This window comes from Bacillus sp. RC51, assembly GCF_044908115.1.
GTDB classification, from domain to species: domain Bacteria; phylum Bacillota; class Bacilli; order Bacillales; family Bacillaceae_G; genus Bacillus_A; species Bacillus_A mycoides.
This window is the reverse complement of record NZ_JBIYCW010000001.1, coordinates 634,384-692,054: the sequence shown is the minus strand read 5'-3', so window position 1 is coordinate 692,054 and position 57,671 is coordinate 634,384. Positions and strand designations below refer to the sequence as shown.

At 35.0% G+C, this 57,671-nt stretch carries 57 protein-coding genes, 5 pseudogenes and 2 other annotated features (2 of these 64 only partly in view); of the genes and pseudogenes, 22 read left to right on the top strand and 40 right to left on the bottom strand.

Annotated features, from left to right (window positions below):
• Positions 1 to 273: the 3' portion of a hypothetical protein gene (locus ABH959_RS03575; RefSeq protein ID WP_113937762.1), read on the top strand. It extends 207 nt beyond the left edge of the window; 273 of the gene's 480 nt are visible here — the last part of the coding sequence; its start codon lies off the left edge, out of view; it ends in the stop codon at positions 271 to 273.
• A gap of 105 nt (positions 274 to 378) precedes the next feature.
• On the opposite strand, the gene ABH959_RS03570 is transcribed toward ABH959_RS03575, so the two are convergent.
• Positions 379 to 1,890, bottom strand: coding sequence for a M36 family metallopeptidase (locus ABH959_RS03570; RefSeq protein ID WP_113937761.1), 1,512 nt, complete (start codon positions 1,888 to 1,890; stop codon positions 379 to 381).
• A gap of 328 nt (positions 1,891 to 2,218) precedes the next feature.
• Between ABH959_RS03570 and ABH959_RS03565 the strand changes: the two genes are divergently transcribed.
• Both ABH959_RS03565 and ABH959_RS03560 read left to right on the top strand, forming a co-directional pair.
• Positions 2,219 to 2,803 (top strand): TetR/AcrR family transcriptional regulator, encoded by a 585-nt coding sequence (locus ABH959_RS03565; RefSeq protein WP_002136053.1) that lies wholly within the window; start codon positions 2,219 to 2,221, stop codon positions 2,801 to 2,803.
• A gap of 1 nt (position 2,804) precedes the next feature.
• A complete protein-coding gene (locus tag ABH959_RS03560) occupies positions 2,805 to 3,890 on the top strand; it encodes a DUF418 domain-containing protein (protein ID WP_404492289.1) in 1,086 nt (361 codons plus the stop codon).
• Positions 3,891 to 3,942: 52 nt separating this feature from the next.
• Here the strand turns inward: ABH959_RS03560 and ileS are convergent, their stop codons facing one another.
• From ileS to ABH959_RS03480, 16 genes are all read right to left on the bottom strand, one after another.
• The gene (gene ileS / locus ABH959_RS03555) at positions 3,943 to 7,044 is read right to left on the bottom strand and encodes an isoleucine--tRNA ligase (RefSeq protein ID WP_404492288.1); all 3,102 of its coding nucleotides are present in this window, start codon (positions 7,042 to 7,044) and stop codon (positions 3,943 to 3,945) included.
• A 54-nt stretch (positions 7,045 to 7,098) separates the two neighbouring features.
• Positions 7,099 to 7,337, bottom strand: a binding site (T-box leader).
• Between the two features lie 98 nt (positions 7,338 to 7,435).
• Positions 7,436 to 11,638, bottom strand: coding sequence for a C39 family peptidase (locus tag ABH959_RS03550; RefSeq protein WP_404492287.1), 4,203 nt, complete (start codon positions 11,636 to 11,638; stop codon positions 7,436 to 7,438).
• A gap of 369 nt (positions 11,639 to 12,007) precedes the next feature.
• Positions 12,008 to 12,802 (bottom strand): endonuclease/exonuclease/phosphatase family protein, encoded by a 795-nt coding sequence (locus ABH959_RS03545; RefSeq protein ID WP_113937757.1) that lies wholly within the window; start codon positions 12,800 to 12,802, stop codon positions 12,008 to 12,010.
• A complete protein-coding gene (locus ABH959_RS03540; protein WP_404492329.1) occupies positions 12,796 to 13,680 on the bottom strand; it encodes a methyltransferase domain-containing protein in 885 nt (294 codons plus the stop codon). The genes ABH959_RS03545 and ABH959_RS03540 overlap by 7 nt, the downstream gene beginning before the upstream one ends.
• Before the next feature lie 115 nt (positions 13,681 to 13,795).
• Positions 13,796 to 14,008, bottom strand: a complete 213-nt coding sequence (locus ABH959_RS03535; RefSeq protein WP_033709025.1) for a hypothetical protein — start codon at positions 14,006 to 14,008, stop codon at positions 13,796 to 13,798.
• Between the two features lie 17 nt (positions 14,009 to 14,025).
• A complete protein-coding gene (locus tag ABH959_RS03530) occupies positions 14,026 to 14,367 on the bottom strand; it encodes a DUF2085 domain-containing protein (RefSeq protein ID WP_002141578.1) in 342 nt (113 codons plus the stop codon).
• 245 nt (positions 14,368 to 14,612) lie between these two features.
• Positions 14,613 to 16,301, bottom strand: coding sequence for an arginine--tRNA ligase (argS, locus tag ABH959_RS03525; RefSeq protein ID WP_404492286.1), 1,689 nt, complete (start codon positions 16,299 to 16,301; stop codon positions 14,613 to 14,615).
• Between the two features lie 45 nt (positions 16,302 to 16,346).
• Positions 16,347 to 16,561, bottom strand: a binding site (T-box leader).
• A gap of 36 nt (positions 16,562 to 16,597) precedes the next feature.
• Positions 16,598 to 17,374, bottom strand: a complete 777-nt coding sequence (locus ABH959_RS03520; protein WP_404492285.1) for a class I SAM-dependent methyltransferase — start codon at positions 17,372 to 17,374, stop codon at positions 16,598 to 16,600.
• Between the two features lie 49 nt (positions 17,375 to 17,423).
• On the bottom strand, positions 17,424 to 17,858 hold the full coding sequence (locus tag ABH959_RS03515; RefSeq protein WP_002012568.1) for a BrxA/BrxB family bacilliredoxin: 435 nt from the start codon (positions 17,856 to 17,858) through the stop codon (positions 17,424 to 17,426).
• Positions 17,859 to 17,940: 82 nt separating this feature from the next.
• On the bottom strand, positions 17,941 to 18,324 hold the full coding sequence (locus tag ABH959_RS03510) for a thiol-disulfide oxidoreductase DCC family protein (RefSeq protein ID WP_002085930.1): 384 nt from the start codon (positions 18,322 to 18,324) through the stop codon (positions 17,941 to 17,943).
• Positions 18,325 to 18,327: 3 nt separating this feature from the next.
• Complete coding sequence (locus ABH959_RS03505; RefSeq protein ID WP_404492284.1) at positions 18,328 to 19,455, bottom strand: conserved virulence factor C family protein; 1,128 nt, start codon at positions 19,453 to 19,455, stop codon at positions 18,328 to 18,330.
• 155 nt (positions 19,456 to 19,610) lie between these two features.
• Complete coding sequence (locus ABH959_RS03500; protein WP_002012564.1) at positions 19,611 to 19,949, bottom strand: single-stranded DNA-binding protein; 339 nt, start codon at positions 19,947 to 19,949, stop codon at positions 19,611 to 19,613.
• Positions 19,950 to 20,110: 161 nt separating this feature from the next.
• A complete protein-coding gene (locus tag ABH959_RS03495; RefSeq protein WP_061688393.1) occupies positions 20,111 to 20,365 on the bottom strand; it encodes a DUF4318 domain-containing protein in 255 nt (84 codons plus the stop codon).
• 95 nt (positions 20,366 to 20,460) lie between these two features.
• Positions 20,461 to 21,192, bottom strand: coding sequence for a Bax inhibitor-1/YccA family protein (locus ABH959_RS03490; protein WP_002085937.1), 732 nt, complete (start codon positions 21,190 to 21,192; stop codon positions 20,461 to 20,463).
• Positions 21,193 to 21,267: 75 nt separating this feature from the next.
• Positions 21,268 to 23,163 (bottom strand): ABC-F family ATP-binding cassette domain-containing protein, encoded by a 1,896-nt coding sequence (locus tag ABH959_RS03485; RefSeq protein WP_002127139.1) that lies wholly within the window; start codon positions 23,161 to 23,163, stop codon positions 21,268 to 21,270.
• The gene (locus ABH959_RS03480; protein WP_404492283.1) at positions 23,160 to 23,807 is read right to left on the bottom strand and encodes an HD domain-containing protein; all 648 of its coding nucleotides are present in this window, start codon (positions 23,805 to 23,807) and stop codon (positions 23,160 to 23,162) included. The genes ABH959_RS03485 and ABH959_RS03480 overlap by 4 nt, the downstream gene beginning before the upstream one ends.
• A 109-nt stretch (positions 23,808 to 23,916) precedes the next feature.
• Between ABH959_RS03480 and ABH959_RS03475 the strand changes: the two genes are divergently transcribed.
• Positions 23,917 to 24,594, top strand: a complete 678-nt coding sequence (locus ABH959_RS03475; RefSeq protein ID WP_002065129.1) for a hypothetical protein — start codon at positions 23,917 to 23,919, stop codon at positions 24,592 to 24,594.
• Positions 24,595 to 24,826: 232 nt separating this feature from the next.
• Here ABH959_RS03475 and ABH959_RS03470 read toward each other — a convergent pair whose 3' ends face one another.
• Positions 24,827 to 25,102: a stage V sporulation protein S gene (locus ABH959_RS03470; RefSeq protein WP_002035358.1), complete on the bottom strand. Its 276-nt coding sequence runs from the start codon at positions 25,100 to 25,102 to the stop codon at positions 24,827 to 24,829.
• A 179-nt stretch (positions 25,103 to 25,281) separates the two neighbouring features.
• Positions 25,282 to 25,443: a hypothetical protein gene (locus tag ABH959_RS03465; protein WP_181777943.1), complete on the bottom strand. Its 162-nt coding sequence runs from the start codon at positions 25,441 to 25,443 to the stop codon at positions 25,282 to 25,284.
• Between the two features lie 189 nt (positions 25,444 to 25,632).
• On the opposite strand from ABH959_RS03465, the gene ABH959_RS03460 reads away from it, so the two are divergent.
• Positions 25,633 to 26,217, top strand: a complete 585-nt coding sequence (locus ABH959_RS03460; RefSeq protein WP_113937751.1) for a preprotein translocase — start codon at positions 25,633 to 25,635, stop codon at positions 26,215 to 26,217.
• Positions 26,218 to 26,412: 195 nt separating this feature from the next.
• Here the strand turns inward: ABH959_RS03460 and ABH959_RS03455 are convergent, their stop codons facing one another.
• The 3 genes from ABH959_RS03455 to exsG all read right to left on the bottom strand — a co-directional run bounded on the left by ABH959_RS03455 (position 26,413) and on the right by exsG (position 28,887).
• Positions 26,413 to 28,023 (bottom strand): lipase family alpha/beta hydrolase, encoded by a 1,611-nt coding sequence (locus ABH959_RS03455; RefSeq protein WP_404492282.1) that lies wholly within the window; start codon positions 28,021 to 28,023, stop codon positions 26,413 to 26,415.
• A gap of 262 nt (positions 28,024 to 28,285) precedes the next feature.
• Entirely contained in the window at positions 28,286 to 28,495 is a 210-nt protein-coding gene (locus ABH959_RS03450) for a hypothetical protein (protein WP_002085943.1), read from the bottom strand.
• Between the two features lie 239 nt (positions 28,496 to 28,734).
• Entirely contained in the window at positions 28,735 to 28,887 is a 153-nt protein-coding gene (gene exsG / locus ABH959_RS03445) for an exosporium protein ExsG (protein ID WP_000395676.1), read from the bottom strand.
• 207 nt (positions 28,888 to 29,094) lie between these two features.
• On the opposite strand from exsG, the gene ABH959_RS03440 reads away from it, so the two are divergent.
• The 7 genes and pseudogenes from ABH959_RS03440 (at position 29,095) to ABH959_RS03410 (ending at position 36,670) form a co-directional block, all read left to right on the top strand.
• Positions 29,095 to 30,042 carry an excalibur calcium-binding domain-containing protein gene (locus ABH959_RS03440; RefSeq protein WP_404492281.1) on the top strand — a complete coding sequence of 316 codons (948 nt, stop codon included), beginning with the start codon at positions 29,095 to 29,097 and terminating at the stop codon, positions 30,040 to 30,042.
• 195 nt (positions 30,043 to 30,237) lie between these two features.
• Positions 30,238 to 30,327 (top strand): annotated as a pseudogene (locus ABH959_RS03435) (iron-sulfur cluster repair di-iron protein); the annotation flags it as partial.
• A 251-nt stretch (positions 30,328 to 30,578) separates the two neighbouring features.
• Positions 30,579 to 31,691, top strand: a complete 1,113-nt coding sequence (locus ABH959_RS03430; RefSeq protein ID WP_404492280.1) for an RNA-guided endonuclease TnpB family protein — start codon at positions 30,579 to 30,581, stop codon at positions 31,689 to 31,691.
• 137 nt (positions 31,692 to 31,828) lie between these two features.
• Positions 31,829 to 31,978, top strand: a pseudogene (locus tag ABH959_RS03425) (DUF542 domain-containing protein); the annotation flags it as partial.
• 290 nt (positions 31,979 to 32,268) lie between these two features.
• Positions 32,269 to 33,231 (top strand): AAA family ATPase, encoded by a 963-nt coding sequence (locus tag ABH959_RS03420; protein ID WP_113938586.1) that lies wholly within the window; start codon positions 32,269 to 32,271, stop codon positions 33,229 to 33,231.
• Positions 33,231 to 34,445: a DUF58 domain-containing protein gene (locus ABH959_RS03415; RefSeq protein ID WP_113938599.1), complete on the top strand. Its 1,215-nt coding sequence runs from the start codon at positions 33,231 to 33,233 to the stop codon at positions 34,443 to 34,445. The genes ABH959_RS03420 and ABH959_RS03415 overlap by 1 nt, the downstream gene beginning before the upstream one ends.
• Positions 34,442 to 36,670 (top strand): transglutaminase TgpA family protein, encoded by a 2,229-nt coding sequence (locus ABH959_RS03410; protein WP_404492279.1) that lies wholly within the window; start codon positions 34,442 to 34,444, stop codon positions 36,668 to 36,670. Before ABH959_RS03415 ends, ABH959_RS03410 begins: the two co-directional genes overlap by 4 nt.
• Before the next feature lie 93 nt (positions 36,671 to 36,763).
• Here the strand turns inward: ABH959_RS03410 and bsaA are convergent, their stop codons facing one another.
• Complete coding sequence (bsaA, locus tag ABH959_RS03405) at positions 36,764 to 37,246, bottom strand: glutathione peroxidase (RefSeq protein ID WP_002065095.1); 483 nt, start codon at positions 37,244 to 37,246, stop codon at positions 36,764 to 36,766.
• 225 nt (positions 37,247 to 37,471) lie between these two features.
• On the opposite strand from bsaA, the gene ABH959_RS03400 reads away from it, so the two are divergent.
• From ABH959_RS03400 to ABH959_RS03380, 5 genes and pseudogenes are all read left to right on the top strand, one after another.
• Positions 37,472 to 37,681, top strand: a complete 210-nt coding sequence (locus ABH959_RS03400) for a DUF3925 family protein (RefSeq protein WP_060488575.1) — start codon at positions 37,472 to 37,474, stop codon at positions 37,679 to 37,681.
• Between the two features lie 87 nt (positions 37,682 to 37,768).
• Positions 37,769 to 38,749: an MBL fold metallo-hydrolase gene (locus ABH959_RS03395; RefSeq protein ID WP_113938560.1), complete on the top strand. Its 981-nt coding sequence runs from the start codon at positions 37,769 to 37,771 to the stop codon at positions 38,747 to 38,749.
• Positions 38,750 to 38,834: 85 nt separating this feature from the next.
• Positions 38,835 to 39,269 (top strand): hypothetical protein, encoded by a 435-nt coding sequence (locus ABH959_RS03390; RefSeq protein WP_113938559.1) that lies wholly within the window; start codon positions 38,835 to 38,837, stop codon positions 39,267 to 39,269.
• A gap of 110 nt (positions 39,270 to 39,379) precedes the next feature.
• A pseudogene (locus tag ABH959_RS03385) lies at positions 39,380 to 41,321 on the top strand (ABC1 kinase family protein).
• 141 nt (positions 41,322 to 41,462) lie between these two features.
• Positions 41,463 to 41,705: a hypothetical protein gene (locus ABH959_RS03380; protein WP_003188879.1), complete on the top strand. Its 243-nt coding sequence runs from the start codon at positions 41,463 to 41,465 to the stop codon at positions 41,703 to 41,705.
• 54 nt (positions 41,706 to 41,759) lie between these two features.
• Here ABH959_RS03380 and ABH959_RS03375 read toward each other — a convergent pair whose 3' ends face one another.
• Both ABH959_RS03375 and ABH959_RS03370 read right to left on the bottom strand, forming a co-directional pair.
• A complete protein-coding gene (locus tag ABH959_RS03375; RefSeq protein ID WP_404492278.1) occupies positions 41,760 to 42,440 on the bottom strand; it encodes a DUF3600 domain-containing protein in 681 nt (226 codons plus the stop codon).
• Positions 42,437 to 43,015 (bottom strand): sigma-70 family RNA polymerase sigma factor, encoded by a 579-nt coding sequence (locus ABH959_RS03370; RefSeq protein ID WP_404492277.1) that lies wholly within the window; start codon positions 43,013 to 43,015, stop codon positions 42,437 to 42,439. The genes ABH959_RS03375 and ABH959_RS03370 overlap by 4 nt, the downstream gene beginning before the upstream one ends.
• A 208-nt stretch (positions 43,016 to 43,223) precedes the next feature.
• On the opposite strand from ABH959_RS03370, the gene ABH959_RS03365 reads away from it, so the two are divergent.
• Positions 43,224 to 44,210, top strand: coding sequence for a quinone oxidoreductase family protein (locus ABH959_RS03365; protein ID WP_404492276.1), 987 nt, complete (start codon positions 43,224 to 43,226; stop codon positions 44,208 to 44,210).
• 29 nt (positions 44,211 to 44,239) lie between these two features.
• A complete protein-coding gene (locus tag ABH959_RS03360) occupies positions 44,240 to 44,878 on the top strand; it encodes a zinc dependent phospholipase C family protein (RefSeq protein ID WP_404455006.1) in 639 nt (212 codons plus the stop codon).
• 44 nt (positions 44,879 to 44,922) lie between these two features.
• Here the strand turns inward: ABH959_RS03360 and ABH959_RS03355 are convergent.
• From ABH959_RS03355 to ABH959_RS03335, 5 genes and pseudogenes are all read right to left on the bottom strand, one after another.
• Positions 44,923 to 45,003: pseudogene (locus ABH959_RS03355) on the bottom strand (VOC family protein); the annotation flags it as partial.
• Positions 45,004 to 45,017: 14 nt separating this feature from the next.
• Positions 45,018 to 46,187, bottom strand: a complete 1,170-nt coding sequence (locus ABH959_RS03350; RefSeq protein ID WP_002012513.1) for a DEAD/DEAH box helicase — start codon at positions 46,185 to 46,187, stop codon at positions 45,018 to 45,020.
• A gap of 19 nt (positions 46,188 to 46,206) precedes the next feature.
• Positions 46,207 to 46,734: a hypothetical protein gene (locus tag ABH959_RS03345; RefSeq protein ID WP_002065080.1), complete on the bottom strand. Its 528-nt coding sequence runs from the start codon at positions 46,732 to 46,734 to the stop codon at positions 46,207 to 46,209.
• A gap of 90 nt (positions 46,735 to 46,824) precedes the next feature.
• Positions 46,825 to 48,513 carry a formate--tetrahydrofolate ligase gene (locus ABH959_RS03340; protein ID WP_002031556.1) on the bottom strand — a complete coding sequence of 563 codons (1,689 nt, stop codon included), beginning with the start codon at positions 48,511 to 48,513 and terminating at the stop codon, positions 46,825 to 46,827.
• A 93-nt stretch (positions 48,514 to 48,606) separates the two neighbouring features.
• The gene (locus tag ABH959_RS03335) at positions 48,607 to 49,287 is read right to left on the bottom strand and encodes a class I SAM-dependent methyltransferase (RefSeq protein ID WP_113938552.1); all 681 of its coding nucleotides are present in this window, start codon (positions 49,285 to 49,287) and stop codon (positions 48,607 to 48,609) included.
• A gap of 359 nt (positions 49,288 to 49,646) precedes the next feature.
• Here ABH959_RS03335 and ABH959_RS03330 point away from each other — a divergent pair, with 359 nt between their 5' ends.
• Positions 49,647 to 49,985, top strand: coding sequence for a hypothetical protein (locus ABH959_RS03330; protein ID WP_001253195.1), 339 nt, complete (start codon positions 49,647 to 49,649; stop codon positions 49,983 to 49,985).
• A gap of 30 nt (positions 49,986 to 50,015) precedes the next feature.
• On the opposite strand, the gene ABH959_RS03325 is transcribed toward ABH959_RS03330, so the two are convergent.
• The 4 genes from ABH959_RS03325 to ytfJ all read right to left on the bottom strand — a co-directional run bounded on the left by ABH959_RS03325 (position 50,016) and on the right by ytfJ (position 52,032).
• On the bottom strand, positions 50,016 to 50,228 hold the full coding sequence (locus ABH959_RS03325; RefSeq protein WP_002012518.1) for a hypothetical protein: 213 nt from the start codon (positions 50,226 to 50,228) through the stop codon (positions 50,016 to 50,018).
• A 69-nt stretch (positions 50,229 to 50,297) separates the two neighbouring features.
• Positions 50,298 to 50,618, bottom strand: coding sequence for a hypothetical protein (locus ABH959_RS03320; protein ID WP_002165916.1), 321 nt, complete (start codon positions 50,616 to 50,618; stop codon positions 50,298 to 50,300).
• A gap of 51 nt (positions 50,619 to 50,669) precedes the next feature.
• The gene (locus tag ABH959_RS03315) at positions 50,670 to 51,446 is read right to left on the bottom strand and encodes a hypothetical protein (RefSeq protein ID WP_002085994.1); all 777 of its coding nucleotides are present in this window, start codon (positions 51,444 to 51,446) and stop codon (positions 50,670 to 50,672) included.
• 160 nt (positions 51,447 to 51,606) lie between these two features.
• The gene (ytfJ, locus tag ABH959_RS03310) at positions 51,607 to 52,032 is read right to left on the bottom strand and encodes a GerW family sporulation protein (protein WP_113938551.1); all 426 of its coding nucleotides are present in this window, start codon (positions 52,030 to 52,032) and stop codon (positions 51,607 to 51,609) included.
• Between the two features lie 131 nt (positions 52,033 to 52,163).
• Between ytfJ and ABH959_RS03305 the strand changes: the two are divergent.
• Positions 52,164 to 52,763, top strand: a pseudogene (locus ABH959_RS03305) (GNAT family N-acetyltransferase); the annotation flags it as partial.
• Here ABH959_RS03305 and ABH959_RS03300 read toward each other — a convergent pair.
• From ABH959_RS03300 to ABH959_RS03275, 6 genes are all read right to left on the bottom strand, one after another.
• The gene (locus ABH959_RS03300; RefSeq protein ID WP_404492275.1) at positions 52,691 to 53,062 is read right to left on the bottom strand and encodes a cupin; all 372 of its coding nucleotides are present in this window, start codon (positions 53,060 to 53,062) and stop codon (positions 52,691 to 52,693) included. The pseudogene ABH959_RS03305 and the gene ABH959_RS03300 overlap by 73 nt on opposite strands.
• A 12-nt stretch (positions 53,063 to 53,074) precedes the next feature.
• Positions 53,075 to 53,560 (bottom strand): GNAT family N-acetyltransferase, encoded by a 486-nt coding sequence (locus ABH959_RS03295; protein ID WP_113938547.1) that lies wholly within the window; start codon positions 53,558 to 53,560, stop codon positions 53,075 to 53,077.
• Positions 53,557 to 54,117 (bottom strand): 2'-5' RNA ligase family protein, encoded by a 561-nt coding sequence (locus ABH959_RS03290; protein WP_404492274.1) that lies wholly within the window; start codon positions 54,115 to 54,117, stop codon positions 53,557 to 53,559. Before ABH959_RS03290 ends, ABH959_RS03295 begins: the two co-directional genes overlap by 4 nt.
• 6 nt (positions 54,118 to 54,123) lie before the next feature.
• On the bottom strand, positions 54,124 to 54,690 hold the full coding sequence (locus ABH959_RS03285) for a GNAT family N-acetyltransferase (protein WP_113938545.1): 567 nt from the start codon (positions 54,688 to 54,690) through the stop codon (positions 54,124 to 54,126).
• Positions 54,691 to 54,921: 231 nt separating this feature from the next.
• On the bottom strand, positions 54,922 to 56,049 hold the full coding sequence (locus ABH959_RS03280) for a metallophosphoesterase (RefSeq protein WP_113938544.1): 1,128 nt from the start codon (positions 56,047 to 56,049) through the stop codon (positions 54,922 to 54,924).
• Between the two features lie 147 nt (positions 56,050 to 56,196).
• The gene (locus ABH959_RS03275; protein WP_113938543.1) at positions 56,197 to 56,619 is read right to left on the bottom strand and encodes a GNAT family N-acetyltransferase; all 423 of its coding nucleotides are present in this window, start codon (positions 56,617 to 56,619) and stop codon (positions 56,197 to 56,199) included.
• 131 nt (positions 56,620 to 56,750) lie between these two features.
• Here ABH959_RS03275 and pdxR point away from each other — a divergent pair, with 131 nt between their 5' ends.
• A protein-coding gene (gene pdxR / locus ABH959_RS03270; RefSeq protein ID WP_113938542.1) for a MocR-like pyridoxine biosynthesis transcription factor PdxR crosses the window boundary here: on the top strand, positions 56,751 to 57,671 show its 5' portion. Its footprint extends 477 nt past the window's final position; 921 of the gene's 1,398 nt are visible here — the first part of the coding sequence; the start codon lies at positions 56,751 to 56,753; its stop codon lies off the right edge, out of view.

Here is a 57,671-nt window from a genome sequence, read left to right as displayed (position 1 = left end):
GGAAAAAGTGAAGTGTATAATGTACAAGTTGAAGTTTTTCGGAATGAACCAAATACGAAAACAAAATATGAACTCTTTTCCCTAAAAGAAAGTCGTCTAGCGGGCGGAAAAACTGGATTTGAACACGCTAATTTTCCAGTTTCTACAAAATCGGATAAGGTTGACGTGATCATTACGTGGCAAGAACATCCTTTCCGCTCTATGAGAAACGGTCAAAAAGTTGAATCTAGAAAATTTAAAGAGCATTTTGTTTTTAAAGAAGCAGTAAAGTGAACTTATCGGTATATGTACATTATTACCGCTACCAATAAATTTTCTAGTACCAGTTCTTAAGCAAATTAAAAACGTCGTGGCTTATAAATGCCACGACGTTTTTAATTAATTCGTACTAATTCCTCTCGCTGCCCAAATACGATCGATTTCAGCAGCATGTTGCCCGCCGTATAAAAGAGCATCTGCTTGCTTAATCGCTTTCGCTCCATCACGGAATTTCGCATTTGGCGTTAATGACCAATGTGATTGTAAAATAATTTTTGTTGCTACATCACGTCCAAAAGATTGCGCCATTTCGTATTGACCTTGAGCCCAAATTTCCCCATCATTATGCACTTCATTCGTTATATCTTTCGGGTATACTTTATTCGTATCTAATCGGCGTAAGCACGTCGGATCTGAACTAGAATAAGCAGTCGCATCCCATTCTCCAATACATGCTTTCCCGTATCCTGTTGTCGATACTGCATCTTCATAAGTAGCACCTAAGAAGTCTCCAAATCCTTCTCCCATCGCTCCACCTTCTGGTGAACTTCCGAATCCTGGCACTTGATTATCTTGAATAGAATGACCATATTCATGCGCAATAATGCCAGCATCTTCTGCATCATCTACTCCACCAGTACCGAAAGTTAAAGCTTTCGTTGATGGAGAATAGAATGAATTATCGTCAGTTGTACCATTTACATTCACTTTAATCGAACGTTTATTAATATTTTGAAAACCTAATCCTTGAATGTAACGCTGTAATGTATCAATATGATAATATGACATAACATCTTCAAAACTATCATTTGCACGTGTATAGTTAAATTGTAAGTTTGTAGATTTCGTCTTCGCTTTTGAAGAAATCGTAACATACTCACCAATTAAAAATCCTGTACCATCTAAACCTTTTAACGTAACAGTTTTCAATTGATTCGTTAATGCTGTTGAATCTGCATCATTATTATCTTTTAACCCTGCTAAACTTCCACTAGATACGACAGGGTTAGGTAAAAATACTTTTCCTGTTCCTTCTGCTTTTCGGTTTATATCAACTTTTTTAATTAACTTTCCATTTTCCGCATCAATGAATGTTTCCCATGCACCGAATGGATTATTAGAATGGACTACCACTTTATATACAGGAATAGCGACTCCCTCTTCAACAATATATCCGAATTCTTTTTCTGTAGGAGCCCATAAGTTTTGCTCACTTTCTCCTCCAACATACGCCATCGATTTTTGTTCTGCATCTTTTTCACTAATTTTTTTCGTAACTTCCTTCACACCTGTAACAGGCTGATAATCTGAAATCGCAAGTAATCCTTTTCCCTCTCCGTTAAGAGTAACTGTAATTTGTTTTGAAAATACAGGCGCACCATTGACCACTTGTTGGAATCTAACATATGAAGCTACTGACGTTTCTGTTGTAGAAATATATTGCAAGTCTGAAAGGTCTGCCTTCAATCCATATTCCGTAGCATGTCCCTTTAAATATTCAATTGCTTTTTTCTGTGGTGAATAAGCTTCTAACTTTACTTGCTGTTGTTTTTCCAGTGCTGAAACAGTAGAAATTGTCCCCATTACTAATGGCACAGTCATTGCCATTGCCACCATTTTTTTGTTTAACATAGAACCACTCCCCCTAATAAATTGAAAACTTTACCCCATTCCTATAAGGCTATTCCTGTCCACAAGTAACGAAATAAAGTGAATCTACGAGTAATTCTATACAAACAATTCTATTACCTTTACATTTTGGGTAAGTGAAATTTTCTCAATATTTATGTGTGAAACGAGAAAAATACTGTAGAAATATATTTCTTTTGTAAATTTCTTTACCTTATGCTTTTTAAAGTAATGTGTAAAAAAATAAGTTATTTTTTACCTAACGATAGGTTGAAAATAATATTAATGAATGATACGATTTATGTAACCTTTCTTATTAGGAGGACTTATCATGAGCAAAAGTGAAGAAACACTCTCTTCCATAGTCGAAGCAAGTTATCGACTATTTGCCGGACACGGCATTGCCAAAACGACCTATACAATGATTGCTGAAGAAGTTGGTATTGCCAAGCCATCTATTTATTATTACTTTAAATCTAAAGATGCATTAATTGAAAGTATTTTTAATGAATTATGTGCAGCGATGCAGTTCTCCTCATTCTTTCATACAGAAGAATTTACGAAAGAGAATTTCATTGAGAAATGTGTTGAAATTGGCTTTAAAATGATAGACGAACAACAGAAAGATCCTTATTTTAATCGTGTATTACAAGAATATGTATTACTATCTTCAAGAAACGATATGTACAAAGATCGATTACTAACTGTACAAACAGAATATTTAAACGGATTTGAATCACTCCTAACAAAAGCAAATGAACTTCAACTCATTCAAAATAAAAATCTAGTTTCAAAAGCTCATATGTTAGCATTAGTTCTTGATAATATTGGGAATTTTATGATGTTACATTTAGATATGGATTATAAACAAATATGGATTGAAGCTGTAAATAGCATTTTTGAAAGCAGGGATTGAAGTGAATACAAAAAAGCGCATTATCGGCTTAGATTTTGCTAGAGCGTGGGCAATGTTTGGAATGTTAGTAGTTAATTTCATGGTGATAACAGGGGCGGAAGGAAATGGACCTCCTCTGTTAAAAATCTTTATGACACTTTTTGAAGGTAGAGCTTCTGCCTTGTTTGTTATACTTGCTGGGATTGGCATAACTTTAATGACTAAATCATCTGTTGCTAGCCAAGAGAAAATAAAAATCAATACCAGCCGAATATTGATTTGGAAACGATCACTATTCTTATTTATTTTAGGATTATTATTGTATGTAATGGAATGGACGGGTGATATTTTACACTACTACGGCGTTTACCTTTTCATCGCTGCATTACTAATTACTGTACGAAGAACTATACTAATATGGCTTTCTATCATTATTTTACTTACTGCACAATATCTCCAACTTACTTTCAACGCCTTCGAAGGATGGGGAGGCACAATCCCATTTATAAACTATATAGACTTTTGGACCTTAACAGGTTTTCTTCGCAACTTATTTTTTAATGGCTATCACCCTATTTTCCCATGGTTTTCTTTCTTCTTAATCGGTATGATAATTGGCAGGTTAGATCTTCATAATAGGAAAATTAGACATTGGTTGTTCTTACTGGGTTTAACAGTAACCGTAATTGTAGAGCTATTATCAAAAGGGTTAACACACCTTTGTATCCCATACATTGGTGAAGCAGCCTCTACATTTTTGTTTAACACAGGACCCATTTTACCCAATATATTATACGTCGCATCCGCTACAGGATCTGCTATTGCTATATTAATAATTTGCCTCTACATTGCTGAAAAATATGAAAATAATTGGTTTGTTACTTCCATTATACAAACAGGACAATTAACATTAACGCATTATGTAAGTCATGTATTTATCGGTATTGGCGCATTGATTGTATTAAATCGTATGGAACATCAAACACTACTTTTCGTTTTATTATTTGCTACTGCATTTTTCATTTTCAGTATTTTATTTAGCGTATTATGGCGAAGGAACTTTTCTAGAGGACCTATCGAATGGATTATGCGGAAAATAACTGATTAATTTATCTTCATACAAAAAAGGAAGTTGGAATGATTCCAACTTCCTTTTTTCTTTAATTAGCCGCGTTTAATTTAATTCGGATCTTTGTCTCACCTAAAGAAAGTTCATCGTCCTCATTCGTTAAGTGACCAAATGTAAATTGCTTGACGAGTAAGTTTTCTTCTAATAAATCTTTATGATTCGTTAACGTTTGCTGTAGTTCTTCTTCTGTATCAAGAATTACATCCACTCGTAAATTAACTGGTAAATTCAACTGCTTACGATATTCTTGAACTGCACGAATAAATTCACGTGCTACTCCTTCTTGTAACAATTCTCCCGTTACATTCGTATCTAACATTACCGTATATTGACCGTTAGTCGTATTTGAAAATCCTGATTTCGCAACTTTCTCTACTAATACATCTTCAGCTGTTACAACTACTTCTTCTCCTGGTGCTACTTCGTAAACTGCTCTTTCTGTAGATACAAAGTGTTGTACTTCTTCTTTTGATAATTGTTTTAACCAACCATTTACTGCATTCACACTTTTACCAAACTTCGGCCCAGCTGTTTTAAAATTCAGCTTTAATTGATAGGACGTGTATTTCGTTTCATCGAGTTCAACATGGAACGCTTTTACATTTAGCTCATCCATGATGATATCACGATAAGATTCCCAATCCATATCATTTTCATTATGCGCTAGTAATACAAGTTCTGCTAACGGCTGTTTTACTTTTAATGAATGTTGATTACGATTACTTCTTCCAAGTTCAACAACTTGTAAAACAGCATCCATTTCTGCTTCTAACTCAGGCTGGATAAGTGATTCGTTTACAACCGGATAATCTGCTAAATGAACGCTTCTTCCTTCTAAATTCAGATGAATATCCTCAGCTACAAACGGTGTAAATGGTGCAATTAATTTACTAATTGTCACAAGTACTTCATGAAGTGTCTCATACGCAGCTGCTTTTTCAGCATTCATACCAGACTCCCAGAAACGATTACGTGATCGTCTTACGTACCAGTTACTCACTTCATCTACAAGCGCCGTGATTTCACGAGCTGCATTCGTAAATTGATAATCATCAAGTGCTGTTCTCACTTTTTTCGTTGTGCTATGCAATCTTGATAATACCCATTCATCCAATTTCGTTCGCTTTACATCATAGGTTTCATTCGGATTATACTCATCTAAATTTGCATATAAAACGTAGAAGCTATATACGTTGACTAATGTATCTACAAATTTAGATTTTGCTTCCAGTACTGTTCTTTCAGAAAAACGCTTCGCATTCCACGGAGCACTGTCAACAAGTAGAGCCCATCTTAAAGCATCTGCACCAAACTGATTTACTAAATCAACTGGATCTAGTGCATTTCCTTTACTTTTAGACATTTTCTGTCCTTCCTCGTCTAGAACATGCCCTAGTGATAACACTCGTTTATAAGGTACTTTTCCTGTATATAGTGCTGATACTGCTAATAAACTATAAAACCATCCGCGTGTTTGATCAATGCCTTCTGCAATAACATCTGCTGGAAACTGTTCTTCAAATAACTCTTTATTTTCAAATGGATAATGATATTGTGCAAACGGCATGGAACCACTATCAAACCAAACATCGATTACTTCTGGTGTACGATTCATTGTACTTCCGCATTTTTCGCAGCAAACTTGCACTTCATCTACATACGGCTTATGCAATTCTAAATCTTCAGGTGTTTCTTTCGTACTATGCTTTCTTAATTCGGCAATGCTTTTCGGTGCGAATTGATGATCGCAGCTTTCACATTCCCATACGTTTAACGGTGTTCCCCAATATCTATTCCGGCTAATATTCCAGTCCACCATGTTTTCTAAAAACTTACCAAACCGTCCATGCTTCATATGGTCTGGATACCACTTAACAGAATCATTATTTCGTAAAAATATTTCTTTAATCTCAGTTGTTCGGATTAACCAGCTTTCTCCTGCATAATAAAGTAATGGTGAATCACAGCGCCAGCAATGCGGATAGCTATGTTCATATTTCTCTTTATGATATAGCAAACCTTCTTTAGCTAAATAACGAACGATATCAACGTCACATTCTTTTACAAACTTACCTTTAAGAAATGGTACTGCATCCGTATACTCACCTTTCTCATCTACAACATGTAAGAACGACAATCCTTCACTTTGAACGACTCTATAATCGTCCTCCCCATATGCTGGAGCGATATGAACGAGTCCTGTACCACTATCTGCAGTTACAAAATCTGCTGCAATTACGTGGTACCCATTTGTAACTTCCTTCATCGGAAACGGTGCTGTATAAGATGTGTTTACTAATTCTTCGCCTTTATGAACGGATAATACTTCATAGTTTTCTTTTAGTACTTCTTGTACACGCTCTTTCGCAACAATGTATACATACCCTTCTTGTTTCGCTTTAACGTATTCCATATTTGGATGTACAGCAAGTGCAACATTCGCTGGAAGTGTCCACGGCGTTGTCGTCCATCCAAGGAAATATTCATTTTCACTATTTTTCACTTTAAACTTAACTGTCGCGCTTAAATCTTTCACTGTTTTATATCCTTGTGCAACTTCATGTGAACTAAGAGATGTTTGACAGCTTGGGCAGTACGGCGAAACTCTATGCCCTTTATATAACAAGCCTTTTTCATGAATCGTCCCTAAAATATTCCATACACTTTCGATATATGGATTCTCTAGAGTAACATACGGATCATCCATATCTACCCAATATCCAATGCTCTCCGTAAATTCACGCCACTGCTTCTCATACGTGAATACACTCTCTTTACACTTTTGAATAAATGGCTCAATGCCGTACTCTTCAATCTCATGCTTACCTGAAATACCAAGTTGTTTTTCGACGCCTAATTCTACAGGTAATCCATGTGTATCCCAGCCAGCTTTTCTTAACACTTTATATCCAGCCATCGTTTTATATCTCGCTACTAAATCTTTAATTGCCCGACCAAGTGCATGGCCGACGTGTGGTAAGCCGTTCGCCGTTGGTGGTCCTTCATAAAACACAAACGATTGTGCGCCTTCTCTATTCTGAATTGATTGCTCAAAAATGCCCTGTTCGTTCCACTGCTTACGAATACGTGTTTCTCTCCCTACAGCCGACTCTTTTACATCTACTTTCTTCATCTACAATCACTCCTTTGAATGTTTTAAAAGCACACAAAAAACCCGCCCCTATGAAGTAGGGACGGGTTTACCCGCGTTACCACCCTAATTCTATTAGCTTTTCACTAATAGCACTTAGCAACGTACTAATATACGCGTTCTTTGTAACGGTAGACATCCGTCCGAGCTTACTTTATTCAGCCACGGCTCCTCGGAGATGATTTTCAAATAACGTCTGCACACCGGCTTTCAGCAATACACCGGCTCTCTGGAGAACAGCTCACTATTTTACTCTTTCTCGTCTTCAGATTTGTATACTTTATTAAAAGTTATTTTATGCCATTAAACAATTAATTGTCAACTAATTCGAAATATATTTTTATTTATACCCTTTTTCTCTATTCTTATACAATTACTTTTCAAATTCTCGCAATCCTGCTAAATCTTCATCTTCCTCTGCAAGTTCAGCGAAAAATCCTGTTTCATCTTCACGAAGCACAATTTCAAGTTCATCTCTTGCCTCTTCATTTCTGTTTAATAATGTTAAATAACAAGCATGATCGTATCTTGCTAGCAAGTCAGTAGCATCAATTGCTAATATTTCACTTGTTATTTTTTCTGCCTTTGTCGTTTGCCCAGCTCTATGATACGAAGATGCTAAAGCAAGAAGAATTGCTGTTTCATTTGGATGATGTACAGAAGCGTCTTCTAATAACTGAATCGAGTCCTCAATTCTCTCTTGACTTTGATATATTTCTGCTAAAGAAAGGAATCCTCTACTTACAAATGGTGTTTTCTCAATTAATTGCAAGTAAATTTTTTCGGCTTTTCTTTCTTCGCCTAGCTTACATAATACATTCGCTTGTAGAAGAAGTGTATCATAATCATCCGGTAGCTCGCGAACCATTTGTTTCGTTAATTCAAAAGCATCTCGTAACATATCTTCTTCTTCACACTCAATGAAAAGATTTACAAGTTGCTTCGCTACATCATAATCCCACTTATTTTCTAACGATGTTTGTAAAACCTCTATAGCTTCTTTATTCATCGCCGCATTCTCATAAAATATTGCGAAACGCTGCGCTGCCATACTATTTTTCGGATTTAAATTTAAGGAGATTTCAAATAAATCGATAATAACTGTAATCATTGAAATTTCCTTCGCACGATTTTTCATGCGATAAAATGCTCTTGTAAATATAGATTTTTTCGGTTGCTCATTTTGCTGTCTTTCTACTAATCTTTCGGCAACCGCAGTAGCTGCATACATAAACGCTGTACTTCTTTCTGCTTTTTTCACCTTTAACGTATGAAGTACGTCTCGTATTTGGGATAATTTTTTATGTTGCTCCATTGCTTTTACGTACACACCAAAAATACGTTCACTTTCCAAATCTTTATGCATTACTTTCAGCGCAACTTCGATTGCTTCTACACTCTGCTTTTTAACTAGCAATTTCGCATAATGATATAGTACTTCCACATGCGCTTCATCTATTTTCATTGCGCATTCGATATATTCTTTTTCTTTATTTACCTCATTCATCGCACCATATACATATGCAATTGCATCTAAACGCCATATTTCTGGTACCTCTTCTGCTAATTGTTCTAGTTCAACTAGCAATTCTTCATGAAGATTCAAATCTACTGAAAGCTGTGCCAAATATTCCATATTAATATGCAAAGGCTCTTCTTTCATTGCCTGGACCATATGACTTTGTTCTTTAGAACTATTTTCTTCTTTTTCATATATTTCTGCTAGTTGCACATGTACACCTGTGAAATTCTTATCCATTTCTAAACATGTTTCATACGCATGCTTCGCTTCTTGAAATTGCCCTAACGCCATGAATGTTTCACCGATTCGAAAATACGGCAATGAATCCTGTTTTTTCTTAAGTGCATCATTATACCGTTTTATCGCCTGATCATACTGTCCAATAGATTCATATAAAATACCAGCGTAACAACCGTATTCAATTACTTCCGTTTTCTCTTTTTCTAACGTTCTTAAAAACGCTATGCCTCGTTGCACAAAAGCTGTGTCTTTTATTCGATTTACATACTCATCCAACACGCTCGCTATATTAGCGTATACGCTTCGTATACCGTTCTCTAATTTAGAAAGTGCAAGTTTTAACTCTTTTTCATCCTCGCCTAATGCCATTTCAGCATCCCATAGCACCATACCAGCATTCATAAGGAAATCTTGATTGTCTTCAAATTGCTTATTAATACTGACAATATAGTTTTTTGCATCCTTATATTGTTCCTTTGCCATATAAACTTGAATTAAACCGAAATGAGAATATACATCTTCATTATTTTCTTCTAAAGAACGCTTATATATAGTTTCCGCTTCTTCAAGTTCATCATTTTGAAAATGAAAATCTCCTAAACGAACATATAAAGACGCCTGATCTTCACAATTTTGAATTCCTTGTAATAGAATTTCCTTCGTATTTTTCTCATCATCCAAATCCGATTCATAGATTTCCGAAAGCTTCGTATATAAATAGGCTGCTGTTTTATCTAATTGAATCGCCACTTTAAGTCCTTTTACCGCCAAATAGACTTTCCCTAAATACTGAGCACATCTTGCACGTTCATACCATATGTGCGCTTCATATTTATATTCTTTTAATAAATCATTAAAGAATCCATATGCTTCTTCATATCGTTCTAAATCTATTAAAATTAAACCGTGATTTACAAGTGTAAACCTTTCTGGACTACGTTCTATAGCTGTTAGAGAATACTCTAGCCCCTTTTCGGATTGATCCATATACATGTATGATAATGCTAAGAAACTCCACGCAACTGGTTGATCTGCATCCAATTGTAATGATGAACGAAAACTAGCAATCGATTCTGCATAATTATCTTGCTCAAAAGAGAAACGTCCATTTATAAAATGATACAACGCTTGATTGCTTTTCTTCTCCACACTTTGAAGCATCTGTCCTGCTTTTTCCATATCCTGCAGACGAATAAAACACTGTGCACTATGCAATTTCACAAAGTCAGAGCTCGGAAACTTTTTCATTAATTTTTCTATACAAAACTGAATAAAATCTTTATCTACTTCAGCATCTAAATGTTTAATCGTATATAACCAAGTGTTTGGATTTTCACTTGTTTCTTTTAAAAATAGTACTAACTTTTCAATCCCCTCTTTATCTTGCTCACCTAAATGATCTGTAAGAGAAAAGATTGTTTTATAATAAGTGTGTTCTTCCACATTTAAAAATGAAAGTTGTTCTATTCTATCTTTCGGTATAAACGTAATAGCTAAACAATCTGTATAACGATATTTTTCTTGCAACTTATCATATTCCACAAGAATCGGTTCCAAGAAATTCGGATCTTGAATATAAAAAGCTTGCAGTACATCGTCATAACCAGAAAGCACTTGTACATGGGAAGCGTGCTCAATATCTATACTTAATAAAACGGGAATACCTTGATTGAGTAATCTCTTATAATTTTCCTCATTCCCTTGAAAATAACGATATTCGTAACCTTGCTCTTCTATATATGTAACTGTATCTGAAAACTTAGAACCTGTTACATCAAAAATATGTTGTGCAATTTCATCTTGCGTACGTTTTTCTCCCCATACCCCTAACATCATTTCCAAACTTGTCGGAACGCAATAGTTATCCTTTTGTACAACCGGAACTATCGGTAAACGAACCTTTTTTCCATCAGGATTTTTTTCTATATGATGATATAGAGAATTTTTCAAACTCTTTTCACTTTTCAATAGCGCTTGCAAATCGTGAATATTATTCATTTTATAAAATGCTTCTGCACGTAAATGTATAAAATAAGTTGTATATGCATGATGCGGAAGCATATGATTAATTTTATCTATTACCGCTAACATTTCTTCATAGCGCTCTAAATCTAATAAATATTTTACTTTTTCAAAATAGAAATATGGTACTTGAGGGAACTTTGCAATCGCATCATTAATGAGTTGTAGTGCTCGCTGCTGTTCACCTTTATATGCATATAATTGCGCCAATAAGTACGTAGCTAACTCTTCACAATCTTTATGCTGCTGACCGTATAAAAGTTGTTCCTCTGCCTTCTCCCACTCACCAGTCTGTATATATAAGTAACCCCATTTATCAAAAACTGCACGTGTACTATACTTTTCCGCCTTTTGCATATAGGCATAGGCCTCTTCATTTCGCTTCATATCTAACAAACATCTAACTAACGTAAAATATGCTTTCGTTAAAACATCCGCATCAGTTTCTTCTTCATTTACCTCTTCCAAAGAATCTTTTAATAATTGTTCAGCATCAAGAATTTTACGTTCATCAATTAACTCATCACAATATAAAGAGAGCGTTCTCATATTTGGAAACTTTTTATACGTATAACGAATTAAAAAGGAGCTATATTGATGCATCAAACCTTCATCAGCAAGACGAATTAATGTATCAAACTCCTTGGGTGACGAGACGTTAGAAAGCCAATTCTTCACGTATGATAACTTATTCGTTTCTTTTATATGCGCAATTTCATTATTTATCTCATGTAATCCATCTACGAATCTCTTTTCTTTCAAACAAATCTCTAATTGCTTAAAATCTAGCATGCATTCACCTCAAATTATTATTTATACTGCCATTTGCAAGCAGTATTCTAACCTACTTGCTTAGATTTTACACATCATATAGTATGCATTCAACTAAAACCTCATATAATGAACGATATTATTTAATATTATTCAAGTTTATAACTAAATATCTTAAAAACGATACTTTTTCTCGTTATTTTGTTTAATTTGATGAAATAATATGTATTATTCAAAGATGAGTTTTATCTTCTTTTTTGAGGCTTCATTCAGTGGATGAAATTATATTAACGATTTCCTGAATATATCAATCGTAACTTACAATAGATCAACGATTTGATAAGATATATCGATTTACCGAAAAAAATGACAATCATCCTATCTTTTATTTCACTTATCAAATTTTAAATCCATAAAAACACCGTAATGATCACTTGGAAATACGTGTAATGAAGTTAATGCTAAATCTCCAAATACAGATACATTTTCTATATTTAGAGATTCAAACGAATCCTTCTCTTGTATCAAAATCCAATCATATCGTTCTTCTTGCTTTTCATCCCCTATTAAATTTGTATTCTTTCCATAATCTAAAGTTGGCTGAGCAAGAATGTTATCTTGATTTTCTTTAAGCTGAGCCACGTCTATCCATTGATTACTTATTAAGTATTGATGCACCCCTGAATGTGGTTCATCATTAAAATCACCACATAATAATTCGTAGCCACTAACTCTGTTTTTAATCCAATTATTCACCGTATCCAATTGCTCTTGTCTTACCTTACTAGATTTCCAATTTAAATGAACATTCGTTATCCCGATCTTATACTCTTTATATTTTAACATGATTCGAATGGCACAATAATTCGATTCCTCTATATCTGTTTCCCAAATAGCTTCTTCAGCTAAGATAGGAACTTTACTTAAAAAAGCTAGCCCTTCATCTGGAGAATCTGGATACTCTTTAAATACACAAACCGGATATCCAGTTTGATCTGCTATATACTGCGCAACATTTTTCTTGGGTCCATAAGTAACACAACTTCTAACTTCCTGTAGAGCAAGAATATGCGGGGAAATATTGCGAACCTCCTCACAAATGGCTTCTAATCTCTCAAACCAAAAACTCTCGTGATTCCATATATTGAAAGTAGCAATTCGAATTACATCACTACAATTTAACATTTTATTTCACCAAATGTAATTTTCATATTCGGAGCATATACTAAAAATGCATGTATATGAAACACTTCAAAAAATCGTAGTTCTGCTTCATATTGAGCAAGCGCTTCAGCAAATGTTAATCCCCGACTCATTAAACGTTCTATAAATTGCTGTTTATCACCCGGATTGCCTGCAATCCCCTCTTCTTTTAGAGAATTATATAATCCTTGCTTATCATTTTGATTTAAATTAGAGTCTAAAAAATTCACTTTATCACTTACTCTACATTCAATATTTTTAACACCTAATTCACTTAAATACATAGGTATTTTCATACCGATATTTCCATCTTTACCGTTTCTCTGTGTGTCCCTTTCAAATAATTTCTGCAAAATACCTATCTGGATAATTTCCGATTGATTCTCTCCATCTAATACGTATGAAGACATATTTGACATCCAATGTGGTTCAAAACAGATTATTTTACCACCTGGTTTAATTGAATGTATCATCTTCTCTAGCATCGTTTTTGGGGAACTCATATGTAATAAGAAAGCATGACTGACAGCTATATCATATTTATTTTCCAATTCAATTTCTGTAGCATCTCCTTCAATAAATTCTGACTCATGTGGAAGCGAATGAATCAACTCTCTCGCTTCAGCTATTAATGCTTCCCCGCTATCAATGCCTGTATACTTTGATCCCTTTGGAAGCAATGGCAACAAAACTAAGCCTAAATAACCATACCCACAACCGTAATCAACAATATGTACCGGTTCAGAAATCTTCCAAACTGTATTTACTAAAAAACTTAAATAATCGTCATTGTAATATAAATCTCTCGTATTTCTTAAATACGCTAGCTTATTATTCCAATCATACTCTTTCAGGTCCAGCACCTCCTTTTATATACAAAACTAAAGTTCTCCATTTAATAGTCACATTCCTACACTTCTAATAAAAAAAGCTAGTATACCTTAAATGATACACTAACTTTTCCACTCACATAATTTAACAATTACAATCAGTATAATCGGTACAAGCTAATGTACTGCAATCACAGTTTCTATGTTCGTCATTTCTTTTTAGGTGAAAATAGAGTAACACAATAAATATTGTACAAATAACAAAAGCAATTATTGCTTCTATATTTCTTTCATAAATGAGAAAACTAATCCCGCTTCCTCCTGAAATAAGAATTAAAACTAAGTAGATCCAAAACATGTAAAGTTCTCCTTCCGTTAATATATGCTTTTAGATGTTATCCATATAATGCTAGAGGCAATAAATAGCCCCATACCATTACCGCTTAATAAACCAGTCGTTACTCTTAGTAAATTTGTGCTGCTTCTCCATTTCCATTTTTGGGTGAATCCATCAATAAGTAACGGAATTTGAGCGGAAAATGATAGTATTATTGCAGGCAGAAACGAAGGTGTCATATAAAAATAAATTGGAAACATTAAAATACCGATAAACATGCCTGTACAACGCGCACATAAAGGTATGTATTTTTGTAGTTTAAGAAAACTTCTTTCCGGTAGTCTATGACAAGGAATATGTAAAATGAAAGCTCGAATCAATACGGACCATCCTCTCTACAAATATTTTAATTGATTTCGCAACATAATTATAGAGTTCTTACACTTCGCAGCGTATAACTCTTTATAGATAAGAGTTTATTTAAGAAAATACAAAAAGACAAGACAGGCCAACAATCGCCTGTTTTGTCTTTTTGTTACTCTATATTACGCTTTAATTTGATTTGTAGTTTATTAGTAAAGTAATGTGAATATTTCTCTCGGCGCATAAGCACAAAATTTTCATTTTACATCTCCTCAGGTGCCTCCACCCCAAGTAAACGTAATCCCTCTTTTAATACAACCGTCACAGCGTAAGCTAATGCGAGTCTACTCTCTTTCTCTTCGTTCTCTTCTAATATACGAACATTTCCATAATATTTATTGAACGCTTGTGCTACATCTAATACGTATTTTGAAATAATAGATGGCTCATTTTTGTTGAAGGCCGCCTCAATTACTTGCGGGAATTTATTAAGTAATTTTACGACACTCCAGCTATAATCATCTTTTAATGCAAACGTACAAGTTTCAAATTCTACACTTTCTTTTCTTAAAATTGAACAAGCACGCGCATGTGTGTACTGTACATATGGTCCTGTTTCCCCTTCAAATTTCAACATATTTTCTAATGAGAATTCGATATTATGCATACGCTCATTTTTTAAATCGTGGAAGATAACTGCTCCAACACCGACTTGTTTTGCCACTTCTTCTTTTTGTTTTAAATTCGGATTTTTCTCTTCAATATTTCGTTCCGCAAGCGCAACAGCTTCTTCTAACACTTCTTCTAATAAAATAATTCTGCCCTTACGTGTCGACATTTTCTTACCATCTTTTAATATGAACCCGAACGGTACATGTTCCATACCATCGACCCAGTCATAACCAAGCTTTTTTAATACAGTGAAAAATTGATTGAAATGTAAGCTTTGTTCTGGGCCTACAACATATAACGCTTTATCAAATTCGTATGTGTTTTGACGATACAATGCCGCTGTTAAATCACGTGTTGCGTAAATGGTAGCACCATCTGATTTTCTAATTAGGCAAGGCGGCATACCTTCTTTTTCTAAATTAACGACTAATGCGCCTTCTGATTCTTCAAGTAAATCGTGCTCTTCTAAAATCCCAATAAAGTCTTCCATTTTATCGTTATAGAAAGCTTCTCCTTGAAAGTTTGTAAATTCCACACCGAGAAGTTCATAAATACGAGAAAATTCTTTTAAAGATTCGTGACGGAACCAATTCCAAAGTTCGACTGCTTCTTCATTTCCTTCTTCTAGTTTTTTAAACCATGATCGTCCTTCTTTTTCTAGTTCTTTGTTCTCTTTTGCTTCTTCATGAAACTGAACATATAACTTAAATAACTCACGAATTGGATCCTCTTTAACAACTTCTTCATTTCCCCATTTTTTATATGCAGTAATTAATTTTCCAAACTGTGTGCCCCAATCGCCAATATAATTAATTCCTACAACTTCATACCCACATTTTCCGGCGATATGTTTCAGCGAATTACCAATCATTGTAGAACGTAAATGCCCCATTGAAAAAGGTTTCGCGATATTAGGAGAGGAATAATCGATAACTACCGTTTTTTCACATCCAAAGTGATTTTGACCGTACTCTTCTTTCTCCGCTAAAATTGTTTTTAATACTTCATCACTTACTGTTTCACGATTAAAAAATACATTTACATAAGGACCAACAGCCTCTACTTTCGTAAAGAACGGATCATTTAATTTCTCCGCCAATTCCTTCGCTATAATAGCTGGTGATTTTTTATATTGCTTCGCTAGTGAAAAGCATGGGAACGCTGCATCTCCGAATTCATCTTGTTTTGGTGTTTCGATTAAATCTAAAATTTGATTTTGCGTTAATTCATTCGTAAAAATATTCGATAAACTTTTCGCAAACTGCGTTTTATAATTCATACTATAACCTCCTTATTTTTTAAAACACAAAAAACTCGTCTCTAAAAAAGAGACGAGTTTTAACCCGTGGTACCACCCTTGTTGTTCATTTCGAACCACTTTCCCGTTTATAACGAGGACAGGGGGCCTCGGCTTACTCTACTATTCGTTCAAGAAGCGTCTCCGAAGTGCGCTTCATCTTTTTCTTCTGCACTAGGCTCACACCATCCCTAGCTCGCTTTCCTTCTGAAAAAGACTACTCTCTTCATCACAGACAGTATATTTAATTATTGCTTATTATACATCTTTTCAAACAATTAGCAAGGGTCAATTGCACCAAAGTGAAACTTAGCACTTTTTCTTTTGTATACGTGAAAATTATGTTTTTCAAATCTAGAACTACGAAAATGATCTTTCAGAACGACACGCTTTCTCGCCACACGCTTCGCTTCCGCAATTGTTTCGTCAGTAATATCATGATACAAAGCGAAGTGTTTTAATCCTTTTATTCCATCTGATTCTATGACCGTTTCTTCAAACATCGGATCAAGGTAAACGACATCATAACTATTATCTTCACATTGTGTTAAAAATGCGTAATGCTCCGTTTGCTTCACATCGATTCGTTGCATTGCTTCATCGATTTCAGAAACGGATGAAGACCATGTTTGCAAGCCTTTTCCCATGATGTAAGACATATATTCGTTTCCTTCAAGCCCAGTTACTTTTCCACTTTCACCAACAACATAACTAGCTACAATACTATCTGATGCCATACCGAGCGTACAATCTAATACTGTCATTCCGCTCTCTAATTTAGCAGCTTGTACAAACGGATCGTGCTCTCCGCGCATTAACCTTTTCACACGAAACATTGCTGAGTTTGGATGAAAGAAAAACGACTCTTCCGTACCTTTTGGATAAATGGCTAATCGATTTTTCCCTACGACAAGTACATCTTGTTCATACTGCTCATGCAGTTTATGTACTGGTATGTCATTACGTTTAACGAAAGAAAGATTTAATTCTGCTGCTACCTTGTTTGCATAATCTTTCATTTCTTTATTTGTTCTTCCTGCTGTTGTTACTATCATTTTTTCACCTCTATATAAAGAAAAGAGGGAGATTCACTCTCCCCCTACTTTAGCAATTCTTTTCGAAAGCTTGTTCTAAGTTTGTAATAATTTCGTCCATTGTTGCGCCTTCAATTTCATGACGGTGAATGAAGTGCACAACTTCTTTTCCTTTTAGTAATGCCATAGATGGTGAAGATGGAGGAATTTCTCCGAAGTATTCACGCATTTTCACAGTAGCATCTTTATCTTGACCTGCAAATACAGTTACAAGATGATCAGGTTGTTTTTCAGCACGTACAACCGCTTGACCTGCTGATGGGCGTGCTAAACCAGCTGCACAACCACAAACAGAGTTTACAACTACTAAAGTTGTACCTGATGCATTCTCCATAAATTCTGTTACAGCTTCTTCTGTAGTTAACTCTTCAAATCCAGAACGCACTAACTCTTGGCGCATTGGAATTACCATTTGACGCATGTATTCTTCATATGCATTTGACATCTTGTATCTCTCCTTCAACTTTCATTCCAAATTTATCATATCACGCTCTATTAATAGGTGCAAAAGAAAGATAACGATGATTTCATTTTTTTGTAGGGATTTCACAAACCCCTTCACGACAGTGTCCAACTGGGACAAGTTTTCTATTGTTGGCAATATAATCGTATACTTTACTTCCAAATCCAAGTACGATAGATAGTTTTATAAAAGGTACTGCAAACCAATAAGATGGAACGGCCTTTGCTAATACGTTAATGCTATGAATTCCGTCATACCACTTATTATTTTTTAAAATATACAATCTTTGTTCCATCTTACTTTGTAATTCTTGAGAAAGTTCATACTTCTCAACTACATCTTCATCTCGAAATGAAACAAATTTCATCTTACCCTTTTTATCTAATCTTTTCGTACGTTCTGCAACCGCCGTACACATTGGGCACCAACTATCATAGAAAACAATCATAAACTATTCCCCTTTACGAGACTCCGTCATTTGCTTCCATACTGATCCTTTTGCTTCTTCGCCGCCTTCAATACGTTCTAAAGCTAAACGTGCTTGCATCGCCACTTCAAACTCCGGATCATCTTCTGCTGCTTTTAGTGCCGGAATTGCACTTTCATCACCAAGTTCAAATAAGAACATTGCTGCACGCCAGCGTACTAATTTACTTGAATCTTTCAGAGATTTAATCATAACGAACATCGCTGCTGGATCACCTACGTCCGATAAGCAATCTCCTGCTGTACGACGAACACTTACTGAACGATCTAATAACGCTTTATATAATAACGGCAATACTCCATCACCTTTTACCATACCTAAATACGCTGTTGCTAAACGGCGGATAGATACTTTCTCATCATCTAATGCCATTTTCAATACCATCATATCTTCTTCCGTTGGATCCATTTGTTCTAAAGCTGCAAAACGGTTTTTCCAGTCAGAATCTTTCATCATCTCTTCTGTTACTTTATATGGCTCACGCTTTTGAATCGTTACTTCAACAGCACCTGCTTGATCTAATAATTCTTTAACCGTTTCATTTACACGTTCTTCTGAATAAGCAGCAACAAGTTCTTCTACTACTTCTTTCCCGATTTCTTCAAAATTACCGTAACGTGTACTTTGCTCTACCCACTTACGCTCTTTCACAACGTTAGGTGCAGACATTTGCACTTTCATAATTGATTCTTTAAAACGATCAGGTAAACCAACACGCTCTTCTGAGGTTCCATCTGTTAACTTCACTTGCATCGGAATTGTAAAGAACATTTGAACAAACACTTTCACTTCTCCAAAATGAGAAAGTTGTTGTTCTTCGCTTTCTTCCACTATTTCTTCACCGAAAACAGCACGAACTTGTTGTAATAAAACTTTCCAGTCATACTTCGCATTTCGCTCCACTGCTAAAAAGTCTGCAACATGATACACACCTTTAATGCCTTCAATCTTCAAAATTTCTTGCACTTGCACTGGTGCTTGTTCTTTATTTTCATTTGTATAATTATTACGCGCTCCTGATGGTAATACTTCATTCAAAATAACTTTCATTGTATTTGGACTTGGCGTCGGTTCAATTGCTTTAATCTTCACGTAAAAAACTCTCCTTTATTGCGTGTTCTTAGCTGTATTGTAACATGTTACCCCTTTATACTCCTACTCGGATGCTTAATTTTATTGATTTCTTCCCATCATCATACTTTCTCTTTCCACCTAATTAATCCGAAACTATCATTAAAATTCTAATATTATTGCGATGCACTCTCCCGCCTTCTCTCTAAAAATGTAATATTCTCAATCAGAACTTCAGTTCTATATACTCTCTTTCCTTGTTCATCATCGTAATTACTCGTATGAATACGCCCTGTAATTCCAACAAGTGAGCCTTTCGTACAATATTCTGTTACATTTTCAGCCGACCTTCTCCATACAACACAATTAATAAAATCTACTTGTTGCTCACCTAAACTATTTCGAAAACCTCTATTCACCGCAACACATATTCGTGCATAAGCGACACCTTGTTTTGTGTAGTATAATTCTGGCTCCTTTGTCAATCTACCGATTAATACAACTCGATTCATCATAAGTTATACCACCTCACATATTTTTCTTCATTGTAAAGAAAAATGTTGGAAGGGTAAAAAGCGCAAAATGATATGTTTGTAAGCAAAAATTATTACTTTATATCTTACAAATCAAAAAAAGAAACCCTACATAGTTTAAACATCTAAGGTTTCCAAAAATATTATACTTCACTGCAAGATATGTAATATCCTCCGCGGGCCATCTTTATTTCAGCGCGGTACATTACATTTTCTAAGTAGAAAGTAATCGGTTTAACTTTACTCTCAAATTTCAATTGTTCATTACATTCTGTCGCATGTCCTTCAATAGCTGAACGAATGACTTCTGCTGACGGATATGTTAAAGCGTTATCTAGTTCTATGAAAAAACTTTTAGAAAATAGTTTTTTCATAATCCCTTTTTTCTCTTTCATCATATTCCATCCCCCTTCAATTTAAGTCGCCAACATCCATATTTTCAATTTATCTTTAAAAACAAAAAAAACTGCACATTTCATGCAGGATTTTTTTATTAGTCATTTTTCGTAAAGTAAGAAACGAAACGAAGAATTTCTAAGTATAACCATACTAGCGTCATCATTAGACCCATTGCACTGTACCACTCCATATATTTTGGAGCTTGACTACGTGCGCCACTTTCGATTAAATCGAAATCTAGTAATAGATTTAATGCAGCAACTACAATAATAACTGCACTAATGATAATACCGATTGTTCCACCTTGGTGAATATATGGAACTGTAACACCGAACATGTTTAGTAAGAATACGATTAAATACATAACCATAATTCCCATTGTCGCTGCGATTACACCTGTGCGGAATTTATCAGTTACTTTTACTACGCGTGTTGCATACAACACTAGCATTGCAAATAGAATTGAAACTGTTAGTAAGACAGCGTTTAAAACGATAGTATCGCCAAATTTCATTGTATAAATCGCTGAAATACTCCCTAATACAACCCCTTCTACCGCTGCATAGATTGGCGCACCGATAGGTGAAATGCGCGGGAAGAATATAGACGCAAATGCGACGATTGCCGCAATAACTAAAGCGCCAATTAATACTGGCATCTTCATCGTACCTTGCGTCATCTGTATGTATGAATAGACAGACGTTGCAAGCAGCAAGATAAGCATGATAAACGTTTTGCCTACTGTTCCGCCAATAGTCATCGCAGAAGTATTTGCTCCCTCTTTACGGAATGCCTCTTTTTTCAACATTGGATTAGATGTTCTCATTTTTTCCCTCCTAAAATAGGTTCTACCAATAGTGTAAAGTTTTTCTCTTTACTTTTCAATATATGCAGCTTGTTTTTATTTTAATCCTTCAACGATGTCGGATAGTTCACTCCATCGTTCCATCGTTTTTTCTAGCTCTTCTTCTATCTTCTGCCCTGCTTCAGATAATTCTTGGGCCTTTGTGAAGTCAGATCCAACATTCGTAAGTTCTTCTCCAATTGATTCAAGTTTCTCTTCTAGTTGTGCAATTGTATCTTCAATTGTTTCCCATTCACGCTGCTCATTGTAAGAAAGTTTACGTTTACGTTGTTGTTTCGGGGCCTCTTCTACTACTTTTTTCTCCTTTTGAACTTCTGCTTTCTCAATGAGTTCTCTCGTTTTTTCCATTTCTAAATACTCTGTATAACTACCTAGGAATTCACGCACTTCGCCTTCGCCAGTAAAGATGAACAATTCATCTACTACTTTATCTAAGAAGTAACGGTCATGCGATACAGTTAAAACGACACCTGGGAAATCTTCTAAATAATCTTCTAGCACTGTTAATGTTTGTGTGTCTAAATCATTCGTAGGCTCATCAAGTAATAGTACGTTTGGTTCTCCCATTAAAATACGCAATAAATATAACCGTCTTCTTTCGCCACCAGATAGTTTACCAAGCGTTGTTCCATGTGAATGCGGTAGGAATAAGAAACGTTCTAGCATTTGAGATGCGCCAATTACTTTTCCGTCTGTCGTATGAATAACTTCCGCAATTTCTTTAATGTATTCAATCATACGCTGGTTTAAATTCATCTCTTCATTTTCTTGCGTATAATAGGCAACTTTTACAGTTTGTCCTACTTCAATTTCACCACTATCAGGAGAGAATTTTCCTGCAAGCATATTTAATAGTGATGATTTTCCGCTTCCATTTGCTCCGATGATTCCGATACGATCACCAGGCTTCACAATATGATTAAAGTTATGTAGTACTGTTTTATCACCAAATTTTTTCGTTACATCTTTTAATTCAAGTACTTTCTTTCCTAAACGACTTCCACTTAGTGCAATATCAACTGATTGCTTCGCTGCTGGTCCTTCTTGTCCCTTCAGCTCATCAAAACGCTGAATGCGCGCCTTTTGTTTCGTAGAACGGGCTTTTGCACCACGGCGAATCCAAGCAAGTTCACGACGATATAAATTTTGGCGTTTTGATTCTTGTGCCGATTCTTGCTCTTCACGAAGTGCTTTCGCTTCTAAAAATGTACTGTAGTTTCCTTCGTAGCTATACAGTTTACCGTTATCTAATTCAAAAATACGGTTTGTCACACGATCTAAGAAATAACGATCATGGGTTACAAGTAATACCGCACCTGTATATCTTGCTAAATATTCTTCTAACCATTCAACTGTCTCATGGTCAAGATGGTTCGTAGGCTCATCCAAAATTAATAAATCAGGTGTTTCAATAAAACATTGCGCCATTGCAATACGCTTTTTTTGTCCACCAGATAGGTTTCCAACAGTTGCTGTAAAATCAGTAATTCCTAATTTCGTTAATAACGATTTTGCATTCGCATTTGCTTCCCATGCACTCATCGCATCCATACGTTGCTGCACTGCAAATAATTGTTCCTGTACTTTTTCATTACTTGGATCTTTTTCGATATTTAATAACGATTGTTCATAATCACGAAGAAGACGAATTAAAGGTGTATCACCATGGAACACTTGCTCTAATACTGTTAGTTTTTCATCAAACTCTGGTTGCTGTGATAAATAACTAATTGTATATCCGCGTGAATGCGTCATATCACCTGTATCAGGAGTTTCTAATCCTGCAATAATTTTTAATAACGTTGATTTACCAGTACCGTTTACACCGATAATTCCGACACGTTGTCCTTCTGTAATACTACATGATAATCCATCAAATAACGGTTTTTCTCCGTATGATTTCGATAAGTTCTCCACAGTTAACATTTTCATATTTGTGCATTCCACTCTTTCATAAATTGTTCAATAAACTGTTCCATATAACGATGACGAACTTCAGCCTCTTGTTTTGCTGCGTTCGTGTTCATTAAATCTTTTAGTTTTAAAAGCTTTTCATAAAAATGATTTAAAGATGGATCATTATTTTTTCTATATTCATCTTTCGTCATCACTTCTCGAGGAGGGATAGTTGGATCATACATTAATCTCCCTTTCGCTCCTCCGTATGCAAACGTTCGAGCTATTCCAATTGCACCAAGAGCATCTAAACGATCCGCATCTTGAACAATTCTACCTTCAAGTGACTCAACTGTGCCACCATGACCGCCCTTATAAGACATATTGGCGATGATACGAAGAACATGCTTACTTTCCTCTTCTTCAACACGTAACTCTTCTAACCAATCAGAAACTTTTTTCATTCCTGCTTCTTCACTCTCATTTAACTTCTCATCTGCTACATCGTGAAGTAATGCTGCCATTTCAATTATAAAACGATTTCCCCCTTCTTGCTCGGATAAAGAAATCGCCAATTTATGTACGCGTTCAATATGATACCAATCATGCCCACTCGCATCTTTTTCTAAAATATGCTTTACGAAAGTTATTGTTTTTTGTATTTTTTCTTGTTTTATCATTTTATCTTCACCCAGTTACTTATTGTAACACGCCCGCATTTTTTCATCACATATTTTCTTGTCCGCCCATACACTAGGTGGTAGGCATCATTATGAAGGAGGAATAAAAATGTTCTATAATAACCAACCGCCTTACCCACAACAGCCTCTTTATCCTCAACATCAGGAACAAAGATATGCTGAACAATATGAGGAGCAAGAGACACAACATCAAGAGCCACAATACGAACAAAATCCATACGCAACACCGCAAAATCAAGAAACTGAATATCCTCAAAACCCTTATGACACACGTCCAAATTATGAATATCCTCAAAATCCATACGTAGCACAACCTAGCCAAGAACCTCAATTTCAAGGTACTCCATACGAGACGCAACCACAATATCAACAAAATCCATACCAACAACAAATGTATCAACCAAACTATGACGCACGTGTCTCACCACCTAAACCACCAACAATTGATCCGACGCAACCACAAATTTTACCACCTGGGCCGACTTTAGATATTACACAACCACAAATTTTACCACCTGGACCTATTACAGAACCAACGCAACAACAAATCCAACAAGTTGTCGGTACACAGTTTTTACCTTTAAAGAAACCTGTACTTGATTTCGTAAAACCTTGGGTAGATTACGGCTTGAATGAAGCGAAACATACATCACACAAACATGCTTTAACAGAAGTTGCTGCGATTATGTTCTTAGTTGGTAAAGGATTCAACCCAACGATTGCTCATTATATTGTAGAATCTTGGGAGAAGAATGAGCAGTTTTAGAATTGTTGATTTTAAAAAACATAAAAACCTCAAAAATGCCAAATCCCTTATGTCACAAAGGATTTGGCATTTTTAAGTTTCTAGAAAAACCCGCTAAATATAAAGAGGAATTAAAAGTCATAAATCCGGTACAATACTGTATCCACGCCCAAGGAACTGTAAAATGAAATAACGTGTATAACTTTTTGGAGTCTATTGACCTTTTCAAATCCCCTTATATTAATGCTCGCTATTAAGACCTTCTCCTTCTAGGACCTACAATTAATTTGATTGCTGTTCTTTCTTGATTATCGATAGTAACCTCTTGAAACGCTGGAACAAGCACCAAGTCAATGCCACTTGGAGCTACAAAACCTCTTGCAATCGCAATTGCTTTAATCGCTTGATTTAAAGAACCAGCTCCAATCACTTGGATTTCTACTTTGCCACTTGCTCTTAGTACACCGGCTATTGCACCTGCCACTGAATTCGGACTTGATTTTGAGGATACCTTTAATATATTTTCCATGTACGTTGCTCCCTCTATTATTTAATCTCTCTTTTCTTACTGTTTGAAATATAACTAACGTATCTTTAACTATTATTCAAAATAAATACAAACAATTCTGTATAATTACATTCATTCGATATTTTTTGCCTTCTTCCTGCACAACTACATAAATAAAAAGCGACGACTAAGTTAAAAACTTAATCATCGCTTTTTCCATTTCTCTGTTTCACTAAAATGCTGTCCTTTAAATACTTCTCTTCTTTACTTTGGCGATATACTATCTTAAAGTTTAAATACTTCAACATTTTAAAACCTTGGATAGAGTTATCTGCTAAATATTCATCCTTTTTATTTTCCAAAATTTATCACATAGAATATTCTAACTCCATTTTTTGAAAACTATATCCCCTCATTAGAGTACTTTATATTATGCCAGTTTTTTATCCTAAATCTATTACCTTATATATGGACAAGTATACACGCCAATTGCTTTTCGATTGCATAAACTACTATGTGTTATACATTTATTAATAATAGGAGGTAATATATTGGGTTCATACTATCATTCTTCAAGTTCATATAAAAGATCTTCATGCCACTCTTCTTCTAGTTCATATAAAAAATGTTCGTGCCATCAATCTTCCAGTTCGTATAAAAAATGTTCATGCGACCATTCACATAAATCATCTAAGCCTGCTTACGGCACTTTTTGGCAAACTGAGTTTATAACTGTTCCTTTTGGCGGTTCTTTTCCGTTTAATCACGTTGGCCCTTTGGCAGGAGGAGTTTCCTTATTAAATCCGACTACTATACAATTTAGTAAAGCTGGTGATTATAGAATTTCTTTCATTTCAAGTATTAACACTACGTTAAATCCTGTATTTCCCCATATTCCAGTCATAACTATATTTTTAAATAATAATCCACTTGCTAATAGTCAAGGTGATTTCGCTTTTCAAATGAATACTTCATCAAATAACGAATGCCTTCAACTAGCTGGCGAAACTATTGTTACGGTGCCTGCTAATTCAACTCTTCAACTTAGAAATAATAGTGGTTTCAATCATCAAAGTATTGTAACTTGTGATAATGGTATAAATTCAGTTGAATTAACAGTTACAAAACTAAGTTAATACTATTCCCTCACATTCAGATACTAATTTAGTATCTTTTTTTATTGCATAACGTTTTTTTGATTCCCATCGTCCTCTTATACAACATAAACTCCTATTTCACTTTTCTATTCATCTAATAAACATGAAAAAGTGCCGAAATCCTTCTGCCACAAGAATTCGGCACTTTTTTTATTAAAACCGATTCATTCTTTCCTACTTCTCCACATAAACCGATTTAACTATCGTACGATTATAAGGTTGTCCTTCCTTATTCATTCCTTTCATATCAATTGTAACGTTATATACACCTGGCTGTTCTATATTTTTCAAAGCACCTGTAAATGTAGTTGTATTAATGTTTTTCGATTCATTTGATTCAGAAACTAATTTTCCATCTTTATTAATTACTCGTACTGTTACTGAAAGATCGCCTTTCATTTCTGGAGCTATAGGTGATTTTTTGAGTTTATACTCTGCTTTATTTACTTTAACCTTTGCCGGCATTTGAAGGACGAACGGAGCATCTTTTTTGTAATCGGTCACGATTAAATATGCATCTTTCTGCTGCTTCGCCATCATTTTAACTTGCCATTCTCCTTCTTCCATTTTATCAAATTTAAATGTTCTTATAGTCGCTCCTTTAAAGAAAGATTCACCTTCACCAGTAGATACAGCACTATCTTTATTTGTATAAACTTTTCCTTTTGGAGATATTAGTTGTATTTCTACATCCGAAGAAGCTGTTAAAACAGAAATTACCCCTTCTGCCTTTTTATCAACTGCGATAGTTTGCCCTACCCACTCATTTTGTGACAACTCTCCTCCTAAAATAGCTTGATTAGAAGTTGTGTTTAATTGTTCTACCTTATCCTCTGAACTATTACTCGGGGCTAATAAAGCTGGTACTGGTACATTTACTGTCCGTAAATATGGTTCAATTCGTGCGAAAACAGCTGAACCTTTTCGGATATTATCATGATCAAACCGTGAATCTGTAAATAAATGTGTTCCATATGGTAACTTAGCACTCCATTCGTTCACCAATCCATCATTAGAACCGTATGATGACAAATACAACCCGCCCATAGATAGTGCTGAAAAAACAGGTCCCCAGCTTGTCCCAGTAGCCGTATAGTAACGGTTTAATTTAGCTGCAGGATTATTATCTATTGTAGAACGAAACTTTGCCATTTCACCTATTTGCAATGAATATGTCCCATCATCTTTTTGACCTAATATAGAGGCAAGCCATCCTGCCCACCAACTATATGATAAATCCGCTAAATTGGATCCGTAATGCGGAGTGGCAAGAGTAATAACATTTCCAACAAATCGATTCGCTCCATATCCAACTAACGCAGCTTGTGTATCAATACCACCTTTACTGTGAGCTACAATATTTACTTTTTTGCCAAAATGATTATAAATCTCTTCAAGCTTTTGTGCTAACAATTTTCCATTGTCCCATTGGCTAGCTGATCCTTTCCCCGCGGCATCATATAATTGAATAAATACAGTTTGATAGCCTGCTTTCAAAGCATAATCGTACATATCATTCATCTCATGATATACTGTCTTTCCATACCAACTATCCGCATTACCATTTCTTCCTTGTACAAAGAGAATTGGTGGTTTATTCTCATCATAATTAGCAGGTTTCTGGCCTAAAAACCATTCTCCAGGAGTAAATACTTCTTGATTTGGAAAGCCAGTCTTAAACTCTGTTACAACCTCCGCGTGTACATTTGCACTAAAAACCAGCGGACTCATAAAACAAAGTACAATAAATAATGCGATACTCCTTTTCATAATTCCCATTAACATCCCCCTTTTTCTCCTGAAAGAAAACGCTGCCATTCCTTTGAACACCAATTGTTGTAAATTCCATTTAATCAATTACTTTTACGTTACAATATAATAAGAAATTAATAGCCGCATTCCTTTCTTATCAAACGTTATTCTCTCAACATTTCTTCATTCCTTTTTACAATAAGCGTTTTGAATATTTCTCAATAAAGCTTTCTCTTTACAAAAAAACTGCGTATAAAAGGTCTCTTTAATAACCTTTTATACGCAGCTTCTTTGTTTAAAACTCGATGATGTACTCATCATCATATTTATCGTATTGCAAACCCGCTCCTATTTTGAATTCTGTAACTTGATCTCTTAGAAATGGTGCATCTTCTATTTTACTAGTTGCTATTTCAATCCCATATTTTTTTGTTAAATGCGCTAATTCTATTAAAAACCATTCTCTTCGTAATACGACTGGAATATCATACGTTCGTCTTTTCATATATACTAGCACCTCTTTTATTTTCATTATTGAAAAGAATATCACTTCTACTTTCGATACACTTTTTAAAACTATCGTTCATCATCAAAGGCCAATGAAACATTATAGTATATGCATGTCCGTTTTAAACGTGCTATGGCAAAAATAATATTAAAAAACTCATTTAGTTTACATAAAAAAATTATGTAATAGTAAAAGGGTAAGGCTTGTCCCTCATCCTTTTACTATCAAAAGCTAAATTAAGAACATCTTGGTACACCTAAAGCTAAGAATAAACCTGCTACTCCTGCTGTAATTGGCACTTTCAACGTAATAACATCATCTACTTTTGTTACTAAAAAGTAAGCATTCCCTTCTTGTAACACGCAATTCACTAATAATTGAAATTCCATACAAATCTCCTCCTTTCAATCGATATACTATAATTTATGAAATCTCTTTCAAAAAGTAATAGTAAATACATCTATTTTTCCTTATATATAAAATAAATGTTTATACATCTATTAAAATATTAATTTTCTAAATTAATATAAAACGTGTAATATCCAATAAATCCCTATATAATCTATAGAGAAAATCTTACAAATGGAGGTATTAAAATGGCAGTTTTGAGTAATATTGGTGCAGCTTTATTTTTTATTGCTTTTATTCTTTTAATTTTATGTATCATTTCATTCTTTAAGAAAAATGGAAAAGCAAAACAGTATGGTCGTCCAACTGTTATTCTTTTTATGATTTCATTTCTCTTAATAGGAATGGGCACTACAAAATCTGAACACCCAGTCATCGATTTCTTTGCTACTTTAAGTTTGATTTTATTTATTTTTTTCCTTGTTCTAGCAATCTTATCCGTAATTAAAAAGACAGGTGTAGCAAAAAAACAATTTATTATCACAGCTATTTTATTTGTCATTTTTGTTGCGCTATCAGGTATTTCAAGTCCTTCTTCTGCAAAAACGACAGCAACGAATAAACAAGTCGCTTCTAATAGTGAAGAGAAAAAAGATGACGAAAAGAAAAAGGAATTAGAAAAGAAAGAGGCGGACGAAAAAACTCGTAAGCAAGAAAATGAGAAACGCCAAGCTGAAGAACTAGCTCGTAAGCAAGAGGATGAGAAACGCCAAACTGAGGAACTAGCTCGTAAGCAAGAAGATGAGAAACGCCAAGCTGAGGAACTAGCTCGTAAGCAAGAGGATGAGAAACGCCAAGCTGAAGAACAAGCCCGTAAACAACAAGAAGAGCAACAGCGTCAAGCTGATGAGCAGGCTCGTAAACAACAAGAAGAACAACAACGCCAAGCTGATGAGCAAGCTCGGAAACAGCAAGAAGAGCAACAACGTCAAGCTGATGAGCAGGCTCGCGTACAACAGGAACAACAAAAAGCACAGCAAACTCAAACAAAACCTGCTTCAGGAAATACAAGTAACGCATATTACAAAAATTGTGATGCAGTTAGAGCTGCTGGGAAAGCTCCTTTATATAGGGATCAACCTGGCTATAGCTCTAAACTTGATCGTGATGGCGATGGAATTGCATGTGAAAAATAGTAGTAAAAAAGAAGCTTCTAGTAAGCTTCTTTTTTATTATGAGAAACTATTACGACAAGTCCCCCTCCTCTTCCTTTTATAAAACTCATTTTTTTATTCTCAAAAATGACACATAAAAAGTGATTTCAATCACCTCATTATTTTTCATTTATCGCTATTCTTAATTTAGATATTACATTTAAACTTTATGGAGGCATTCATATGGAACATACATTTACTGAAACTTCAATTGTTGGTGAGATTGTTACGCAATTCCCGAAAGCTAGCGACCTTTTTAACATTTTTTCTTAAAGAAGTCTCCTTCCTAAAGCCTGTGAAAGACGATAGTCTAGCAGTATATGGGAGATGAATTTCGGTTTGGCGTAGCCCCAAAAATGGTTTCTCTATTTATTTTGCCTCTGATATAATCAGTCTTATAAGAGGTAAAGTTTTGTATAACAATGAAAGTAGATAATAATAATAATAATGTAATGTTCAGGTTGTGTGATCACCGTCATAGCTTATGGGAAATGAAGCGAAAACTGAGGTGAATGGAAATGCTAAAGCATAATAAGGCGTACAAATTTCGTCTGTATCCAACAGAAGAACAAGCACATCTGATACATAAAACTTTCGGATGTGTACGCTTTGTATATAACAAAATGCTAGCTGAACGGAAAGAAATATATGAAAAATACAAAGCGAACAAAGAAGAGCTGAAGAAACAAAAATTCCCTACTCCTGCGAAATACAAAGTGGAGTATGAATGGTTGAAAGAAGTTGATTCCTTAGCATTGGCCAACGCACAATTAAACTTGCAAACTGCGTATAAGAACTTTTTTAGTGGTCAAAGTGAGTTTCCTACATTCAAAAGTAAAAAGAATAGAAAATCCTATACAACGAATCGAGTAAACGGAAATATTATGTTGTTTCATGGTTATATCAAATTACCGAAACTGAAATTAGTACGACTGAAACAACATAGAGAGATCCCGCAAAATTATAACATCAAATCATGCACGATTTCGATGACACCAACTGGCAAGTATTATCTGTCTGTCTTAACTGAATATGAAAACGAAATTGTTCAGAAAGAAGTAGAAAGTGTAATTGGATTAGACTTCTCAATGGCTGAATTGTACGTGAGTAGCGAAGATGAGAAAGCCAATTATCCTCGCTTTTATCGTCAGATGTTGAACCGATTAGCAAAGGCACAACGAGTATTAGCAAGGCGTGTACAAGGCTCAGCACGCTTTAATAAACAACGGATCTGTGTAGCGAAGTTGCATGAAAAAGTCGCAAATCAACGTAAAAATTTCCTTCATCACAAGTCTAAAGAATTGGCTACTCATTTTGACGTTGTAGCAATAGAAGACTTAAATATAAAAGGAATGTCACAAGCACTTCGTTTTGGTAAAAGTGTTGCGGACAACGGTTGGAGGATGTTCACGACATTTTTAGCATATAAGCTACAAGAACAAGGAAAACAGCTTATAAAAATAGATAAATGGTTTCCTTCTACAAAGATGTGTAGTCGTTGTGGAAATAAAAAAGAAATGCCATTATGTGAACGCACGTATGCGTGTTCGTGTGGATTCACAATCAGTCGTGACTATAACGCAGCTATCAATATCAAAAAGGAAGCCATGCGGTTATTAGCGTTGATATAAATCGTAAGAAATAACCTTTGGAACAAGGGAGTTAGCTCGGCTGTCCTAGGACAAATTCGTTAGCTATCAAAAGTAGCGATGAACCGAGAAGCCCCCACTTCGGGGTAAGCTCGTAAGAGATACTAAGTGGGAGGTAGTTCACATCATATAGAATAGACTTTTGTTGTGGTGGTAATAAACCACTTATTGATGCAATTCATGAAAGAAATTTATCAGCTTCTGAAGTAATTACAGAGTTAAATACGCTTTATCATAATACGAAACTATTAAATGAATCTGAAATTGAAGTCACAGGACATGAGTAGCAATGCTCATGTCCTGCTTCTATTTATGCCTCTTCACCTCTCTATCCATATAACTAAATTTCCTATCCGCTTCTCTTTTCACATAAAACTAGAAATCATTATTTACCATATTGCCCTTAGTTACGGAAACAATTATACTAGATGTAATCGCGATAAATAATCTGAATATTCTCAGAATTAAAGATAGGAGTTTTACTACTCGCAAATAGAGAGATAAATTCTATTTTCCACTAAATGAATTAAAAAACGACAATAAAATTAGGAGGATTACGATGCCCCAGCTTGATTCATTACATCCCATAGTAGAAAAAATAATCACCAATATTGAAAAATTAATGGTCGGAAAACGACAAGAAACGCTCTTAGCTTTGACAGCTCTCTTAGCTGAAGGTCATGTACTATTAGAAGATGTTCCTGGCGTTGGGAAAACAATGCTAGTACGTGCTCTTTCTAAATCAATTGATGCTGATTACAAGCGTATTCAATTCACACCTGATTTACTGCCGTCAGATGTAACAGGTGTTTCTATTTATAATCCAAAAGAACTCCAATTTGAGTTCAAGCCTGGACCGATTATGGGGAATTTTGTACTTGCTGATGAAATTAATCGTACATCTCCAAAGACACAATCTGCCTTACTTGAAAGTATGGAAGAAGGCACTATCACAATAGATGGCATTACAAGATCGTTACCAAAACCTTTCTTTGTAATGGCTACACAAAATCCGGTCGAATATGAGGGAACATATCCTTTACCAGAAGCTCAGCTCGATCGTTTCTTGTTGAAGCTAAGAATGGGATATCCTACACCAGAAGAAGAATTTGAAATTTTAAACCGGATGGAAAAAACAAATCCACTCTCTCATTTACAAGCTATTACTACAATAAAAGAATTACTTTATTTACAACAAAGCGTACGGGAAGTAAGCATGGACAAAGCAATCAAGCATTACATTGTAAAACTTGTTACTCAGACGCGTTCTTATAGTTCTATACAGCTAGGTGCAAGTCCACGCGGCTCAATCGCTTTAATGAAAGCTTCACAAGCTTATGCATTCATCCATGGCAGAAATTATGTTATTCCAGACGATGTTAAATTTTTAGCTCCTTACGTTTTAGCTCACAGACTCATTCTAAAAATGGAAGCAAGATTTGAAGGAATAACAGGAGAACAAGTTATCGCCAAAATCGTTGCACGAACTACCGTGCCGACTCAAAGGACGAAAAACCTTTGATGAAACGACTACTACGGGCGCTATATCACGTTACGAAGTTATTGCTAATACCTTTATGCCTAGTCTTAACATTTGTGTACGCTATGCTTCAAGGAGGATTTGTAAGTTGGTTTTTGTTTTACAGTACGATTCCTATTGGTCTTTATTCACTACTATTTCCCTTCTACGCTTTACGAGACGCTGAAGTAAAACGAATAACAAACCAAAATGAATATGCAGCAGGAGAACAACTTTTAAGCACTATTACAATAAAAAGAAAATTTCCTTTTCCCTTACTTTATTTAGTTATAGAAGATGAACTACCATCACAATTTACAAGTTGTATACAAACGAAGGTGAATAAGGTAATACTCTTTCCAGGATTCAAACGGAATATTTCGTTTCAATATGTTATTGACACAATCCCTAGAGGAGAGCACACTTTTTCAAGCGTACGTGTCAAAACTGGTGATCTATTCGGTATGATGGAGAAAGAAGTAACTTTTTCAGTTCCAGATACATTTTTAGTCTATCCCCAGTATGTAGATATAACGTATCGACAATTGGAAAATCATTTCGAACAAGGAGCGCTTTCAGCAAATATAAATTTAGTAAAGGACTCTACAATCTCTGTCGGTGTCAGAGAATATAAGCCTGGTGATCGCTTTTCATGGATTGATTGGAAAGCAACTGCACGAACAAACAACATTATGACGAAAGAATTTGAACAACAGCGCAGCCATAATATTATGATATTTATGGACAGAACTGAGTCCCCTCTATTCGAATCAGTCGTAACGTTTACTGCCTCTATTGTGAGGGCTGTCTTGAAGCAAAATTCACCAGCATCATTCGTGTCTGTCGGAAAAGAACAAACTATTTTCCCTTTAAACAATGGAGATACTCAGTTGCAACAAATCTTTTTTCATTTAGCAAAAGTACAAGCAGACAGTGTATTCCCGCTCTCCCGGAGTGTAGAAATGGAATTAAGAAAAATTTATGAGCCCGTAACGATTATACTCGTGACAAGCGATCTTTCTCCCGATATTCAAAAGGCGGCTAACTTTGCTGCTATAAAAAACAGAAAATTAATGGTGTTTGTCGTGAAAGAAAAAGCAAACCAGCTCTCACATCGAGAACTCAGTATTCTAGAAACTCTACAAAAACGACAAATATTTGTAAATGTGGTTTATGGAAACCAGTATACAAACGTGTTTTTTGAGGTGAGCAAATGATAACATTACAGGCAAAAAAACAATTGGATATGACTAGATTTTTCATGCATGCATGCGCATTTCTACTTTTACTAGAATGGCTAAGGCCCCTTATAGGTATTACAAACGTAGGTAGATTAGATATTTTTGTAATATTTATAGGAATTTGCTTCACTCTCTCTTTTTTTCAAACAAGGTGGCAGATTCCAATAAAGATCGTCACGATTTTATTCATCATTCATTTCCTGTATTATAAAAATGCTTTTATAAATCCATCTTGGCTAACGAAATTTTTTTCTGATATTTCTCGAAATTCCTCCCTGTTATTTCAAGGGAATTTGCTAGATATTTCTCCAGTTTTTCCAACATTATTATTTTTTCTATCATTTTGGTTTTTGAGTTCTTTCAGCTCTTTTTGGGTTATTCATAAAAAACGTGGGTTGTTATTTCTTGTATTGACTATTATTTATATCACAACTTTTCATAACTTACATTTATACAATGCAAACTACGCTATTATTCGTACTGTTGTCATCGGCTTTTTTATGCTTAGTCTTCTTCAAATAGAACGAATAAAAGAGATTGAACACTTACAAAATTATGCTAGAGTAATCTCAAAATTACTTAGACCTCTTACAATATTTATTGTATTGTCAGCAACCATCGCATACTTTGCTCCAAAATTTGGCCCTCAATGGCCAAACCCAATGGATTTTTTAAAATTCAACACATCTGAAGCAAGTAAAGAACAAGAAGTTTCTAAAATTGGATATGGTCTAGATGACTCGCAATTAGGCGGTCCTTTTAAGCAGGATAATACAATTATTTTTACAGCACAAACGCAAAACAAACAATATTGGAGAGTAGAAACAAAAGATTTTTATACAGGAAAAGGCTGGGAGGTTTCTGAAAACCCGAAAAAGGTTTCTTTTAAAAATAAAAACGACGTCGTGAGTTGGTACGAACAAAATACAAAAACGGAGACAACCGAAGCAACAATCACCATGCAAAAAAGTTATCCTCACCTTACCTATCCAGCAGGATTAGTATCAGTTGAGGCTTCTTCTGATGTATCATACAGTGTTGACCCATTTTCAGAAAAAATCTATACGATGCACGGAGACTCTTCTACTACTTTAAACTCGTATAAAGTAACATATGAGATTCCGGAGTTTTCCATAGAAAATTTGAAATCTGTAAAAACGAATGAAGGTCATGAAACAAGTCCTTATTTCATGACAAAGTACACACAACTTCCCGAATCATTACCGCAGCGAGTAAAAGACTTGGCTGTTAATCTTACAAATGATAAAGGCAACCGATATGATAAAGTATTAGCTATTGAAAATTACTTCACAGACAACTCTTTTGTATACGAAACAATGAATGTCTTATTTCCTGCCAAAAACCAAGATTATGTAGATCAATTCCTTTTCGATACAAAAAGCGGATACTGTAATAATTTTTCGACTTCTATGATCGTCTTACTTCGTTCTGCCGGGATTCCCGCTCGATGGGTAAAAGGCTATACAGAAGGAACTCTTGAGAATACACTTGCTAGTACAGAAGGTGAGAATGTTTATAAAATCGAAAACAATAACGCACACTCTTGGGTCGAAGTATATTTCCCAGGATACGGATGGATTCCATTCGAACCAACAAAAGGATTTACCAATCCCTATAATTTCACAAATAATACTCCTGCTTCTACTTCACAAAATAACGAAGTAAATAATTCTAATAACGAGCCAATACACCAACGGAACAATGAAGCAAAGCTCAAAAATTTAATAGAAAATACAGAAGAAGCCTCTACTAAAAAGATCACAAATTCTAAAAATGGGTTTTCTTGGTGGTACGTATTCCTCTCTACGATGCCGATTAGTATCATCGGATACATTCTCTTCACCACTAGAATGAAATGGATTACATTTTTTATTATTCTTTTCTATAAATACCGAAAAGATGATGCTGTTTATCAAAAAGCTTACGGTGCACTTTTAAAACAATTTGCGAGAATCGGCATACCACGGGGTGAAAGTCAAACATTCCGAGAATACGCTCTCCACATCGATACACTTTACAATTCGGCCGATATGCAACAACTTACTTTCAGTTATGAGAACGCTATGTATCAAAAGGAACAGGCCGCAGCCGAATGGAAGACATCCGTACACTTATGGGAAGTGCTTATGAAAAAAGCAGCTTCTCTGCCTAAATCAAACGACTACGATAGAGTGATTTAATCTTGATAATGTGAGTTTAAAGAAAACACCTCAAAGAGCTACTTTGTTCTTTGAGGTGTTTTTTAGTAAACATAATAGATAGCTAACTCCTAATTATTCCCCAAGCACCTTCTCAATCTCAACCTCTAAATCCACCGGCTTCGTCTGCGGCGCAAAACGCCCTACTATTTTCCCGTCTTTTCCAATTAGAAACTTAGTAAAGTTCCATTTCACTGCTTTCATACCGAGTAAACCTGGTGCTTGTTCTGTCATGTATGTATAAAGTGGATGAGCCTTGTCACCTTTTACATCAATCTTTGCAAACATTGGGAAGTTCACACCGTAGTTCAATTCACAAAAACTAGTAATATCAGCTTCTGTGCCTGGTTCTTGTCCCCCAAATTGATTACAAGGGAAACCGAGTATTTCTAGTCCTTGGTCTTTATATTTATCATATACTTCCTGTAACCCTTTATATTGTGGTGTAAATCCACATTTACTAGCTACATTTACAATAAGAAGTGCTTTTCCTTCGTAATCTTTTAACGATTTTTCTTCTCCTGTTATTGTTTTAGCTGAAAAATCATAAACTGTCATTGTTCATACCCCTCTCTTCACTATCATTCTATGTTTATACTATACTACATTCGTGAATATACAGCTCTTATTACGTATTCACATACCGTAATGATAGCGCTTTATTTCCGTTCGAAAGTTCGACACAATATACTAGACTTTTATGATGGAAAGTTTTACAATTAATTTGTGAACAAAATGTGACAGTTTATATTTCCATTATAATAGAAAAGGATGGTGTTCATTATGAAAACTGCACAACATGAAACGATTTCAAATCGCGAGTTTTATTTCGTACTATATATGATGTTATTGTATGTTATTGGCTGGGTAATCGATGTAAATGGTTTATTTTTAAGCTCCTACTTTAATTTAGCAGGAGAAATTATGCTTCCGATCGTTGGTGGCATTGTTGGACTGTTCGTTATGTCTATCAATAAAGAACAAATGAAATAACTACATTACAAAAGGGCAGAAGACGAGCTTTCGTTTTCTGTCTTTTTCTGTTTTTAGCGTATAATAGATACATACCGTATATAAGGAGTGGTAAGTATGAAAAAAGTAGAACAACTATCTTCTCATCTATATCTTATTGATGATTATGACTTACAACATATTGAACGAACAGGTACTTACGTTTTATTAGGTGACGATATTACTTTAATTGAAACTTGTGCGGCCCCTTCTCTTCCGTATATTTTAGACGGCTTACAACAATTACATATTAATTTAAATGATGTAAAAAACATTATCGTTACACATGTTCATTTAGATCACGCCGGGGCTGCTGGTTTAATGATGGAAAAGTGCCCAAATGCTACTTTATTTGTGCATTCTCGCGGTGCTCGTCATCTGATTGATCCAACAAAACTCATTTTAGGTGCAAAAGCTGTGTACAAAGAAGATTTTGATAAACTTTTTGATCCAATTCTTCCAATTGAAGAAGAACGTGTTCGTATTGTACAAAATGGTGATACGTTAAAAATTGCAGAAGACCGTACACTTACATTTTACGATACACCGGGACATGCTAAGCACCATATTAGCATTCACGATTCATTAACAAATGGCATTTTTACTGGCGATACAATAGGAATTTACTATAGAGAACTCGCAGACCTTGGTGTAGAACTATATTTACCATCAACGTCCCCTTCACAATTCCAACCAAATGCGATGATTGCTTCTAAAAATCATATTCAAAGTATGAATGTAGATACTATTTATTTCGGTCATTACGGCGCATCATCCAATGTTACAGAAGTATATAACCAACTGGAACATTGGTTACCTATTTTCGTTCATACTGGAAAAGAGGTCTTTGAACAGTATAATGATTTCGATGAAGCGACTAAAGCTTTACAAACTGTATTAATGGATAAAATTTCTTCTCACCTTACAAAGTTAAACGTTCCATCAGATCATTCCGTTTACAACATTTTATATCTAGATATAGAAATTAGCGCAATGGGCATTATTGATTATTTCACGAAGCAAGAAAAGGCAAACTCCACTATTAACTAACAGTATAAGAAGAGATATACAACAGTAGTTATTGTATATCTCTTCTTTTTTTGAATATATTTTGAGTAAAGGATGGTGGAATGGAATGCAAAAAGTGATACTATACCTCTGCTTTACATTATTTATCGTCTTATTATTATTTGTCGGAGTAAAAATTCAATTTTATTTAGATACAGACGCGCAAGTGAATTTTAACGTTTATCCAAGATTATTCTACTTTACACTCTTCCCTCTTATAGTTGGCATTTTATTACGATTCCTTCAATCTATTAATCATTCAATGAATAAACAAAGCTGGAGCTTTCAACCGGATAAATTTATTGCTATTACAGTGCCTACACTATTCATTTCCTTTTCCCCTGCATTACTCTTTTCACCACTTGGCGAATACCTACCTTATTTAGCTAATATTATTCTCGTGAACACAACTTTCGTTACTATAATTAGCCTAATTGCGGGTTATTCACTATTAGATTGTTTTATACAAAAGGACAATGCAACTATGAAAAAATATAATTGAATACTCTATTTAATCGTGCAAGTCAAGGATTGTTCTTCCTTGGCTTGTTTTTAGAATAATTATATTCCTGTATAATACAGTTATCGAATAAAATTCGGAGGAATGATACAATGTTTTTTCAACTTTTTTTACTAGCAATCATTATGTCTTTTATTAGTGGTCGACTAATTGGGACAAAACTAAATTTTTTCAAACAAGCAAGTGCGGCCACTTTAGGTGTTTCAATTACGTCAGCTATGTATTGGTTTTTATATTTACGCTATCAAGATGAATCGATTGTCGGTGTTGATAGATACTTTTGGCTAGGAAGCTCATTAATTGTATCGATGCTTTGTTACCTAGTTTTTGAATTATTTGATCCTATTAAGCGTAGCGAAATGGATGACGTAGTAATGGAAAGCCGAAATCCTATTTCAAAATTCTTCTCTAAGATTGGTAGACAAAAAAGATATATGCGCGTCTCTTCTATTGCAATAAAACATGGAATGGGAAAATATTTAGCTTTAAAGCGCTCACCAGAAGCAGATCGTAAGCTCGCCACTTCACTTCGAAATACACTAGAAGAATGCGGTGGTGTATTTATTAAATTCGGACAAGTTTTATCAACTCGATCTGATTTATTACCACCTGTTTTTATTCACGAGTTATCAAACCTTCAAGAAAATGTAACACGTTTATCACAAAAACAAGTTGAAGAAATATTGATAAAGGAACTACATATACCGAAAGATGAAATTTTCAGCTCCTTTGAAATGGAACCGTTAGCTGCCGCCTCTATTGGCCAAGTACATAAAGCGAAGTTGAAAGAAAACGACCAGGATGTCGTTGTGAAACTACTACGTCCTAATATTTCTGAGACAATTAAACGTGACTTAGATATTTTAATTCACTTTGCTTTATGGATTTCCAACAAATCAACTTGGGCTAAAAATATTGGATTTCTTGATTTAGCACACGGCTTCTCTATCGCATTAAAAGAAGAAATTGATTTCAAAATTGAAGCTCGTAACTTCGAACAAGTGTCTGATTCACTAAAACATAGCGAAACGAAAGTAAAAATACCGAAAGTATATCAAGAATACAGTAATTCCAAAATACTTGTGCTTGAATTTTTGGATGGAGTAAGTGTTAAAAGTGGGTCAGCATTATTAAATGAATTACAAATTGATACGAAAAAAGTACAACGGCAACTCTTTGATTGTATTTTAGAACAAATTTTCTTTAAAGGTATTTTCCATGCAGACCCTCATCCAGGTAATGTGTATATTCTTCGTGATGGCACTCCTGCATTACTTGATTTCGGTTCTGTCGGACGATTAGGAACACTACAACAAGATGCATTCAAGCGACTACTTATCGGCTTTGAGCGCAAAAATTCATATGTCTTGCTTGATGGGCTGCTTCAACTAGTTGAAAAGAAACCAAATGTTGATAAAGAAGGATTAGAACAATCTATCAGCCAATTATTAATCCAAAGTACGTACGTTTCTACAAATGGTTCTGAAGAATTCATTCAAGGGTTGTTTCAAATAATCTCTGAGTTTGAATTAGCATTTTATCCAATGGTTGCAGGGGCTTTCCGCTCTCTAATTACGCTAGAAGGAACGATGCTGCAACTAAATCCTGAATTCAATTTAATGGACGAAGCGCTTTGCGGAAGATCATGCAGCTAGTTTCATGCCGGTTAACAATTATTCTAGTTTAAAAGAAGCTGCAACAAACGAATTACTCTCTATGTTACCTGCCATACGACGCATTCCTAGAAAACTAGATGATTTAAGTTCAAAACTAGAAAACGGAGAATTATCCGTAAAGGTCGGCTTTTTCTCTGACGAAACAAATGCATCATTCATTACTACGTTTATCTCACAATTCCTCATTGCATTTATTGGAACTGCATTTGGTGGAATTTCGGTAGGCGTATTGCATTTAGCAAACAATGCGAAAGAACCCAATGATCAATTTTTAAGCGTCGTTGGTTACGGCGGTTTATTTATAAGTGCGATATTACTTGTAAGGGTCGCTATACATGCCGTAAGAAAATTTAAATAATAGTAAAACGAGTATGAAATCAAGTGGATTTTATACTCGTTTTTTATTGTTCATATATTCAATATATAATAGGAAATTTATGTTAAACTAAAGAAAGTCGCGCACTAAATCAAAATACATTTCAAACAAGGGAGACTTATTATGAAATTAGGGACTTTCTCGTTTCTAACGTTTATCACAAGTATATGTTCTTTCTTTATTTTAAGAGGACCTAATGCAAATTTAACATTAATTATTGTGCTTCTAAGTATTCTTTCATTACTCGGTATTATTTTTGCGATCGCATCAAAGAATTGGCTATTTAAAATAGTTGGTACGACATTAAATGGAGTCATACTAATATTTGTATATTTCTTATTGCTAGCAAAAGGAATAGGTGGTTAATATATTTACGTTTCAATAAAAAAAGCTCACAGCTTAAGCTATGAGCTTTTTTACTTATCTCACCTTTCCATCTACATACTCCATAAACTGTTCTGCTTTAATAAATCTTTCTTTATACGCTTCAGGTACTTCTTCTACTGTTATCCCACCGCTCGATTTCGCTTTTACTAATACAGTTTGATATGACATTAACGCTTCCATATATTGTTCATACTCTTCCGAAGTTAATACTTCTTTACTAGATTTATGCCCATTTAATTTATCAAAATACGGCTGAAGCTCCATTTCTACCTTTTTCAATTCCTCTTTTTTAGCTGGTGATAATTGATCATAATCAATATTACCGTTCGAATCCCCGTACTCAAGCTTTGCATTTGTTAATTTCTTTAGTTCTTTTGTAAACTCTTCATATTCCTTCGCACCCATTTCGTCTTTCGCTTCTGATAACTTTGCATTAAAACGCATATACGCTTCTAATGTCATCGCTCCGGCATGTTTTTTTAAGTTCTCAAACGAACCGTATATACCATCCGCCATAATAGATTGGTAAGCAAAACCAGTCGTTGGGATTAAAAATGCGGCTGCAAGCACTCCTGCAATAAGACGCTTCTTCCTTTTGTTCCCCCCTCGCTTCATTTTAATCTGAACAATTACTTTTTCTTTTAACTCCGGCGGGGCAACAATCCCCTTCGCTTCTTCTTGTATAGATTCTCTAACTTTACAATCTAAGCTCATTTCACATTCCCTACCTCTCCTAAAAAGATTTCTTCTACTTGTTCTTTTTGGCGTAGTTTCTTTAATGCCGCATGAATTCTAGACTTCACTGTACCGATTGGAATATGTAATATTTGTGCTACTTCTTCTTGAGAGTAATCGTCTAAGTATCTTAAGATAATAACTTGTTTCAATTTATACGGTAACTTATGAATGAGTTCTATTAATTTTTGATTTGATATTTTACTTACAACATCGCTAGAAAAATCAATTTGTACTGGTTTTCTTTGCTCTTCTGCTTTTTTTACAATTCGCAGTCGCATCCACCTCTTTCTTCTATAAGAATGAATTTGTTTAATCGCAAGTCCAATTAGCCAAGGTCTAAATGGCTTCTCGCTATCATATTTACGAAGCGATTCATATAGCTGTATGTATATTTCCTGAACGATATCATCTACATCCGTTTTATCTTCTATTAAAAAATGTGCTGTCTTATATATTTCTTGAATCGTTTTATCATACAATTCGCTATATGCTTCTTTATTACCTGATAAAGTTAATTGGATTAAATCTGAATACACTGTTTCACCCTTCATGTACCATCCCTCCTTTGTCCTACACTATATATTGGCAAGAAAACGATATTTCGTTCGATTTCTTTCAAAGTTTTTTCAAATAAATTAATATAATGATGCAATGACTTCATAAGCTTCACTTATAACCCTGCATAACAATTATATAATTTTCCAATTTCTAATAAAGATTTAAAATAATATATATATATTCAAATTTAGGAGGGTGTATATGAAAGCTATCGTTGTAACTTCGTTCAGTGGTCCTGAAGTGATGAAATATACAGATGTGGAGATGCCGGCTATTTCAGACAATCAAGTTTTAATACGCGTTGTCGCTACCAGTGTTAATTTCGCCGATATTAAATCACGTTATGGCAAAAAAGGAAACAAAGCCTTACCTTTTATCCCAGGGATAGATGCAACTGGTATTGTAGAACGCGTAGGTTCTCATGTAAAAAACATTTATCCTGGCCAACGAGTCATTGCTTTTCCTCAAAATGGTTCATACTCTGAATATGTTGTCGCGAACGAAAATCTTACTTTTGTATTACCTGATGAAGTTGATTTCCAAACTGCAGCCGCTTGCCCTATCGTATCTTTTACAAGCTACAATTTACTTGCAAATGTTGCAAGACTTCAGCAAGGTGAATCTGTTCTAATTCATGCCGCTGCTGGAGGAATTGGTACTACCGCGATTCAACTCGCAAAATTATTAGGGGCTAAAAAAGTAATCGGTACTGTTGGAAGTGAAGCGAAAAGAAAAATTGCTTTAGATGCTGGCGCTGATTATGTTATTTGTCATCAAGATGAAGATTTTGTAGAGAGGGTAAATCAGCTTACAAACGGAGAAGGTGTTAATATTGTTTTAGATTCTATTTCTGGTACTGTGTCCGAAAGAAGTTTAGAATGCCTTGCTTATTACGGTCGTCTCGTCCATTTCGGCAATGCTAGCGGAGAAGTTGGTATTTTTCAAACGAAAGATTTACACGCAAGTTGCCGTTCTATACTCGGTTTCAGCTTTGGCACTACACGGAAAAAACGTCCTGAATTGCTTCAAGAAACTGCGAATCAAGTTTTCCATTATTTACGCGATGGAAGTTTACAAATTAAAGCTACGAAATCTTTTCCTCTTCAAGATGCAGGGAAAGCACATGAATGGGTCGAAAGTAGACAAAGTATAGGGAAAGTAATACTACACGTTCAGACAGCTCCCTAAAATGAATACATGAAATAGAGGTGTTATTCATGGGATCACGAATTATGCATATCATTATCGCGAGCGGTATTGCTGAGAAACTTTCTATTCAAGATAAAACTTCTTTCTTACTTGGTGGTGTAGCTCCTGATGCTGTTCATTCAAAAGAAGAAAAAGGAGCTTCCCATTTTTACGCTGGTACAACGAAGAACTATACGAGAAGAATAGATTATGATTCATTTATTCATAAATACGAAGATCATATAGATTCCCCCTATATTTTAGGTTATTATACCCACCTCATTGCCGATGATAATTGGCTAAGCGGCTTTTTTCTACCTTGGCTTAAAAACAGAATAGAAAACGACGAAACTATCGCACCTATGTACTATAACGATTTTAAATTATTGAACGCACAATTGTTGCATCATTACGATAAAGAACAGCAGCTCTTCACCCTACTTAATCAAGAGGCTAACATTGTGAATATAGAGGAGGTTTCTAGAGAGAATGTTTTAGCTTTTCGGCAATATATTTTTGAAGATATGCTATATCCTGAGCAACACTTGCACGAAAACTTACAAGTGTTTTCATTTGATCAAATCGTTGGTTATATTGAGACTGCAATTGAAAAAGGAACATTTTTTATAGAACAACTCGTTAATAAAAAATTGACTTCAAATATTTAATCCCCCTCATTATTTACGAGGGGGATTTTCACATAACTATATAATTATTTATTTTTTTCCATTACTGCAAAGTAATTCCCTTCACTATCAGCAAAGTTAAACACTTTACCAGTAGGCATAGTTACGTCTTTCTCATTATTTATCTAGGCTTTTTCTTACCAGTAAAAGCTGGTTTCTTTTTCTTTGGTGCCGGTGGTTTCGATTCTACAAATGTTCCTTTGAACATTTCTTGTTTCGTAAACACGATACCTAATTTTTTCGCAAATTGAAGTAATTTACGCTCTTCTTGTTCTGTTACAAGAGAAACAACTGTTCCTTCTTTGCCCATACGTCCAGTACGTCCTGAGCGGTGAATATATTGGTCTACTGTATCTGGTAACTCTAAGTGGATTACGTGTGTTAAATCATCGATATCTAATCCACGTGCTGCAATATCAGTAGCAAGTAATATTTCTAATTTCCCGCTACGGAACGCGCGCATCGTTACTTCACGCTCTTGTTTGCTTGCCTCTGCATGAAGTGCTGCTGCTTTCATTTTACGGAACTTCAGTTTTTGAGTAATTTCATCTAAACGGAATGGATCATTTAAGAAGGCAACTGCTTTTACATTTCCCATATGCATAACTCTTCTAATATAATCATTTTTTTCACGACGCTCACAAACGATATACGTATGTTCAACTAGGCTCTGTGCCTCTGAACGTGTTACACGTACTAATTGTGGTTCAACTGTCAAATCACGTGCCGCATCTTCTGCAGCTTTTGTTATTGTCGCCGAGCAGAATACTAATTGACGATCGCGCATCGTTGATTTAATTACATCAAGTACAGCACCCATCATCTTTTGTTTTACAATTTGATCAAACTCATCAAATACAATCGTTTTCACTTCATGCATCTTTAATTTTTTCATACGAATCAATTCTAAAATACGTCCTGGTGAACCGACAATAACTCTCGGATGTTTCTTTAATTTTTCAACTTGGCGCTTAATATCCGCACCTCCAATTAAAGACGCACCTGAAATATCAGTTCCCGCTGTAAACTTTTGAACCTCTTCATGAATTTGCATAACAAGTTCACGAGTTGGCGCTAAAATTACAACTTGCGGTTGTTTAACTTCAGGATTAATTTTATGTAAAAGTGGTAATAAGTACGCTAATGTTTTTCCTGTTCCAGTTGGAGATTCAGCAATAACGTCTTGTCCTTCTAAAATAGTTGGAATCGCTTGTTTTTGAATTTCAGTAAATTCTTTAAAACCAGCCTTCTCCCAAGCTTGTTGTAAAAATGGTTGCATATCTTTTATCATTTGTTTTTCTCCTTTATCTCTATTTTTGAAGAAAATGTTGTATTGTTCGCACCGTTTCTATCATGTGTGAAATAACAGCTATTAAATCATCAACATGGTCTTCTGTAATCGATTTTTGAAATAGAACCTCTACCTTATTATGATATGAAATCGCTTGCTTATTATATTCGTATGAAATTTTTTGCGTAATCATTCGCTCTTTTCCCCATATAGAATGCAATAAAGTTTCAATTTCTTCGCATCCTATCTCTGGTTGCTCCATTTCGAACGAGAATTCCAGCTTCATTTCACAACCTGGTATAAACTGAGGTACTTCTAATATTTCACCTGATAAATTCTTTGCATCAACAGATAGTGAAAATGTCGCCTCTACCATCGTTTTAAATGTTTCTGTTAGTTGAAATGAAATACTATACATACGACTTAATGAAGCAAGGTCCATCACATCTTTTCGATCCGTTACGAGAATATCACCGTGTAAATCGAAATCATAGACAGCTCCTTCCACAATTACCTTTAAATTTTCAAAAGCAGTTGGATCAAACATAATTTCCTCCAAAAAACAGGCGCCTTTCGATGGAAAGGCGCCACTTGATGTATATATAGTTTACAGATAAACGAGATGAATTACAACCTTTTAGAATAAACCTACTGCTTTTCCATCTTCATTTACATCCATTTGTAGTGCTGCTGGTTGTTTAGGAAGGCCTGGCATTGTTAACATTGTTCCTGTTAACGCAACGATAAACCCTGCACCGATAGATGGTTTTAATTCACGAATTGTAACGATAAAGTCAGATGGGCGACCTAATTTTGTTGCATCATCTGAAAGAGAGTATTGTGTTTTCGCCATACAAATCGGTAGGTTACTCCAACCTTCTCCTTCATATTGAGCTAATTGCTTACGTGCTTTCGGAGCAAATTCAATATCTTTTGCGCCGTACACTTTTTGAGCAATTGTACGAATTTTTTCTTCTAATGGTAATTCTAATTCATAAAGTGGTGCGTAGTTGTTTTCACCTTTTTCAATTTCTTTTAACACTTTCTCAGCAAGGTCAACTCCGCCTTGACCACCTTTCTCCCAAACTTCTGTTAAGGATACTGCATAGCCACGCTCATTGCACCATTCTTGTAAGTATGCAACTTCTGCATCTGTATCAGTAATGAATTTGTTAATGGCAATTACGAAAGGAACACCGAAGCTTTGAATTGTTTCAACATGCTTCTGTAAGTTCTCCATACCTTTTGCTAACGCATCTACATTTTCTTCTTTTAATTGATCTCTCGCCACACCACCGTGCATTTTAAGCGCACGAATAGTCGCAACAATAACTACCGCTTCTGGTTTAATACCAGCTGCACGTGCTTTAATATCTAAAAACTTCTCGGCACCTAAATCTGCACCGAATCCAGCTTCTGTAATAACATAATCACCTAATTTTGCTGCCATTGTCGTAGCGATAACACTGTTACAACCGTGAGCGATATTCGCAAATGGTCCGCCATGAATGATAGCTGGTGTATTTTCTAATGTTTGTACTAAGTTCGGTTTTAATGCATCTTTTAATAGAAGTGTTAACGCTCCTTCTACTCCTAAATCTTTAACTGTTACAGGTTGATTTGAAAAATTATAAGCGACAACAATGCGAGATAGACGTGATTTTAAATCTTGAATATCTGTTGCAAGGCAGAATACGGCCATAATTTCAGATGCTACTGTAATATCAAAACCATCTTCACGTGGTACACCTTGAACCGGTCCACCAAGGCCAATTACTACGTTACGAAGGGCACGATCATTTAAATCAACACAGCGTTTCCAAACGATTTTACGCGTATCAATTCCAAGTGTGTTTCCTTGTTGGATATGATTATCAATGAACGCCGCTAATGCGTTATTGGCAGTTGTAATCGCATGAATATCTCCAGTAAAGTGAAGGTTAATATCTTCCATTGGTACTACTTGAGAATAACCGCCACCTGCTGCTCCGCCTTTTAATCCCATTGTTGGTCCAAGAGATGGTTCGCGAAGTGCAATTACTGTTTTCTTACCAATTTTATTAAAAGCTTGACCTAAACCAACTGTTACTGTTGATTTACCTTCTCCTGCTGGAGTTGGGTTAATTGCTGTTACTAAAACAACTTTACCGTCTTTCTCATCTTGTAAACGCTTAAAAATATCAAGAGATAACTTGCCTTTATAATGTCCGTATGGCTCTAGTTCTTCTTCTAAAATATTTAAATTTGCTGCAATTTCTTGAATCTTCTTCATACTTGCTTCTTGTGCGATTTCAATATCAGATTTAACTGTTGTAGTAGTTGTCATGTACCCTAGTCCCCCTTTAATTGATTCTGATGATATTGTATCAGTTTTTTGTATTTTCTGCACTTATTTACCTCCTAAAATCCTTCAATTTTGTCACACGTTTTTTAACATAAATACCCATAAAAATGTTAACGCTTGTTGTAACTCTGTAGGTAGCTGACCTAACATCTTCTCATTTACTCCGCGCTTATATACGCCGGTACCATCTACAACTTCAAATCCTTGTTCTTTTGCTAACTGTTCAAATTCCCAAGGCATCATCGTATTGCAAACAACGTCTTTGCCATATAGGCGCGGATAACTGTTCTCTCTCGGTTTTGCTGTCGGTCCTAAAATTGCAATACATGCGTATCCATCTTTCTTTAAAACACGCTTTATTTCATTTAATGCTCGCAACGGCTCCTCGGTCCATTCTAAAGAATTAATTGCCATAATTGCTTCAAATTCCTCATTTTCAAATGGTAATGAAGAAAGATCACCTTTTATAAAAGATAAATTTGGGTCTTCTCCGCGCTCCTTACCCTTTTGAATCATAACTTCCGATAAGTCCACCCCAACCGCTTTGTAGCCAGTAAGACTTAATTTATATGTACCATACCCATCACCACAGCCAACATCTAACACTTGTACTTCCTTTTCCACGTACTGCTCAAAAAATGGAATGATTGTACTCCTGCTCCCGCTATCCCACATTTCTTGACTATTTTGATTCCAAAACTCTGCATTGTTATCCCATTTTTTCTCTGCCGATTCATGCCAATTAAACTTCGCCATACATTCCCCTACCTTCACGTATTATCATTCATTTCATTCTACATCATGTTCCAAAATCCCTGTTTATCTTCATAAGGAGATAAAGTGAAACTTTAATCAGTGGGGGGGTTTGTTCGTCCCCCACTGATCATTATTTGAACCAATCGGGCTTTTACTGGCAGCCCGACTCCCATCTAACTTCTTTGCTCCAGCCGAATTTTGAGGTGGGGGTCTTACTGCACGGCAAATAGCGGGATAAACAGGATAACAATGGAATCTATTTTCTCCAATTTTTGCTTTACTTGGGTTTAACTCATACTCATGTTCTGCTTCTTATGAAAGATACTATAGATACACCCAATTGAAAGAGAGGGATGTACATGCGAAGAAAGAGAAATCATCATTTTAAAAGTGGTGAAAAAAACGAAGAGTATGCAGCTGAAATATCTCCAGCTGGTATTCCGATTAGACATGAGCGCAAAGAAATTGCAAATGAAATAGAAGGTACAAACACCGGTGCAATGATAGGCTATGTCGCATTATTTCTTTCGTTATTCTCCATTGCTTTTTATCCTGTTACACTCGGCTCCCTTGCTATTTTAGTTGGCTTGTTAGCTGTCAATTTTGGGGCAAGAACACTTGGATATACCGCAATTGGTTTTGGCAGCTTTTCTGTTTTATTCACTTTACTATATCCGCTTGCTTTATCAGCATTTTAAAAAAAACACACCAAGTTATACTTGGTGTGTTCATTCATGATACAACATGATATGACCGCATCCACAACAATGCTTCGCTGTAATTTCTTGAAAAACCGGATAATTTTCTTCATCTCTATGCTCAATAAACACCTTTTCAAATCGGTACATGTTTGGCGCATATGCCCAATCTTGTTTCGTACGTGCATATAATGTTGAAGAAAAAAACTCCTCACCACCACAAACGATACATCCCTTCTTCATCAATACCCCTCCTATGCTTGTCTTACTTCATCTATATGAACATAAGCATAAAAAAAAGACCTTCTATTACTAGAAAGTCTTCTCTGAAACAAAAAGAAATGTACCGAATATACCTACTCCGCTATATTCTTTCATAACACCAGCTTCTGTTTTATACGTTTGCTTTACAGTCATAAAGAAAACACCATTTCGTGCATCAATACTTTCAAACTGTAATTTCTCTTTTTTTTCATCTACATTTTGCGTGCATTCAAAGCTACTCTCGTCACATTTTAATGCATACTTATCCTCTAAATACAATTTAAAATCTGATTCTTTCGGACAAGTTATAAGTAATATTGCCACGAGAATAATACTTACAATACCCACAATTGTATAATATTTCTTCATTTGTTCTCCTTTCAAAAGACAAGAAAACTTGACTTCATGCGCCAAGTTTTCTTAGTCTACAACCCATTGCCACTCTTGTTCTTTCTTATCAAAAATGAGCCAACCCGTTTCTGTTGCTTCCGCTTTCAATTCATCGATATTATCTAGTACCTCATCCGTACTTTCGAATGATCCTACTACATATACCGGAATTTCAAGACCTCTTCTCGACTCAATTTTCCCCGCTAAATCAATGTATAACCCATCTTCCATTAACGGCATAAGCCCAAGGATAACTTCCTTTGAAATTGCTGGGAAAATTTTTGATTTTTGGAAGAAAGTAAAACGTTTCTTTCCAAACGAACCGAGTTTATATGGAATCACTTTACTCAGCATTCCTACAAAATCACCGATTCTACGGTAATACACTTTGTTGTACCAACCGTCATCATGTGAAAAATAAACGAATCTATTCTTCAACAATGGGAAGAACGTTCTTCCAAGTGGTTCTTTTTTGTGAGCCAAATATAATAATTCTGCAATTTCTTTTGGCTCTAACTCATCTAAATCGCTTGCATCATCGAAATCTACCCAACAAAATTCATCAAATTCATCAATCTCTGCTTGAATGAGTTTATGTATGTTTTCTTCCTCAACATATTCAAATAAAGTATGATAATGAAAATCTGTCCACTCAAAATTATGCTTTAAAAGCAATACTTGATGAAGCGGTGAAGGGATGTTACTTGCAAACTCTTTAAACGTAATTCCAGATGTAATAAAACAATGACCCCGACGATTACCATTAATATATATCATATTGTTTACTTGGTCAGATCCTCCAGACAAAGCACCTAGCCACCTTCGTTTTATATGTTTCAATTCTATAGCATATTTTAACATGAAAAATTTTAGAAACATAGAAAAAACTTCAAAAACTATTTACAATTTCATGTGTTTTATTACATACTGATTACAAGAAAAAACGCCTGCTTATGAGCAGGCGTTTTTAAAGGATATCATCTGGGTTTTGAGGGTGATTATTTCCCTCTTTCTTTTCTTCTTTTTGGAACATCGATTGAATTTTATCAATTGTTTGCGGAGCTAATTCAATTATTTTTTCTGCTAAATGTGTCGCATTTTGTAGATGAAGAATATTTATCCCGTCTTTATTCACGACTAGAAATGCTACTGGTGTAATAGAAACACCACCCGCGCTACCGCCACCAAATGCAGGGTTACCGTTCGCTCTTTGTCCATCATTCGTCTGGAAGTCAGATCCTCCTGCTCCAAAACCGAACGCCACTTTAGAAACTGTTAACACTACACCACCGTCAGCCGTTTGAACAGGCTCCCCAACAATCGTATTTACATCGACCATTTCCTTCAAATTTTCCATTGCTGCTCTCATTAATCCTTGAATTGGATGATCCACCGTTCATAACCTCCTTTGTCATATCTTTCCTAGTTTTTCCGAAAGTTGGTGAACTAAACATAAAATTTTATATTGATTTCAAAAAACTTAAGTTGTAATATTTAGAAAAATAAAAAAGAGGTCGATTCGTTATGATGAGAAAATTAACAAAGAAAGATCATAAACAAGTATTTTCTTTTCTAAAAGAAGAAGCAGCCCTTAACTTATTTATTATTGGGGATTTAGAAGCTTTCGGTTATGAAACAGACTTTCAAGAATTATGGGGTGTATTTAAAGAGAATGGAACATTAAAATCCATTTTACTCCGCTTTCACGATACATTTATACCGTATAGTAAAGAAGAGTTTGTGGTTACTGACTATGAGGCACTTCTTTCCGCATATAAGCCGCTTAAACTCTCTGGCAAGTCAACTATTGTAGAAAGATTTGAAACTGCTCCAAGTGTACAACTAGGCACCAAAAATGAAATGTATTTTTGCGAATGTCTAAATGACAGCAACTTACCTAGCACACCAATTCATGAAACAATTAAACTTGCCTCACTCGATGATATAGAACGAATTATGAAATTACGAAGTGACATCGCTGAATTCCCGGCTGCTAATGAATCAGAAAAAATGTTAAGGCAAGCTATCGAAACAAATACAGGACGTACATATTATATTGAAAAAGACGGCGCAATCATCGCATCCTCCTCAACTTCCGCTGAAAATTCAGACTCAATTACAATTGCCATCAATCCTTTTTCCGTACTTGTTTCATGTAACTCACCCTTCTCCCAAAACACAGCTTGTCCAGCTTCTATCTTCACTTTTTCTTTATTTGCCCCGCATACATATCCTTCACCATCCACAATAAGAAGCAGCTGCGACACAACTGCTTCATGATATCCGATGATTCCATTCTCTTGTAAATGCATAGCGCCGATATGTATATTCCCTTGATCGTTTAATATTTTCGACATTATGAAATTAGATTGAAATACTGATATGTGCTTTCCCATTTTTCCGCTAAAGTCAAATATTTTCATTCCTGCTCCTCCCTATATGTATAAAACCATCCTTATTGTCTGCATCAAATGTCCTTCAAAATCTTCTTCAAATTGCTCTAAAGCTGCAAAACCTTTCGCTTCATAAAAACGCTTTCCTTTTTCATTTGCTGCTTCTACATGTATGTACAGTTTCCGAATCCCTTTAAGTCCGTTAATCCCTCTTTTTAACAAAGCACTTCCTATCCCTTTTCCTTGCTGATCTGGTAACAAATAAATCGCACCTAATTCTGCTTCATTTTGCAGTCTAACAGGTGAAAAATTCGCAAATCCAATTACTTCTCCCTCTTCTTCTGCAACGAATAAATGTGTATTTTTAAGACGATATTTCATTTTTTCATCAGAATATGCTTCCTCTAAAAAACTATCTTGAATCTCTCTCGGAATAATTCCTTCGTAAGTATCATGCCAAGCTATTTTTGCTACGTTTTGTACAGCATGAATATCTTCTTGCTTCATTTCTCTAATTACATATGTCATCTCGATGTCTCCATTCTCATTAAATTATATTCTGCTAATATACTAGAAGAAATGGCAAAACCATTTTCATAATTTACCTTAATTAATTTTAACTTCTCAATCGAAGCTATTGTAACATCAAATTTTCCATATATATATTCCATTACACTTAAAAATTGATTTGAATTTAACCCATTAGAAATCGTGCAATGCGGAACCCATTTTCCTGGCACGTAATATGAATTCGAATTATCATGAAAAGTTTTGAAATAATCATGATAAGAATGATGAAGTCTTAATAATTCATCGGTAATGGTCGGTGCTAGAAAGATAGTTCCGTTAGTAGGAAAAGTTCCAACAGAAGGAAAAGTTACAGTGGAGATGTTCTCTTGAAAAGCTACAAACTCCTCTAATTTCTTCGTATATAAATTAACATCTAACTCCTTATAATCAGCCAATGTTATATGTGGTTCTACTCCGGCTAGTTCATTTGTTTCAATTATATTCGTTAATTCATTTTGCAATTCTCTAACTTTATTAGTAAACACACAATCAAATGTAGCAATGATAGCGTACATGCTTCCTCACCCCTTTGTTACACGTAGCGCTTCCCATTCTTCACGAATCATTCCCATTCGAATAGAATCATAGTATGTCCCGTTATAATATCGGCATTTTCGCATTCTTCCTTCTAAGCTCATTCCTATTTTCTCTGCTACTTTCATCATTCTTTCATTGCCAGACCAGGTTGTAAGCCCTACTCTACCAATCTCCATATTTTCAAATAGTAAGTCCCTATATAATGTTAATGCTTCTGTACCATATCCACCATTCCAGTATGCTGGGTCATAAATTACGATTCCCATTTCTAACCAACGCGTCGGTTTATGCTCCCAATAAAATCCGACTGTCCCTATAATTTGGCCGTTATTTTCTATAATTAAATTTGACAGTGGTTCTTCTTTTAAACGAGCTTGCATCTTCTCTTTATAAGATGGGCATTCTTGCATTGAGAAAGGGAAATATGGCGCATCCCATTTCTTCCATTCTGGATTCTCTTCTTTAAATACGAGATTCCATAATGTTTTTATATCTGATTCTTCTATTGTACGAATTGTAACTTTGTTCCCCTTTAATATAACGTTTTGCATAATTTCCTCCTACATTCCTCTTTATTTCATATACAATTATAATATTTTTTCAGAAAAATCAAAACAAAACTCTACTCTATATTGTATAATTTTGTTATAAAATACGAATTATTTATGTAAATTAGCCAATTTTTTCGAGTTTAATCTAGAAACGGAACTTCGGAAAAAATTAGATGAAGTACGAACTCGTAGCATAGTTAATAAAAAATAGGAGGTTATACCCCTCCTATTTTAGCTAAATATTGTATTCCCCTTCTTTTCTACCTCAAGTAGAATTCCTTTCTCAATCCAGCCTTCTACACCATCTTTTTTAATTAAATCATATCCCATGCAGCTATCATCAATTAAAGAAACTGTATCCCCTTTTCTAATACTGATTTGCGCACAAGAAATATCCGTTTTCACTGTATACTCACCTGATTCAAGTTGCTTTATATACTCGTTTTTCACATGAAGTAATTCATTTGTTCCTAGTTGTTTACATACGGTAAAACCTTTCATTCTCTCCACAGGCTTTATGTAATAATGCGGATATGTAACCCCGCCCTGCATTACTGAATTCGCATTAAAATCGGCCAATACCTCATACTGTGGAAAATGATCTACATATGTATAAGAAAACGTATCACCTAAAGTTGTCCTCTGTATAATAAATGCGTTTAATTGCCCTGCTTCTTTAATCGCATTACCACCATCAATCGCAATAATTTTTTTCTCCTTATCAATAACTGGATTGTTAGACGGCGCCTCTTCGGAATAGTTCACAACAGGCCAATGTCCAACAATTACGTACTTATCCGCTCTATGTGACTTATTAAAAAACTCTGGCATTGCAATTGCATTTTTCCTGTCTGTTTGTCTCCAATTCTCTCTATCTTCAAGACCAGCATGTACAAAGATATAATCTTCTGTTTCAATCGCTGTCGGCAATTCTGTTAGCCACTTTATTTCTTTTGAAAAATGGCTCATCAATATGTTTTTCACTTCACGAATATCACTTTCTTCATTAACTGTAATGTTCAATTTCCCTAGCCATTCATTAAAAATTGTATTTTTTCGCGTACATAAATAATTTATTAGCGCAGGATTTTCATTTACAAGCGCTTCAACTACAACTTCACAATTCCCTTCAACTACATAAACATTTGGCTTGCTAACTACTAAATCCATGACGTAGTTTACTACGCCGATGCTATCGTTCCCCTTCTCACAAAGGTCGCCATTTATAATTAAATAATCATCATCTTTAAAATTAACTTTATGTAGTAGTTCCTTAAAAAGATCTAATTCTCCATGAATATCAGAAATAATGATGACTCTTACATCATTTGGTATAGATAATTTCTTTATTTTTTCCAAGTATAAACGCTCCTAACATTCTCTAAATACAATATCGCCTTATTAATTTCTAATATTCGACAAATTATATTACTAGACCTGTTCCTAGCTCAAATCTGTAAAAGAAAATAGGTTCCATATATTTTTACACACGGAACCTACTTAATATTATAACTCTTTATAAAAAGAATAACTTACCTTATCATAGCCTTCTCTTTCATAAAAACGATGGGCATCAACTCTTGGAAACGCTGATGTAAGAACGATAGAACTGCACCCTTTTTCTCTCCCCCATTTTTCTACATATGACAGAAGAACTTTACCATATCCTTTCGATCTGTGAGCTTCCGCAGTTACAAGGTCATATACGAAAACATGTTTCTCATTATAAAAGTTCGTACAAATTGCTACACCAGCAAGACAAACAACTTCATCATCTTCATTCTGTAACGAAAGTAGTTTATAATTTTCTTCTTTCATTTTTTGAAATAAAGAACTTGCTTCTTCTCTTGAAATTTTTGTTCGTAATTGCTGTAATACAGGGAATACATCATGTAAATCAGCTTCTGTTACTACTTCTCTAATATTCATTATAATTCTCCCCTTGCTATTTATTAAATTTTCTAAATGTTATATCATCATTATAAAAAGTAACTGCCCTTAACTTAAGTGACAGTTCGATTATTTTTTATATGGCCAGTTTTTAAAGGAGAATTCTTAAAATGGATCTTACTATCCCATTACAATTAGAAAGTAAAACACCAATTTACTTACAAATTTACGAATATATGAAACGAGAAATTTCTCAGGGATTACTACCTGCCGGTACACGCCTTCCTTCTCATAGAAATTTAGCGATACAACTTAATGTTAGTCGTATTACTGTTGAATCTGCTTATCAACAATTACTAGCTGAAGGTTATGTAGAAAGTAAACCGAAACGCGGGATTTTTGTTGTGGAAGTTGATATTGATATCATTCAAAATAAACAACACGTTGCGTCAAACAGCGCTAACAATATTAAAAATGAACAATATGACTATGATTGTAGCCAAGGCCTTATTGATCAAAAAGCTTTTCCAATTACAAACTGGAAAAGAGCATTACAAGAAACTTTATTCCAGTATGAAAATGAATTATTTGCTAAAGAAGATCCTCAAGGTGAGTTCGTTCTACGAGAGCATATTTCAAAATATTTATACCATGCACGCGGGGTACATTCTTCACCTGATCAAATTATTATCGGAGCCGGTACGCAGCCTCTTCTTTGGCTACTACTTCAACTGCTTGGTTCAAAAAAAGAATACGGAATCGAAAACCCTGGATTTCACCGTATAACTGCCATGATTCAAAGTTCTGGTCTTCCTGTTCACCCTATTTCATTAGACGATAAAGGGATTCGTATTTCAACTTTACTTGAATCACGTTCCAATGTAGCATACGTCACTCCATCACACCAATTTCCTCTTGGAATGATTATGCCATTATCTAGAAGGCTCGAATTATTAAAATGGGCCAATGATTGCGGAGGATATATTATTGAAGATGATTATGACGGAGAATTTCGTTATGTAGGAAAACCTATTCCCTCTTTACAAGGACTAGATTCAAATGAACGCGTTATTTATATGGGAACTTTCTCG

Bases quoted from the DNA above. Each gene is read 5' to 3' on its own strand.
- ABH959_RS03570 (WP_113937761.1), bottom strand. From the start codon at position 1,890: ATGTTAAACAAAAAAATGGTGGCAATGGCAATGACTGTGCCATTAGTA.
- ABH959_RS03565 (WP_002136053.1), top strand. From the start codon at position 2,219: ATGAGCAAAAGTGAAGAAACACTCTCTTCCATAGTCGAAGCAAGTTAT.
- ileS (WP_404492288.1), bottom strand. From the start codon at position 7,044: ATGAAGAAAGTAGATGTAAAAGAGTCGGCTGTAGGGAGAGAAACACGT.
- ABH959_RS03550 (WP_404492287.1), bottom strand. From the start codon at position 11,638: ATGCTAGATTTTAAGCAATTAGAGATTTGTTTGAAAGAAAAGAGATTC.
- ABH959_RS03545 (WP_113937757.1), bottom strand. From the start codon at position 12,802: ATGTTAAATTGTAGTGATGTAATTCGAATTGCTACTTTCAATATATGG.
- ABH959_RS03535 (WP_033709025.1), bottom strand. From the start codon at position 14,008: ATGTTTTGGATCTACTTAGTTTTAATTCTTATTTCAGGAGGAAGCGGG.
- argS (WP_404492286.1), bottom strand. From the start codon at position 16,301: ATGAATTATAAAACGCAGTTTGCGAAAAGTTTATCGAATATTTTTACG.
- ABH959_RS03520 (WP_404492285.1), bottom strand. From the start codon at position 17,374: ATGATAGTAACAACAGCAGGAAGAACAAATAAAGAAATGAAAGATTAT.
- ABH959_RS03515 (WP_002012568.1), bottom strand. From the start codon at position 17,858: ATGTCAAATGCATATGAAGAATACATGCGTCAAATGGTAATTCCAATG.
- ABH959_RS03510 (WP_002085930.1), bottom strand. From the start codon at position 18,324: ATGATTGTTTTCTATGATAGTTGGTGCCCAATGTGTACGGCGGTTGCA.
- ABH959_RS03500 (WP_002012564.1), bottom strand. From the start codon at position 19,949: ATGATGAATCGAGTTGTATTAATCGGTAGATTGACAAAGGAGCCAGAA.
- ABH959_RS03495 (WP_061688393.1), bottom strand. From the start codon at position 20,365: ATGATGAAAGAGAAAAAAGGGATTATGAAAAAACTATTTTCTAAAAGT.
- ABH959_RS03490 (WP_002085937.1), bottom strand. From the start codon at position 21,192: ATGAGAACATCTAATCCAATGTTGAAAAAAGAGGCATTCCGTAAAGAG.
- ABH959_RS03485 (WP_002127139.1), bottom strand. From the start codon at position 23,163: ATGAAAATGTTAACTGTGGAGAACTTATCGAAATCATACGGAGAAAAA.
- ABH959_RS03480 (WP_404492283.1), bottom strand. From the start codon at position 23,807: ATGATAAAACAAGAAAAAATACAAAAAACAATAACTTTCGTAAAGCAT.
- ABH959_RS03475 (WP_002065129.1), top strand. From the start codon at position 23,917: ATGTTCTATAATAACCAACCGCCTTACCCACAACAGCCTCTTTATCCT.
- ABH959_RS03470 (WP_002035358.1), bottom strand. From the start codon at position 25,102: ATGGAAAATATATTAAAGGTATCCTCAAAATCAAGTCCGAATTCAGTG.
- ABH959_RS03455 (WP_404492282.1), bottom strand. From the start codon at position 28,023: ATGTTAATGGGAATTATGAAAAGGAGTATCGCATTATTTATTGTACTT.
- ABH959_RS03450 (WP_002085943.1), bottom strand. From the start codon at position 28,495: ATGAAAAGACGAACGTATGATATTCCAGTCGTATTACGAAGAGAATGG.
- exsG (WP_000395676.1), bottom strand. From the start codon at position 28,887: ATGGAATTTCAATTATTAGTGAATTGCGTGTTACAAGAAGGGAATGCT.
- ABH959_RS03440 (WP_404492281.1), top strand. From the start codon at position 29,095: ATGGCAGTTTTGAGTAATATTGGTGCAGCTTTATTTTTTATTGCTTTT.
- ABH959_RS03430 (WP_404492280.1), top strand. From the start codon at position 30,579: ATGCTAAAGCATAATAAGGCGTACAAATTTCGTCTGTATCCAACAGAA.
- ABH959_RS03420 (WP_113938586.1), top strand. From the start codon at position 32,269: ATGCCCCAGCTTGATTCATTACATCCCATAGTAGAAAAAATAATCACC.
- ABH959_RS03415 (WP_113938599.1), top strand. From the start codon at position 33,231: ATGAAACGACTACTACGGGCGCTATATCACGTTACGAAGTTATTGCTA.
- ABH959_RS03410 (WP_404492279.1), top strand. From the start codon at position 34,442: ATGATAACATTACAGGCAAAAAAACAATTGGATATGACTAGATTTTTC.
- bsaA (WP_002065095.1), bottom strand. From the start codon at position 37,246: ATGACAGTTTATGATTTTTCAGCTAAAACAATAACAGGAGAAGAAAAA.
- ABH959_RS03400 (WP_060488575.1), top strand. From the start codon at position 37,472: ATGAAAACTGCACAACATGAAACGATTTCAAATCGCGAGTTTTATTTC.
- ABH959_RS03390 (WP_113938559.1), top strand. From the start codon at position 38,835: ATGCAAAAAGTGATACTATACCTCTGCTTTACATTATTTATCGTCTTA.
- ABH959_RS03380 (WP_003188879.1), top strand. From the start codon at position 41,463: ATGAAATTAGGGACTTTCTCGTTTCTAACGTTTATCACAAGTATATGT.
- ABH959_RS03375 (WP_404492278.1), bottom strand. From the start codon at position 42,440: ATGAGCTTAGATTGTAAAGTTAGAGAATCTATACAAGAAGAAGCGAAG.
- ABH959_RS03370 (WP_404492277.1), bottom strand. From the start codon at position 43,015: ATGAAGGGTGAAACAGTGTATTCAGATTTAATCCAATTAACTTTATCA.
- ABH959_RS03365 (WP_404492276.1), top strand. From the start codon at position 43,224: ATGAAAGCTATCGTTGTAACTTCGTTCAGTGGTCCTGAAGTGATGAAA.
- ABH959_RS03360 (WP_404455006.1), top strand. From the start codon at position 44,240: ATGGGATCACGAATTATGCATATCATTATCGCGAGCGGTATTGCTGAG.
- ABH959_RS03350 (WP_002012513.1), bottom strand. From the start codon at position 46,187: ATGATAAAAGATATGCAACCATTTTTACAACAAGCTTGGGAGAAGGCT.
- ABH959_RS03345 (WP_002065080.1), bottom strand. From the start codon at position 46,734: ATGTTTGATCCAACTGCTTTTGAAAATTTAAAGGTAATTGTGGAAGGA.
- ABH959_RS03340 (WP_002031556.1), bottom strand. From the start codon at position 48,513: ATGACAACTACTACAACAGTTAAATCTGATATTGAAATCGCACAAGAA.
- ABH959_RS03335 (WP_113938552.1), bottom strand. From the start codon at position 49,287: ATGGCGAAGTTTAATTGGCATGAATCGGCAGAGAAAAAATGGGATAAC.
- ABH959_RS03330 (WP_001253195.1), top strand. From the start codon at position 49,647: ATGCGAAGAAAGAGAAATCATCATTTTAAAAGTGGTGAAAAAAACGAA.
- ABH959_RS03325 (WP_002012518.1), bottom strand. From the start codon at position 50,228: ATGAAGAAGGGATGTATCGTTTGTGGTGGTGAGGAGTTTTTTTCTTCA.
- ABH959_RS03320 (WP_002165916.1), bottom strand. From the start codon at position 50,618: ATGAAGAAATATTATACAATTGTGGGTATTGTAAGTATTATTCTCGTG.
- ABH959_RS03300 (WP_404492275.1), bottom strand. From the start codon at position 53,062: ATGAAAATATTTGACTTTAGCGGAAAAATGGGAAAGCACATATCAGTA.
- ABH959_RS03295 (WP_113938547.1), bottom strand. From the start codon at position 53,560: ATGACATATGTAATTAGAGAAATGAAGCAAGAAGATATTCATGCTGTA.
- ABH959_RS03290 (WP_404492274.1), bottom strand. From the start codon at position 54,117: ATGTACGCTATCATTGCTACATTTGATTGTGTGTTTACTAATAAAGTT.
- ABH959_RS03285 (WP_113938545.1), bottom strand. From the start codon at position 54,690: ATGCAAAACGTTATATTAAAGGGGAACAAAGTTACAATTCGTACAATA.
- ABH959_RS03275 (WP_113938543.1), bottom strand. From the start codon at position 56,619: ATGAATATTAGAGAAGTAGTAACAGAAGCTGATTTACATGATGTATTC.